At 38.2% G+C, this 57,671-nt stretch carries 57 protein-coding genes and 4 pseudogenes (2 of these 61 only partly in view); 44 read left to right on the top strand and 17 right to left on the bottom strand.

Going from position 1 to position 57,671, the window contains the following annotated elements; all coding sequences use genetic code 11:
- Nucleotides 1-320, bottom strand: partial view of a hypothetical protein gene (locus tag ACQKKK_RS14110; protein WP_427616751.1) — the 5' end (the start) only. 427 nt of this gene lie to the left of the window's left edge; 320 of the gene's 747 nt are visible here — the first part of the coding sequence; it begins with the start codon at nucleotides 318-320; its stop codon lies off the left edge, out of view.
- A 932-nt stretch (nucleotides 321-1,252) separates the two neighbouring features.
- Between ACQKKK_RS14110 and ACQKKK_RS14105 the strand changes: the two genes are divergently transcribed.
- Complete coding sequence (locus ACQKKK_RS14105; RefSeq protein WP_427616750.1) at nucleotides 1,253-1,828, top strand: hypothetical protein; 576 nt, start codon at nucleotides 1,253-1,255, stop codon at nucleotides 1,826-1,828.
- Nucleotides 1,829-2,531: 703 nt separating this feature from the next.
- Here the strand turns inward: ACQKKK_RS14105 and ACQKKK_RS14100 are convergent.
- The gene (locus tag ACQKKK_RS14100; protein ID WP_427616749.1) at nucleotides 2,532-3,965 is read right to left on the bottom strand and encodes an aldehyde dehydrogenase family protein; all 1,434 of its coding nucleotides are present in this window, start codon (nucleotides 3,963-3,965) and stop codon (nucleotides 2,532-2,534) included.
- A gap of 26 nt (nucleotides 3,966-3,991) precedes the next feature.
- Complete coding sequence (locus tag ACQKKK_RS14095; RefSeq protein WP_427616748.1) at nucleotides 3,992-5,626, bottom strand: acetolactate synthase large subunit; 1,635 nt, start codon at nucleotides 5,624-5,626, stop codon at nucleotides 3,992-3,994.
- 169 nt (nucleotides 5,627-5,795) lie between these two features.
- Between ACQKKK_RS14095 and ACQKKK_RS14090 the strand changes: the two genes are divergently transcribed.
- The 3 genes from ACQKKK_RS14090 to ACQKKK_RS14080 all read left to right on the top strand — a co-directional run bounded on the left by ACQKKK_RS14090 (nucleotide 5,796) and on the right by ACQKKK_RS14080 (nucleotide 9,100).
- On the top strand, nucleotides 5,796-7,391 hold the full coding sequence (locus ACQKKK_RS14090; protein WP_427616747.1) for an FMN-binding glutamate synthase family protein: 1,596 nt from the start codon (nucleotides 5,796-5,798) through the stop codon (nucleotides 7,389-7,391).
- A gap of 157 nt (nucleotides 7,392-7,548) precedes the next feature.
- Nucleotides 7,549-8,499, top strand: coding sequence for a glutaminase A (gene glsA, locus ACQKKK_RS14085; RefSeq protein ID WP_427616746.1), 951 nt, complete (start codon nucleotides 7,549-7,551; stop codon nucleotides 8,497-8,499).
- 469 nt (nucleotides 8,500-8,968) lie between these two features.
- Nucleotides 8,969-9,100 carry a hypothetical protein gene (locus tag ACQKKK_RS14080; RefSeq protein WP_427616745.1) on the top strand — a complete coding sequence of 44 codons (132 nt, stop codon included), beginning with the start codon at nucleotides 8,969-8,971 and terminating at the stop codon, nucleotides 9,098-9,100.
- Between the two features lie 347 nt (nucleotides 9,101-9,447).
- Here the strand turns inward: ACQKKK_RS14080 and ACQKKK_RS14075 are convergent, their stop codons facing one another.
- Nucleotides 9,448-9,864 (bottom strand): PaaI family thioesterase, encoded by a 417-nt coding sequence (locus tag ACQKKK_RS14075; protein WP_427616744.1) that lies wholly within the window; start codon nucleotides 9,862-9,864, stop codon nucleotides 9,448-9,450.
- Nucleotides 9,865-10,103: 239 nt separating this feature from the next.
- On the opposite strand from ACQKKK_RS14075, the gene ACQKKK_RS14070 reads away from it, so the two are divergent.
- Both ACQKKK_RS14070 and ACQKKK_RS14065 read left to right on the top strand, forming a co-directional pair.
- Nucleotides 10,104-10,319: a hypothetical protein gene (locus ACQKKK_RS14070; RefSeq protein ID WP_427616743.1), complete on the top strand. Its 216-nt coding sequence runs from the start codon at nucleotides 10,104-10,106 to the stop codon at nucleotides 10,317-10,319.
- Between the two features lie 196 nt (nucleotides 10,320-10,515).
- Nucleotides 10,516-10,917: a YybH family protein gene (locus ACQKKK_RS14065; RefSeq protein ID WP_427616742.1), complete on the top strand. Its 402-nt coding sequence runs from the start codon at nucleotides 10,516-10,518 to the stop codon at nucleotides 10,915-10,917.
- Between the two features lie 580 nt (nucleotides 10,918-11,497).
- Here the strand turns inward: ACQKKK_RS14065 and ACQKKK_RS14060 are convergent.
- The 3 genes from ACQKKK_RS14060 to ACQKKK_RS14050 all read right to left on the bottom strand — a co-directional run bounded on the left by ACQKKK_RS14060 (nucleotide 11,498) and on the right by ACQKKK_RS14050 (nucleotide 15,132).
- Nucleotides 11,498-13,288, bottom strand: a complete 1,791-nt coding sequence (locus ACQKKK_RS14060) for an alpha/beta fold hydrolase (RefSeq protein WP_427616741.1) — start codon at nucleotides 13,286-13,288, stop codon at nucleotides 11,498-11,500.
- Between the two features lie 283 nt (nucleotides 13,289-13,571).
- On the bottom strand, nucleotides 13,572-14,033 hold the full coding sequence (locus ACQKKK_RS14055) for a CBO0543 family protein (RefSeq protein WP_427616785.1): 462 nt from the start codon (nucleotides 14,031-14,033) through the stop codon (nucleotides 13,572-13,574).
- Nucleotides 13,945-15,132 (bottom strand): DUF2515 domain-containing protein, encoded by a 1,188-nt coding sequence (locus tag ACQKKK_RS14050; RefSeq protein WP_427616740.1) that lies wholly within the window; start codon nucleotides 15,130-15,132, stop codon nucleotides 13,945-13,947. Before ACQKKK_RS14050 ends, ACQKKK_RS14055 begins: the two co-directional genes overlap by 89 nt.
- A 361-nt stretch (nucleotides 15,133-15,493) precedes the next feature.
- Here ACQKKK_RS14050 and ACQKKK_RS14045 point away from each other — a divergent pair, with 361 nt between their 5' ends.
- The 12 genes from ACQKKK_RS14045 (at nucleotide 15,494) to ACQKKK_RS13990 (ending at nucleotide 22,165) form a co-directional block, all read left to right on the top strand.
- Entirely contained in the window at nucleotides 15,494-16,228 is a 735-nt protein-coding gene (locus ACQKKK_RS14045) for a polysaccharide deacetylase family protein (protein ID WP_427616739.1), read from the top strand.
- A 341-nt stretch (nucleotides 16,229-16,569) separates the two neighbouring features.
- Entirely contained in the window at nucleotides 16,570-16,905 is a 336-nt protein-coding gene (locus ACQKKK_RS14040; RefSeq protein WP_427616738.1) for a sulfurtransferase, read from the top strand.
- Between the two features lie 15 nt (nucleotides 16,906-16,920).
- The gene (locus ACQKKK_RS14035) at nucleotides 16,921-17,181 is read left to right on the top strand and encodes a metal-sensitive transcriptional regulator (RefSeq protein WP_427616737.1); all 261 of its coding nucleotides are present in this window, start codon (nucleotides 16,921-16,923) and stop codon (nucleotides 17,179-17,181) included.
- Between the two features lie 35 nt (nucleotides 17,182-17,216).
- Nucleotides 17,217-17,522, top strand: coding sequence for a monooxygenase (locus ACQKKK_RS14030; RefSeq protein ID WP_427616736.1), 306 nt, complete (start codon nucleotides 17,217-17,219; stop codon nucleotides 17,520-17,522).
- A gap of 131 nt (nucleotides 17,523-17,653) precedes the next feature.
- Nucleotides 17,654-18,133, top strand: coding sequence for a DsrE/DsrF/DrsH-like family protein (locus tag ACQKKK_RS14025; RefSeq protein ID WP_427616735.1), 480 nt, complete (start codon nucleotides 17,654-17,656; stop codon nucleotides 18,131-18,133).
- Between the two features lie 27 nt (nucleotides 18,134-18,160).
- Complete coding sequence (locus ACQKKK_RS14020) at nucleotides 18,161-18,529, top strand: rhodanese-like domain-containing protein (protein ID WP_427616734.1); 369 nt, start codon at nucleotides 18,161-18,163, stop codon at nucleotides 18,527-18,529.
- A gap of 18 nt (nucleotides 18,530-18,547) precedes the next feature.
- Nucleotides 18,548-18,844 (top strand): rhodanese-like domain-containing protein, encoded by a 297-nt coding sequence (locus tag ACQKKK_RS14015; RefSeq protein WP_427616733.1) that lies wholly within the window; start codon nucleotides 18,548-18,550, stop codon nucleotides 18,842-18,844.
- A 39-nt stretch (nucleotides 18,845-18,883) separates the two neighbouring features.
- The gene (locus ACQKKK_RS14010) at nucleotides 18,884-19,456 is read left to right on the top strand and encodes a sulfurtransferase TusA family protein (protein WP_427616732.1); all 573 of its coding nucleotides are present in this window, start codon (nucleotides 18,884-18,886) and stop codon (nucleotides 19,454-19,456) included.
- A 30-nt stretch (nucleotides 19,457-19,486) separates the two neighbouring features.
- Nucleotides 19,487-19,882, top strand: a complete 396-nt coding sequence (locus ACQKKK_RS14005) for a DsrE/DsrF/DrsH-like family protein (protein WP_427616731.1) — start codon at nucleotides 19,487-19,489, stop codon at nucleotides 19,880-19,882.
- Between the two features lie 47 nt (nucleotides 19,883-19,929).
- A complete protein-coding gene (locus ACQKKK_RS14000; protein ID WP_427616730.1) occupies nucleotides 19,930-21,057 on the top strand; it encodes an MBL fold metallo-hydrolase in 1,128 nt (375 codons plus the stop codon).
- Between the two features lie 48 nt (nucleotides 21,058-21,105).
- A complete protein-coding gene (locus ACQKKK_RS13995) occupies nucleotides 21,106-21,333 on the top strand; it encodes a sulfurtransferase TusA family protein (protein WP_427616784.1) in 228 nt (75 codons plus the stop codon).
- 52 nt (nucleotides 21,334-21,385) lie between these two features.
- The gene (locus tag ACQKKK_RS13990) at nucleotides 21,386-22,165 is read left to right on the top strand and encodes a sulfite exporter TauE/SafE family protein (RefSeq protein WP_427616729.1); all 780 of its coding nucleotides are present in this window, start codon (nucleotides 21,386-21,388) and stop codon (nucleotides 22,163-22,165) included.
- A gap of 212 nt (nucleotides 22,166-22,377) precedes the next feature.
- Here ACQKKK_RS13990 and ACQKKK_RS13985 read toward each other — a convergent pair whose 3' ends face one another.
- Together ACQKKK_RS13985 and ACQKKK_RS13980 are read right to left on the bottom strand one after the other, a co-directional pair.
- The gene (locus tag ACQKKK_RS13985; protein ID WP_427616728.1) at nucleotides 22,378-23,793 is read right to left on the bottom strand and encodes a fibronectin type III domain-containing protein; all 1,416 of its coding nucleotides are present in this window, start codon (nucleotides 23,791-23,793) and stop codon (nucleotides 22,378-22,380) included.
- Nucleotides 23,794-23,972: 179 nt separating this feature from the next.
- Nucleotides 23,973-24,734 carry a GTP cyclohydrolase II gene (locus ACQKKK_RS13980; RefSeq protein WP_427616727.1) on the bottom strand — a complete coding sequence of 254 codons (762 nt, stop codon included), beginning with the start codon at nucleotides 24,732-24,734 and terminating at the stop codon, nucleotides 23,973-23,975.
- Between the two features lie 295 nt (nucleotides 24,735-25,029).
- Here ACQKKK_RS13980 and ACQKKK_RS13975 point away from each other — a divergent pair, with 295 nt between their 5' ends.
- The 10 genes from ACQKKK_RS13975 (at nucleotide 25,030) to ACQKKK_RS13930 (ending at nucleotide 35,555) form a co-directional block, all read left to right on the top strand.
- The gene (locus tag ACQKKK_RS13975; RefSeq protein WP_427616726.1) at nucleotides 25,030-25,929 is read left to right on the top strand and encodes an ABC transporter ATP-binding protein; all 900 of its coding nucleotides are present in this window, start codon (nucleotides 25,030-25,032) and stop codon (nucleotides 25,927-25,929) included.
- Entirely contained in the window at nucleotides 25,922-27,172 is a 1,251-nt protein-coding gene (locus ACQKKK_RS13970) for an ABC transporter permease (RefSeq protein ID WP_427616725.1), read from the top strand. The genes ACQKKK_RS13975 and ACQKKK_RS13970 overlap by 8 nt, the downstream gene beginning before the upstream one ends.
- Nucleotides 27,173-27,243: 71 nt before the next feature.
- Nucleotides 27,244-27,546, top strand: a complete 303-nt coding sequence (locus ACQKKK_RS13965; RefSeq protein ID WP_427616724.1) for a hypothetical protein — start codon at nucleotides 27,244-27,246, stop codon at nucleotides 27,544-27,546.
- Nucleotides 27,547-27,912: 366 nt separating this feature from the next.
- Nucleotides 27,913-29,124 (top strand): glycoside hydrolase family 5 protein, encoded by a 1,212-nt coding sequence (locus ACQKKK_RS13960; protein WP_427616783.1) that lies wholly within the window; start codon nucleotides 27,913-27,915, stop codon nucleotides 29,122-29,124.
- A gap of 82 nt (nucleotides 29,125-29,206) precedes the next feature.
- A complete protein-coding gene (locus ACQKKK_RS13955; RefSeq protein ID WP_427616723.1) occupies nucleotides 29,207-29,854 on the top strand; it encodes a response regulator transcription factor in 648 nt (215 codons plus the stop codon).
- Nucleotides 29,838-31,229, top strand: a complete 1,392-nt coding sequence (locus ACQKKK_RS13950; protein ID WP_427616722.1) for a HAMP domain-containing sensor histidine kinase — start codon at nucleotides 29,838-29,840, stop codon at nucleotides 31,227-31,229. Before ACQKKK_RS13955 ends, ACQKKK_RS13950 begins: the two co-directional genes overlap by 17 nt.
- Nucleotides 31,230-31,375: 146 nt before the next feature.
- The gene (locus ACQKKK_RS13945; protein ID WP_427616721.1) at nucleotides 31,376-32,263 is read left to right on the top strand and encodes a glucosaminidase domain-containing protein; all 888 of its coding nucleotides are present in this window, start codon (nucleotides 31,376-31,378) and stop codon (nucleotides 32,261-32,263) included.
- A 243-nt stretch (nucleotides 32,264-32,506) separates the two neighbouring features.
- A complete protein-coding gene (locus ACQKKK_RS13940; protein WP_427616782.1) occupies nucleotides 32,507-32,842 on the top strand; it encodes a metal-sensitive transcriptional regulator in 336 nt (111 codons plus the stop codon).
- A 16-nt stretch (nucleotides 32,843-32,858) separates the two neighbouring features.
- Nucleotides 32,859-33,065, top strand: coding sequence for a copper chaperone CopZ (copZ, locus tag ACQKKK_RS13935; RefSeq protein ID WP_427616720.1), 207 nt, complete (start codon nucleotides 32,859-32,861; stop codon nucleotides 33,063-33,065).
- Between the two features lie 75 nt (nucleotides 33,066-33,140).
- Nucleotides 33,141-35,555: a heavy metal translocating P-type ATPase gene (locus ACQKKK_RS13930; protein WP_427616719.1), complete on the top strand. Its 2,415-nt coding sequence runs from the start codon at nucleotides 33,141-33,143 to the stop codon at nucleotides 35,553-35,555.
- Between the two features lie 200 nt (nucleotides 35,556-35,755).
- Here the strand turns inward: ACQKKK_RS13930 and ACQKKK_RS13925 are convergent, their stop codons facing one another.
- Nucleotides 35,756-36,259 (bottom strand): DinB family protein, encoded by a 504-nt coding sequence (locus ACQKKK_RS13925; protein WP_427616718.1) that lies wholly within the window; start codon nucleotides 36,257-36,259, stop codon nucleotides 35,756-35,758.
- A 347-nt stretch (nucleotides 36,260-36,606) separates the two neighbouring features.
- Between ACQKKK_RS13925 and ACQKKK_RS13920 the strand changes: the two are divergent.
- The 7 genes and pseudogenes from ACQKKK_RS13920 to ACQKKK_RS13890 form a co-directional block, all read left to right on the top strand.
- Nucleotides 36,607-36,724, top strand: a pseudogene (locus ACQKKK_RS13920) (glutaminase); the annotation flags it as partial.
- A 1,128-nt stretch (nucleotides 36,725-37,852) separates the two neighbouring features.
- Nucleotides 37,853-38,773, top strand: a complete 921-nt coding sequence (locus ACQKKK_RS13915) for a patatin-like phospholipase family protein (protein WP_427616717.1) — start codon at nucleotides 37,853-37,855, stop codon at nucleotides 38,771-38,773.
- A 199-nt stretch (nucleotides 38,774-38,972) separates the two neighbouring features.
- Nucleotides 38,973-39,149 carry a Spo0E family sporulation regulatory protein-aspartic acid phosphatase gene (locus ACQKKK_RS13910; RefSeq protein ID WP_427616716.1) on the top strand — a complete coding sequence of 59 codons (177 nt, stop codon included), beginning with the start codon at nucleotides 38,973-38,975 and terminating at the stop codon, nucleotides 39,147-39,149.
- A gap of 396 nt (nucleotides 39,150-39,545) precedes the next feature.
- Nucleotides 39,546-41,288, top strand: a complete 1,743-nt coding sequence (locus ACQKKK_RS13905; RefSeq protein WP_427616715.1) for an alkaline phosphatase D family protein — start codon at nucleotides 39,546-39,548, stop codon at nucleotides 41,286-41,288.
- A 59-nt stretch (nucleotides 41,289-41,347) separates the two neighbouring features.
- Nucleotides 41,348-41,560 (top strand): twin-arginine translocase TatA/TatE family subunit, encoded by a 213-nt coding sequence (locus tag ACQKKK_RS13900; protein WP_061462820.1) that lies wholly within the window; start codon nucleotides 41,348-41,350, stop codon nucleotides 41,558-41,560.
- Nucleotides 41,561-41,720: 160 nt separating this feature from the next.
- Nucleotides 41,721-42,422, top strand: a complete 702-nt coding sequence (gene tatC, locus ACQKKK_RS13895; RefSeq protein WP_427616781.1) for a twin-arginine translocase subunit TatC — start codon at nucleotides 41,721-41,723, stop codon at nucleotides 42,420-42,422.
- A 771-nt stretch (nucleotides 42,423-43,193) separates the two neighbouring features.
- On the top strand, nucleotides 43,194-43,826 hold the full coding sequence (locus ACQKKK_RS13890; protein ID WP_427616714.1) for a YitT family protein: 633 nt from the start codon (nucleotides 43,194-43,196) through the stop codon (nucleotides 43,824-43,826).
- Between the two features lie 380 nt (nucleotides 43,827-44,206).
- On the opposite strand, the pseudogene ACQKKK_RS13885 reads toward ACQKKK_RS13890, so the two are convergent.
- A pseudogene (locus ACQKKK_RS13885) lies at nucleotides 44,207-44,526 on the bottom strand (divergent PAP2 family protein); the annotation flags it as partial.
- Between ACQKKK_RS13885 and ACQKKK_RS13880 the strand changes: the two are divergent.
- A pseudogene (locus ACQKKK_RS13880) lies at nucleotides 44,525-44,650 on the top strand (IS3 family transposase); the annotation flags it as partial. The pseudogenes ACQKKK_RS13885 and ACQKKK_RS13880 overlap by 2 nt on opposite strands.
- A 50-nt stretch (nucleotides 44,651-44,700) precedes the next feature.
- Here the strand turns inward: ACQKKK_RS13880 and ACQKKK_RS13875 are convergent.
- On the bottom strand, nucleotides 44,701-44,838 hold the full coding sequence (locus tag ACQKKK_RS13875) for a hypothetical protein (RefSeq protein ID WP_427616713.1): 138 nt from the start codon (nucleotides 44,836-44,838) through the stop codon (nucleotides 44,701-44,703).
- A 265-nt stretch (nucleotides 44,839-45,103) separates the two neighbouring features.
- On the opposite strand from ACQKKK_RS13875, the gene ACQKKK_RS13870 reads away from it, so the two are divergent.
- The gene (locus ACQKKK_RS13870; RefSeq protein WP_427616712.1) at nucleotides 45,104-45,475 is read left to right on the top strand and encodes a hypothetical protein; all 372 of its coding nucleotides are present in this window, start codon (nucleotides 45,104-45,106) and stop codon (nucleotides 45,473-45,475) included.
- A gap of 29 nt (nucleotides 45,476-45,504) precedes the next feature.
- A complete protein-coding gene (locus tag ACQKKK_RS13865) occupies nucleotides 45,505-46,773 on the top strand; it encodes an erythromycin esterase family protein (protein WP_427616711.1) in 1,269 nt (422 codons plus the stop codon).
- Nucleotides 46,774-46,939: 166 nt separating this feature from the next.
- Here the strand turns inward: ACQKKK_RS13865 and ACQKKK_RS13860 are convergent, their stop codons facing one another.
- Nucleotides 46,940-47,374, bottom strand: coding sequence for a GNAT family N-acetyltransferase (locus ACQKKK_RS13860; protein WP_427616710.1), 435 nt, complete (start codon nucleotides 47,372-47,374; stop codon nucleotides 46,940-46,942).
- A gap of 971 nt (nucleotides 47,375-48,345) precedes the next feature.
- On the opposite strand from ACQKKK_RS13860, the gene ACQKKK_RS13855 reads away from it, so the two are divergent.
- The 3 genes from ACQKKK_RS13855 to ACQKKK_RS13845 are packed head-to-tail and all read left to right on the top strand — an operon-like array spanning nucleotide 48,346 to nucleotide 50,707.
- Complete coding sequence (locus ACQKKK_RS13855; RefSeq protein ID WP_427616709.1) at nucleotides 48,346-48,597, top strand: FeoA family protein; 252 nt, start codon at nucleotides 48,346-48,348, stop codon at nucleotides 48,595-48,597.
- Between the two features lie 3 nt (nucleotides 48,598-48,600).
- A complete protein-coding gene (locus ACQKKK_RS13850) occupies nucleotides 48,601-49,329 on the top strand; it encodes a FeoB small GTPase domain-containing protein (RefSeq protein WP_427616708.1) in 729 nt (242 codons plus the stop codon).
- Between the two features lie 43 nt (nucleotides 49,330-49,372).
- Nucleotides 49,373-50,707 carry a nucleoside recognition domain-containing protein gene (locus tag ACQKKK_RS13845; RefSeq protein ID WP_427616780.1) on the top strand — a complete coding sequence of 445 codons (1,335 nt, stop codon included), beginning with the start codon at nucleotides 49,373-49,375 and terminating at the stop codon, nucleotides 50,705-50,707.
- Between the two features lie 260 nt (nucleotides 50,708-50,967).
- Here the strand turns inward: ACQKKK_RS13845 and ACQKKK_RS13840 are convergent.
- Nucleotides 50,968-51,171: pseudogene (locus tag ACQKKK_RS13840) on the bottom strand (MFS transporter); the annotation flags it as partial.
- A 299-nt stretch (nucleotides 51,172-51,470) separates the two neighbouring features.
- Between ACQKKK_RS13840 and ACQKKK_RS13835 the strand changes: the two are divergent.
- Nucleotides 51,471-51,698 (top strand): hypothetical protein, encoded by a 228-nt coding sequence (locus ACQKKK_RS13835; protein WP_427616707.1) that lies wholly within the window; start codon nucleotides 51,471-51,473, stop codon nucleotides 51,696-51,698.
- Between the two features lie 165 nt (nucleotides 51,699-51,863).
- A complete protein-coding gene (locus ACQKKK_RS13830; RefSeq protein ID WP_427616706.1) occupies nucleotides 51,864-51,980 on the top strand; it encodes an HU family DNA-binding protein in 117 nt (38 codons plus the stop codon).
- A gap of 170 nt (nucleotides 51,981-52,150) precedes the next feature.
- Here ACQKKK_RS13830 and ACQKKK_RS13825 read toward each other — a convergent pair whose 3' ends face one another.
- From ACQKKK_RS13825 to ACQKKK_RS13815, 3 genes are read right to left on the bottom strand one after another with little or no spacing between them, the layout of a single operon-like run.
- A complete protein-coding gene (locus tag ACQKKK_RS13825; RefSeq protein ID WP_427616705.1) occupies nucleotides 52,151-54,010 on the bottom strand; it encodes an ABC transporter ATP-binding protein in 1,860 nt (619 codons plus the stop codon).
- Complete coding sequence (locus ACQKKK_RS13820; protein WP_427616704.1) at nucleotides 54,007-55,731, bottom strand: ABC transporter ATP-binding protein; 1,725 nt, start codon at nucleotides 55,729-55,731, stop codon at nucleotides 54,007-54,009. The genes ACQKKK_RS13825 and ACQKKK_RS13820 overlap by 4 nt, the downstream gene beginning before the upstream one ends.
- Entirely contained in the window at nucleotides 55,728-56,186 is a 459-nt protein-coding gene (locus ACQKKK_RS13815; protein WP_427616703.1) for a MarR family winged helix-turn-helix transcriptional regulator, read from the bottom strand. The genes ACQKKK_RS13820 and ACQKKK_RS13815 overlap by 4 nt, the downstream gene beginning before the upstream one ends.
- Nucleotides 56,187-56,788: 602 nt before the next feature.
- Here ACQKKK_RS13815 and ACQKKK_RS13810 point away from each other — a divergent pair.
- A protein-coding gene (locus ACQKKK_RS13810) for a thiamine pyrophosphate-dependent dehydrogenase E1 component subunit alpha (RefSeq protein ID WP_427616702.1) crosses the window boundary here: on the top strand, nucleotides 56,789-57,671 show its 5' portion. Its footprint extends 113 nt past the window's final position; only the first 883 of its 996 coding nucleotides appear in the window; it begins with the start codon at nucleotides 56,789-56,791; its stop codon lies off the right edge, out of view.

The following is a 57,671-nucleotide window of genomic DNA, read 5'->3' as shown; positions in this document are numbered from 1 at the left end:
TCAAAACTCAATCCCGTATAGGATTTGAGCTCTTCCTGTACTTCATCTGTGAGTGAAGAAAATTGAATCCTGCGGATATCCTTGATTGTGATGACCATGGGAGCCAATTCAAATGACTCATTTATAGACTTCCTTTCCAGTAATGTGAGTGTTCCCCAATCTTTTTGGCGGACTTTATCGCCGACTTTTTCAAGATGGGTCCCGCCATATTCCTGTACCTCAGGAATTTTGGACTCCTTGGCTTCTGCATTTTTCCGTTTTTCGGTCTTATTATCGCTGCCGAAATAATTGAAGGCTATTACACTTGAAAAAATAAGCAATAATCCAGCAATTGTTGAAATGGTCCATCTTTTACGAATATTTCATCACTCCTTAAACCATTATTGTCACAAACTATAATATACCTTTTTTTCGCAAATGAAGGAAGAGTTCCCATCTTGTTGCCGAAAATCGATATAGTTTGCATAGAAAGTTTCAAGTAGGATACTAGGGTAGTTGTAGCTTTTTATCAAAAACGAAAACAATGTAAAAAGGAGAAACCCCCGGATGAAAAACCAACACGGGGCTTTTTCAGATAGGTAGTGGCCATAACAGGCCATCTCTTGGCGGAAGCAACATTCTTCATGAGCAACTGCTTTATTAATCTATACGTAAATTTGCCGATCAGGAACTATTCTTCTCGAGCTGTCGGCCATTTTCGGCTTTTCTGGAAGAATCCGGATTCTAGGGCGTCTGGTGTCAAGATGGTCTCGCGCAACATAATCTGGTGGGAAAAAAGAAAAAAGCCGTGCATATTCATCTGGGGTGCTGAAGGAAGTATGGTACCTAGAGATTTGATGAATGAATATTATCAAAGAGAAAAAAGTGATGTAAATAGGTGAAAGTTTCATGGTCTTTCTGTCTTGATATCTCCACCCTTTGGTGTGTTTTTGCAAGATTTCTCAGCTATAGTACAAGCGATTTTATATTAAAGTCATATCATATTACGAAGAGAAAATCCTAAGAAACTGAGGACAAGCTTAGTAATGGATCAATGGATAAAGAAAATGGCTTAGGAACGAACAAATAGAAAGGTTTTTACTTCCTGGACTTAATTTTTGCTTTCACAGCGCTCAGGGATTGAGTTTTCCAATATAAACAGACAGAACTAAATCTTTTGTTTATTATTGATTCTTCTATGTACTTGATTTTTCATCTCCCTGGAAATCCATCTCTCTATTCACAAATTTTTAAAAAAGGAGACGTATAGGGAATGTGGCCAATTAACAATGGTAAGGAAAGGATTCATCAGTCGAATAAAAGTAAAATGCTGTCCCAGCAAGAGATAAAAGCCATTGAGTCTTGGATATCTCGAATGTGGACATACCAATTTTATAAAACCTCAAGACAAATAGCGTCTACTGCTAGTAAAACGCTAAAATTCAAGTATAAAGTGATTGGGAATGGTTTAAATCGAGTTGTCTATGATTTAAATAATGGCTATATATTAAAAATTGCAATATCAGAAGTAGGCTTAATAAGCAATGCAAATGAATCCTTTATATATAATAACTGTAAGAAGGAAGTCAAAAAGTATCTATGTCCGGTTAAGGAGTATGGGACGGGCTGGATTATCATGAAGAAGGCGGACACGAAAGTATCAAATCTAATCAAGGAATGTACGAAACTGATCAAGTTGGAATTGAAATTCCTAAGGTACGGTATCATTCCAATAGATTTGCGTCTAGATAATGTCGGATTTACCGAGAATAATGAAATGGTTGTCATTGATTACGGTCTATTCACCATGAATCTCATAAGTCCTGTGCTGCGATGGTTAGTTCGATGATGTTTTTATCCAAGGGAGGCCCCGCAGGCGCAAAGGGGGCGGAGGATGCTCCCGCACCGCCCGGGGAAAGCGAGAGCCCTCGTCTACAGACTGGAACATGAGATTTACTCTTGTTTTTTATTTACAACTATTTAACCTATTTAACCTATTTAGCCCATTTCGCCGAGAGCATATTGATGGGTATTAAATTAAACAAATTACAATATATTTAGGTAAAGACCTCGCTAGAATATTTTAATTGAAAATTTTCATAAACAAGTGGTGGTCCGTTAAATGAAGGCTATGGGTAATTAGACGATTGGTAATAATCTTAAAAGCTACACGAATTTGTTTAATTCCTAACATATTTTCATCAAGAACAAAGTTGAGTGCTCCACATGCTAGCTAAAACCATCAAGTCGTTACTCTTCAAAGCCATGTCAAGACAATGAACTTCCTAATTACCAAGCATACAAAACCACCTTAATCAGAGATTCATCTGAAAGGTGGTTTTGATATGCCATTCTTAACTATTTTTCACTTAATGACCTCCGTTTTCTAAATAAGCTTGTTCATTTTAAACTAAAGCTAAATTGAATTTTCTTAGGTTTCATAAAGTGAAATTGGAGAGAGTTGACTTATCTAGTTTTACCAACAAAGGCACGTTTGCAATTCCGGACGAGCGATCCGTGCCGATACAAACAAGTACTAATGTGTCATACTATCATTCGTCGCTTATTTTAAAGCTAATAAACTTCTGTTCCATCATCTCATGCATCGCATATTTGACGCCTTCTCGACCAACACCGCTGTCCTTCCAGCCGCCATAAGGCATATTATCAATCCGATAAGTTGGGATATCATTGATGACGACTCCACCTGTTTCCAAGCGTTCTGCCGCATAGAAAGCACGCTCTATACTCGGTGTCATCACTCCTGAGTTTAATCCGTAACGTGAATCATTTGCATCCTTTATGGCACCATCCAGCGTTTCGAATGGGAAAATACAGACAATCGGACCAAATACTTCGAAACGAAATACCTTTGAGTCACGATTTACATTGGTTAAGACGGTAGGCACTAGTACATTGCCTTCCACTGTACCGCCGCACTCAATTTTTGCTCCTTCCTGTACTGCCTCGTCAACCCAACTTTGTAACCGCTCCAATGATTTTTTCGAAATGACTGCTGTAATATTAGTGTTTTCCTCGGACGGGGATCCGATGACAAGCTGCTTTGTCCTACTGACGAATCGATCCAAAAATTGTTGGTACAGTGATTTGTGGACATAAATTCTTTGAATCGAGATACACACCTGCCCATTATTGGTAAATGAGCCCATCACACTTCGTTCAATAATTTTATCGATGTCGACTCCTTCATCAATAATGAATGGCGAATTGGATCCGAGTTCTAGCGTAAGCTTACGGAAGCCTGCTTGCTGCTGGATAAGGTGTCCGACTTCCACACTGCCCGTAAAAGTCACTTTTTTTACATGTGGATGGGTCGTCAACGCTTCACTTAAAACATCTCCCTTGCCCGGAATGATGTTCAATACTCCCTCCGGCAGGCCTGCTTCTTTAAAAATCTCGGCAAGCACCAGCGCACTAAGAGGAGTTTGTTCAGCAGGTTTTAAAACGATAGAATTTCCCGCCGCAATAGCTGGACCAACTTTATGGGCGACAAGATTAAATGGAAAGTTAAATGGGGTAATTGCCGTTACGACGCCAATCGGGGTACGAATCGTGAAGCCAAAACGGTTTACCCCACCCTGTGCAGCATCCATCGGAATTTGTTCTCCATAATTGTTCTTTGCCGCTTCTGCAGCAAAACGATAGGTCTGAACCGTACGATTCATTTCCTCACGAGCATTTCGAATCGTTTTCGCCGCCTCCAAAGAAACGATTTTCGCAAGCTCTTCACTGCGTTCTTCCATGATTGCTGCAGCTTTTACTAAAATTTCGGCTCGTGCATGCGCCGGGTAGGATCGGTATTTCTGAAAAGCGGCATTTGCCTCAACGATTGCTTCTATGGCATCCGCAGGCTCAGCTTGTCCGATTTGTGCAATTTCTTCATTGGAATGGGGATTAAATAACGGCTCATACGATTTAGCCTCACGCCATTTCCCGCCGATCCACAATTGCCACTTTTTCTTCATCTGACATTCCTCCAATAATACATGTTTTATAATTTACAAATATAATCACCCAGTGCTTTTGAGAGCTTTACATTTTCCGAATAATCGACATCCACATCAATCAAGACAATTTCCTGACTCGAAATCGCTTCTTCTAATGCATGAAGCAATTCATCGGAGTGGGTTACTTTCACTCCTTTAACACCAAAGCTATTTGCAAACCCTAAAAAGTCTGGATCTGTAAATTCAATCGCATTCGTACGATCAAATTTATTCAATTGTTTCCATTCGATTAGGCCGAATTTCGAATCATGGAAAATGACGATGACGAAGGCAAGGCCAAGACGTTTGGCAGTTGACAATTCAACCCCATTCATTAGAAATCCACCATCGCCTGTGACCGCAATGACAGGTTTATCAGGTTTTGCCAGTTTTGCCGCAATCGCACCGGGAATGGCAATCCCCATGGATGCAAAGCCATTAGAAATGATAGTGTGATTAGGCTTTTCTGGTTGATACATCCGGGCAATCCATAATTTATGTGCACCCACATCCGAAATGACAATGGCATTCCCCTTTTCCGCCTTTTTCAAATCAGCGATAATCCGCTGAGGGATGATAGGACTTCCTGATACATCATCTGAAGAATGAAATTTTTCAATAATTTGAGACCTTAACCTTTTTACTTCTGGCCAAAGCTCTTTTTTTACAACATCAGTGGTCAAGGCTTCAAGTGCCTCTGTTACGTTCCCGACCAATTCAGCTTGAACGGGGTAATAAGCATCAACCTCAGCCGGTCGAGCATCAATATGAATAATCTGATTCATTGCCTCATCGTTCCAATACTTTGGCAAATACTCGACGAAATCATAGCCGACAGTGATAATAAGATCGGCCAAATCAAACCCGCATAAAACATAATCCCTTGCTTGCATCCCTACTGTAAAAAGGGTCAGCGGATGGTTAGAAGGTAAAACACCTTTGGCCATGAACGAATTCACAACAGGAATTTGTTTCTCTTCAGCAAATTTCCGTAAGGACTCCGAAGCTCTATCGCGGATTACGCCATTACCAGCTAGAATAATAGGTTTTTTAGCGCGATTTATTAATTCTACGGCTTTTTTGATTTCTTCTTCGGCTGGACGGGATCTAGGCATTGGTGTAACTGGAAGTGGTTCACCTTCTGTATCCATCATCGCCACATCTTCCGGGAGCTCGATCTGAACAGCTCCCGGCTTTTCAATGACTGCAGTCTTAAATGCCTTACGGATAATTTCTGGAATCGTATGAGGGACCTTAATTTGTTGATTCCATTTCGTTACTTCCTTAAAAACTCCAATAATGTCTACATATTGATGCGACTCCTTATGAATTCGATCAAGTCCCGCCTGACCAGTAATCGCAACAACAGGGGAATAATCCAGATAAGCACTTCCTATCCCTGTCAATAAATTGGTTGCACCCGGTCCCAATGTACCCAAACAAACGCCAGGCTTTCCAGTTAGCCGTCCATAGATGTCTGCCATAAATGCTGCAGCTTGTTCATGGTGAACTAAGATAAATTTAATATCAGAGCTTATTAGAGAATCAACAAGATCCGTATTTTCCTCACCAGGTATCCCGAAAATATACTGAACCCCTTCATTCTCTAAACATCTTACAAACAAATCAGATGCCTTCAAACTATTCCCTCCTCGACCATTGATTTCTTTCCCTATATGTTGGCTTTGCCTACGTGAAATTATGTACTTGAGTATTAAAAATCCTTTTAATAATATTCGCTCCTTTGTATAAAGAGATTCAAGGTAGTGTAAATTAAACACAAATATAAACATTACTAGGAGGGGTAAAATGGATATCGCAAGTCGTTTAATTATCATCGCATTTATTTTTGTTGCACTCGTTTTAATTGCACTTGTCATTTTTCTAGTCTATTTATTAATATTTGACCGAAATCAGAAGCATCACGCCATACTACGGAATTATCCAGTACTAGGGAGGGTACGCTATTTTTTAGAAAAAATCGGTCCGGAATTGCGGCAATATTTATTTAACGAGGATAATGAAGGGAAGCCGTTTTCCAGGGATGACTATGAACATATTGTAAAAAGCTCAAAGTATATGCGGGATGTAATTGGGTTTGGTTCAAAACGTGATTTTGATGAAGAAGGCCTTTTTGTTCGGAATGCTATGTTCCCCAAATTAACCGAAGAAGAAAAATTCGATAGAGAAACAAAGGTGATAACCAAAAGATATATCTTATTGAAAGATCCGCTTCTTACGCAGCGAAAGGAAAAATGGGAGGATGAGGAATCGTCTGCTTACTTATTAGATGACGATGATGCCGTAATCATTGGCCCGAATACAAAACATCCATTTAGATTAAAAGGTTTGATTGGGATGTCGGCGATGAGCTATGGTTCATTAGGATATAATGCCATCACAGCTTTATCAGAAGGATTGGCTTTAGCGAAAGGCACATGGATGAATACTGGGGAAGGTGGACTCTCTTCTTATCATTTAAAAGGTGGCGTCGATATCATTATGCAGATTGGCCCAGCCATGTTCGGAGTGCGTGATAAATATGGCGAAATGGATTGGGACGAGTTAAAGCGGAAAAGCGAAATTCCTCAAATAAAAGCATTTGAGGTTAAGCTAGCTCAAGGTGCCAAAACACGCGGGGGACATATCGATGCTGAAAAAGTTACTCCAGAAATTGCCGAAATTCGCAAAGTGGAACCATTCAAATCGATTGATAGTCCTAATCGTTTTCATCAGTTCAATGATGTACCGACAATGTGTGAATTCATTGAAAGAATCCGCAACCAAACAGGTAAACCTGTTGGAATGAAGATGGTTGTAGGAAGTAATGATAGCGTAGAGGAATTAGCCAAATATATGAAGGAAACCGGCAAAGGGCCGGACTTTATCACTGTGGATGGCGGGGAAGGCGGAACAGGAGCTTCATATCAAGAATTGATTGATAGTGTCGGTTTGCCGATTAAATCAGCGCTGCCAATTGTTGTCTCGACCCTTCAAAAATATGGGGTACGCGACAGGGTTATAATTATTGCTTCAGGTAAACTGTTCACCCCTGACCGGATTGCGATTGCTTTGGCGATGGGGGCTGATCTTGTCAATATAGCTCGTGGATTCATGATTGCCATAGGATGTATCCAAACATTGAAATGTCAATCTAATGCCTGTCCAGTTGGGGTAGCCACAACAGACCCAGAATTGCAAAGGGCTCTCGTGATTGACGAAAAGAAATACCGCGTCGTCAATTTTCTCGTGACACTTCGAAAAGGACTATTTCGAATTTCTGCAGCAGCAGGTTTGGATTCGCCCGTTCATTTTCAACCTAAACATATTAGTTATAAAGATGAAAAAGGCGTCGTGACTTCACTGGAAACCATCATTCAGGAAATCAGGCAGCAAATAGGGTGAAATTCTGATTATTCTTTGCTCCTATTAATATTAACTTTACTTTCCGTTTATTATCTGCTTTCTGGTTTTGTGAAAAATAACAATGGGATATTGTAATAAATAATCAGTTCACTATCTACCAATAACTCGCCTGACAAATTCTAAAGGGGGGCAAATTATGAACAATATGGGATGTCAATGCAGGTCCAATGTAGAATTGCAGCAACTGGTTGATGAGGCAAAAAAATTTACCGTTAAGGGAACCTTGGCTGACTATATACCGGCTCTAGAAAAGGCGAATCCTGGGGATGTATCTGTTGCTATTTACTATCCTGACGGAAAAAAATATTGCGCGGGGGATGTAAGTGTCAAAATGACGCTGCAAAGCATTTCAAAAGTATTGACACTTGCTCTGGTATTAATGGAAAAAGGAGAGGACTATGTCTTTTCCTATGTGGGAAAAGAACCCACCGGTGACCCTTTTAATTCCATTTCCAAGTTAGAGACAAACAAGCCATCCAAGCCGTTAAACCCGATGATCAATGCAGGAGCATTGACTGTGACCCACATGGTTGCAGGTGACAGTGTAAATGAGAGGTTTAAGCGTATTTTACATTTTATCCGGGAGTTGACCCAAAATCCTAATATCGATTTTAATGAAGCTGTTGCCCGTTCAGAATACAATACAGCAGACTTAAATCGGTCGTTAAGCTATTTTTTAAAACAGCATAATGTAATAAACGAAGATGTGGAGAACTTAATCGAATTGTATTCGAAGCAGTGTGCCATTGAAATGGACAGTCAGGATTTGGCAAGGATAGGCTGTGTACTGGCCATGAATGGGAAAGATCAGTTGACGGGAAAGCAAATCATCCCAGGGGACATTGCTCGTATTTGCAAGACATTCATGGTAACCTGCGGCATGTATAATGCATCAGGTGAATTTGCCATTAATGTTGGCATTCCGGCTAAAAGCGGAGTATCAGGTGGAATCATGGGGGCGGTCCCTGGAAAATGCGGAATTGGAATTTATGGTGCAGCGCTGGATGAGAAGGGGAACAGCGTTGCCGGAGTAAAGCTCTTGGAAATGATGGCGAAAAAGTATTCATTAAGTATGTTTAATACTTAAACAAGGTTTTCTGTTGCACAATTTATTACAGATAGATCCTACAGGCAATGATTGAATATTCCTATAGAAGTCTATCGTTCTCTTTTTATAATTGATTTCGAAATGAAATCCCTTATTAAACTCAGTTTTGGGATATAGAATGTAGCTTCAAACTGCGCATTGTTGTATTGAACCCTTCATGCTTTAGCGAACGTTTAAGGTAATCGCCTCCCGGCTTCATTTCATATATCAAAAATAAAAAAATTGTCCATTGCAGCAGAGATAACCAAATCTGTTTAGCTTGATTCGGGTGTGGGCCCTGTAACAAGATGTTTTCATTTGATATTCAATCTGGTAATGTTTCATCAACAAAAACCTCAAATATGTCCAAAAGAGTACAACTGGAAAGATATGCAAAGCAACAATGAAGCCAGAAGGTAAACAATACTTCAGAGACGCTACTGCAGTTGTTATTAAGGAGTCAGTACAAGTGCAAATCAATGAGTTGAGACAAAAGTTGTCAGCTCTGGAAGCCTCCTTTCTACAAGCACAAGAGAATCCAACTGCGGAGAATAAACAGTTACTTTTGTATGATGCGAATACGGTCCAATCAGTGGCTTAATGGGTTAAACTCATTTTTAAAAGTTGAAATGGATATCTTTAGGTAAATCGTTGTCAATGGACATCAATAGAAAGAGTGGCTGAAGCCTCCAAGATCTTATCTTACCTGGGAGTTCTTGTACAATCTCATGCACCAGGGGCCAAAACAGGCTCGCACATGGGTTTATTGTTGTTACAGGAAAATTAGTGCTTGTAAATTAGGAAATTTACCTAAGATAATAGAAAATGGGTGATGTATCTAACAGTGCTGGAATATATGAAAGGAATGTATAAAGTGAAAATTGCTAGTTTAGTTAAAGGAAGCATGTTACAAGGGCTTATTTGTGCAACATGCTTTTATTTGCCAGTTTAAAGAATCATAACTGATGACACAACGCTTGCCACTTTTTTATCATCTTGAAATAAATCAGCGACTAGATAAGCTGTTTTTTTCCCGATTCGATCTACTTTTGCCTCAACCTGTACGTCTCCTAATCTTACTGGCCGATGAAAGGTAGTATGTAAATCAATAGATGCGAATGATTGTCCGATACTTAATTTAGAAGAAATAGCATAAGCCATTATAATATCTGCCGCAGAAGTGACAAATCCACCCATTGCTACACCGTTTCCGTTTATAAATTTTTCATCTACTTTCCATACCCCCTTTGCAATTCCTTCCTGGGCATAATTTGCTTTAATCTGTAACGTTAAATCACAATTCGGAGGCTGTTTTCCCTCTGTTAAAACTTGTAAAAGTGCGTTTCCTTCAAATGATTTCTCCATAAAATTACCCCCTTAAATAAGTTAATACTGCAATACAGAATATTCTAACATATCCAAGGGTATTAAATGACACTGAAGTTGTTGAATTTACAAATAAAGTAATTGGAGAATGATACTAATCACTTTAGAAATAGTTTAATGTAGGATGTTCTTATTTAGACTGAAGGGGCTGTTAAAATATGAATTGGTCAAACCCTTATTCATTTTTGGGAGCTTTATGAAGCGGGGTCTGTGTTGCAATGGAGACTGGAATAGAATATTTTGCGGCGAGTGCTCATGGATATCTTTTAGGATTCTCCTATCATAATAAGTGGTGGGTCAGCCATGACCAATTCGGCGGATATTCAGCCCATGGGCGTTTTGACCAGCGTATGTACATTGCAACAAAAGCTGATACAGTAATAGTAAAATTATCTTCTCATCTTCCTCATAAATATGAAACAAATGCTTTTTAAGCGATAGTAGAAGACTTAGTATTGTAATAAAAAATAGAAGAGATGGCATCATTGTATTTCATTCTTACTCTGTTTATTATTTTGTTTATTTTTCTTTCTTATTTACTTAATGAGCAGGATACCTCAACAAGGCAGTCGAATATTCATTTAGTATGAGCCGGCCTCATTTTCGAGTGGGGTGTATTGGAGGGTGAATATGGAAAATCATGAACTGGAAAAAGTTATAAAAAATGCAGATAGGGCAATAAATAACGAGGACTTCGATCATTTGATGGATTTCTATTCAGATGATGCAACTTTAGTTGTCAAACCTGGAACAATCGCAAAAGGGAAAGATGAAATACGTCGCGCATTCGTTGCTATCGCTGATTACTTTAATCATAGTTTAATCGTCAATCAAGAAAAGATGGCAATTATCGAAACGGGTGATACGGCATTGGTTGTGGCAAAAGCCCAGCTTAGTGCTAATCAAAAAGACGATTCCGAATTCTCTATGGAAAGAACCGCGACATATGTATTTAGGAAAGATTCCATTGGTACCTGGCGCTGCATAATCGACAACTCTTATGGTGCTGAAATAATTGAAGAATTAGTATAATTTGTGAAAGCTCCCGAATAGGTGGCTTTTCATTTTTACTTAGACATCACAAATAAATATCTTTTACTAATTGCGTTTTAGCAACCCCAAAGAAGCCCAGCGTGTTCTTTCAAGAAGTCGTAAGAGAAAACTTACAAAGCTGCTGAAGATCACAACGAAAAAGGATACATGACCCATGCGGTAAAATTGGTTGCGGCACATGCTCTTCAAAACTTGAATTTCCTTTGAATTGAAGCTGGAGTTATGCCTCATAATAAGGGGTCAATCAAGGTTGAACTGCACCTCCTATTGTTATACACCATCTAACAATAGGAGGTGCAGTTTCTTTGACTAAATATACGAAAACGTAGACAAAAACAAGTGACACATGAATAGTTGTTAATGTACTCACAAAAAATCTTTAAATGGCAAGCTGGAAGAAATCCGTTTGAAAAACTTAAATCAATTATTACTATATAAATCCAAAAGTATTGACTTAGATTCAGCAGAAAGTGAATTTAAGGATTGGAAAAAATATTCCATGCTATGATTCTTTTGTTTGGATTTATATGTATAAAAATATAAAAGACTCATTGGAAAATTATTTACCAATATATTGATTGAGGAAATGTGCTATTGCTGTATAGGCAGTAATTTTATTATTTATTTTTACGATGGAATGACCTTCATTTTTAAAGCGGATAAACTGTACAGGATGATTTCGTGCCATTAATTTATTTACAATTTGTTCAGATTCTTCAATTGGAACCCGTGGATCATTACACCCGTGGAGTACCATAAGCGGACTGGTAATCCGGTCAGACAGATTCAATGGATCAATCAGATCATAAAAGTTTCCGTCCTTTTCGATAGTTCCATATTCAACTTCGCGGAGTTTGCGTCGCCAAGGACTGGTTTTTTTAAGAAAAGTTCTGAAACTTGAAATCCCAACGAGATCAATTGCAGCAGACCATAATTCAGGGTAATGGGAAATGGCTGCAAGAACCATAAAGCCTCCATAACTCCCTCCCATAATGGCAACTCTATTAGAATCAGTGCTTCCTTCTTTCTTTAACCAATCTACTAATGAAACAAGATCTCTAACGGAGTCCATTCGTTTACGAACATCATCGAGATGAGTATATGTTTTTCCATATCCTGTACTTCCGCGAACGTTGGGAGTAATTACTGCATATCCAAGGCTTAGAAAATACTGCAGAACTGGATTGAAAACAGCCCGAATTTGGCTTTCAGGACCCCCATGAACATATAGAATAACTGGAATTTTTTCTGTTTCGGTATTTGGCTTGAAATAAAATGCAGGTACTTGGAGATTGTCAAAAGATTTAAATGAAATAAGAATAGGTTCAATTAATTTATTTTCCAAAAGCTTTGACTGAAGAGATTGAGTAAGCCGTTCTGTTTTCATTTTTCTTAGGTCAACCTGCCATATATCAGACGGATAGGCTGGTCCATTGAAAACGTAGGCTAACTTTTGATTGTCGGGTGAAAAAGTAAGGCTAGTTAACACCCCCATTGGTGTCTTCCATGTATAAAGCGCACTTGATTTTAGATCTAAAAGAATGCCTTTTGAAATCCCTCCTTCATTAATTGAAAAAGCTAACTTTGATTGATCTTTACTCATAGCGAGGCCTTCAAAGTCCCATTGTCCCACCTCCAGCCAAGTGATATTTTTTGTTGAAAGATCAATGATCGCGAGTCCAAAAAATTCCCTATCTTGATTTGTTAATAAATAGAGATGATCTCCATCCTTGCTGAAATGAGGGTTTTTATAGCTTGCTTCACCCTGATGATCTGTTAACCAGTTCATTTCTCCTGTGCATAGATTCAGTAAACCTAAATCGTTATCCAACTGGGAATTTGTTTTCCGAATCAATAACGATTTACAATCAGGAGACCACATGATGGAGGCATATAGACCATCCTTTGACAAAACCCTTTGTATTTCTAATGTTTCGACATTTTGAATATAGATATCGAAAAAGGCAGGATTTCGACGATTGCTTGACCAGGCTATCCATTTTCCATCAGGTGAGTGACCCCCATATTCATGTTTATGTTCCGGTGAGTTGGTAAGCGGAACCAGTACACCATCACTCTTGAGGAAAAACAGTTGCTGCTTCTCATTACCGCCGACATCCATGCCGATAAATAGGCCGTGTTGTGATGACCTGTTTAAGTATTTAAAAAAAGTGATTCGTTCATTAGTAAAAGAAGTTTGGGTTGGTTCTCTTACATCGAAATCCTTTGTCCAAACCTGCGGTAAACCAGAATAATCTGCAATAAAGATTATCTTATTACTGTTAGGACCATAAATAGGGTTACTTACAGTACCAACAGATAAATATGATTTGATGCTAATTTCTTTCATACATTCGCTCCTTAAAATATGCTGAAAAAAGAGTGGGATTGAGATAGCCCAAATAATAAAAAAGCTGAGTCAAAAGAATCTAATTACGTCTCGCAACCATTATATTCAGATGCATTTTATATCATGCACTTAGTATCTTGGCTATGAGTGTCAAAATCGTTGCGAAGGGAATGTTTAAAAAGATTTTTCCGATTTCTGTCAAATTCGTGGGGTATTTTAGTTTTTAATCATCAATCCAGATGGGACACCCTTTGTTTTTTTATACCTATAATACAGTCGCCTGTTATTGAAACCACCGGTAAAATTTCCAAATAAGGAGCATGAAGATCATGTATCCGAAAAGGGAATAAGAATGATGCCATGCTTCGCTATGAGTAAACAATCCTAACTTCTCAGCAAACGGTTCGGAAACACCTATACAAAGTCCAATCAAAACGATAAACAGGATTCTTGAAAATGCAGTCAACGTTTTTGCGATCCATAAAAAGAGCGTAGTAAAAATAGGCAATATCAATAATGTAAAAGCGACATTGATTGTAAATATATCTGGGAATGGTCTTGCTGGAAAGGCATACATTTGTTTACCGACAATCAGTAAGTCTAAATAAGTCCCGATGAAACAAGAGAGAACTATGGTGGCAACAAAAGCCCGAAGGTTACTCGTCTTCTGATTCTTCTCGGAGTAGGACGTTTTTTTTTGCCATAATGGCAAGTTCAATTTTTTCAAGCGTTTTGCAGTACTCATCATAAACCTCCCCTTCTGTATTTTCTTCCTTATCGATTAAGTAGTCCATGATTTTCCAGTCTTCAAACCAGTCTTTGCTTTCCTCCTCTTCATGATTAATATCTTTCCATGTGTATATTAATCGCGGACTGTATAAACGATCCGCACCTTTTCTTAATTGGCATTTTTTTGTTCGACGTTTATAAAATGCACGGGAGAATGTTTCGTTGACATCATTAAACAAATGCGGCCAGTAGTCTTTTCGCGAACCGGTATGTGGATGATCATGAGCCCAATCTACTACTCCTGATAAGATGTTCTCACGGCTAAACAGCTGTGAGTATAATCGCTTGCCCAGCAATATTCGCTCATGAAGGGAGGTGAAATGCTTCATTGTATTCCCGACTAGTAATGTTTCTTGTTTGGTCTCATCCTTATAGAATGGAAATAGAATGTGATTAAAGCGAAAAAAATCATAAAGTTTGAATCCAATACTACTTAGTACGGTCTTTTTAAAATGAGCATTTTGAATGACCCTTTTTTCTAAATAGCTTTGTTCATTAATAACAGTGGCAATGGCTAACATATACTTATCGCCTGTTCTCCAAAAGTGGTTCCACAAAGTTTCCATAAACGTTGATACATTGAAAAATGGTAGAAGATGAAACAGTCTTTTTGATCTTTTGACACTTTGTTCATACAACAAAAATTGTGGGTACACATCTTGGAAGATTAACCAGTTCCCGCGTTCCAAAAAAGAAAAGAAGATAAGTTGATCTTTTTCCGACAATAGACTTGTATATAAATCTCCTTTTAAATCCGTCATATTCCAACCGCCATTTCGCGATACCATATGTCCAAGAAGTGCCCAGTGTATTTCTGGGTAACGGAGGTAAAACTGAAAATAGGCATGGGTTCGGGTCACATTATTATTGTTATGTTGTCTTGTTCGTTCTTTAATTTCATGTATTAACATTGTCTCTTCTCCCGTTAATTTCCGCTTTTTAACAGAAGTCTGTTTTTTACCTTTTTTCTTTAATTCATCTTTTACATCTAAAAGGGAATACGGAATCGTTTTGGAAAAGCCGCTCCATTTCCTTTTCCTATCGTTGTGTTGCATCCTACTTCCTCCCGTAAACACGAATGTTCTTCTTTTAAGGCAAAATAGGTTACCGTGGTAACCATCAGATGAGCAAATTTTTTAATCTTTTAACTTACTAGTTAAGATTTTTTAAATGTATCTTAACAATGCAGCTACCTTCAGTTTATTACAAACGTTAAGAACAAATGATTATCGTTTTTTCGTACAAGAGATAGCGCGAACATTTTAATGTTATTTGTACCATGATTTAAAGTATTCAAAGGACACGAAGGGAAAGGATGTATTGGAAAGTGTGACATGTAATCTTTCAAGGTTACTGATTTTTTCTAGGAATTTGTGGAACCATATATGTAAACAAAGTACTTAAGAAAGGAGTTCTATGAAAAAAATTGTATTGATTTCCTTATTTCTCACGTTTGTGTTCGCCTCTCATGCTTTCGGTAAGCAATTAGAAATGCCCATCTTGATTTATCATTCGATTGACGAGTTTAAAGGGCAGGGTTCTAAGGAGTTATATGTAACCCCGAAGAATTTCGAGAAACAAATGATTTATTTGCGAGACCATGGCTTCACATTATTAACTTTTGATCGGTGGCAAGACATTAATAAAGTAAACAAACCCATTTTCATTACCTTTGATGACGGATACAAAAACAATCTGAATGCATTCGCAATCTTTCAAAAACTGAAAACCGAACGTTTTAAACCAACTGGCACCATTTTTGTTATTTCTGACTTTATCGGTCGTTCCAACAGATTATCGAAATCGGATTTAAAACTGATGGCTGATTCGGGTATAATCTCAATCCAGTCTCATACTGCTACACATCCCGATTTGACGAAAATAAAAAATTATGAATATGAATTGAAAGGGTCCAAAGATAAAATTCAAAAAATAACGGGTAAACCAGTTAATGTTCTTGCGTATCCTTACGGGAATTTTAACGACAAAGTCGTAGCAGAAACGAAGAAATACTATTTGTTTGGACTTACGACAACCCCTGAACCATTTTCTGAGAAGGGCATTAAAGATGAACTCTATCTTTTACCAAGAATTTATATCAAGTATTCAAGTACTCTTGATGACTTTTCAAAGATAGTTGACAGAGAATGAAGCAGGTAATTGCTTTTTCTTTTTGGAACCAAGGGAAAGTGCTTAAGCTTATTTAGAAAATGGGCACAGAAACAAGGGGAAACATCAAAAAAAAATTGAAAAATTATAGGAATTAACACCGTTCATAAAATTTTGAACGGTGTTATGTTTGTTCTTAACTTGCATTTTAAATAATTTTTTGTGCCTTTACACGTACACAGGTACTCTTCTGTATAGTATATTTTGTGAAATTATTTAGTTTGACAATATACCCCTATAGGTATAAAATGAACTCATAAGTCAGGAACGCGTAAACTAAGAGTAAAAAGCACAGATTTTAGATATTGATAGAGGTGGGGGATATGATTTTTCTACTGATTGTAATATTTTTACTAATTTTGGTCCCGTTTTTGTATAAACGGTATGTTCCTGTTAAGAACATTCCTTGTAAAAAGAATGAAGTACAGGATGCCATTTTATTGGATATTAGGGCTTATAATCATAAGCGTGACAATGTCGATGAAGAGGTTTTGAATATCCCTTATGCTTATTTGAAACGGTTTAATGAAGAAATCCCACATGAAAACATTCATGTAATTGCTTCAGATAAATTGGAAGTGAACTTGGGGCTCCGTTTCTTAATTGGAAAAGGAATTAAGGTAACCAGTTATGAGATCAGTGATTGTGTTTGTAAATAGATGGGTGGGTAGAATATGGAATATGATAAAAGTGTCCTTAATCGCTTGAAGCGGATTGAAGGACAAGTCAAGGGAGTTCTTGGAATGATGGAGCAGGGGAAAGATTGTAGGGAAATCATCACTCAGTTAGCTGCTGCACGTAATGCCATCGACAGGACCATGGGCGTTATCGTAAGTGCCAATCTTGAACAGTGCGTTCGGGAAAATGTCGAAAAAGGTGAAGGCACTGAACATCTTGTCAAGGAAGCCGTTGAGTTATTGATTAAAAGCAGGTAAAAGAGAACCTGACCTAAAAAAGGAGAGAGTTATCCATGGCTTATATTTTACAAGTTGATTTTAAAATGGAAGGGCCCTTTGGTCACGAGATGGTGGAAGGGTTTGCTGGCTTAGCTAAAAGCATCAATGATGAAGAAGGTGTGATCTGGAAGATTTGGACCGAAAATCGGGAAGCGAAGGAAGCTGGTGGCATATATCTGTTTGAGTCAAGGGAATCAGCCTGTAAGTACTTGACTATGCACACAGCACGTTTAAAAGGTTTTGGCATAGATGAGGTTAATGGGAAAATATTTGAAGTAAATGAAGGTTTGACTCAAATCAATCATGGTCCAATTAAATAAAAAAATAAATAAAGAGGGTTGACCAACAGTATTTTTTGTCTTATTATATACCTCGAGGGGTATATATAAAAATTTTTTTAACGAAATATATACCTGTACGGGTAATAAAAATAGGCTTAGGGGGAAAAAATATGACTGAAAAGAAAAGAACGACGATCATTTTATTTAGTGGTGATTATGATAAGGCAATGGCTGCTTATATCATAGCAAATGGTGCCGCAGCCTACGATCATGAAGTGACCATCTTCCATACATTCTGGGGATTGAATGCTTTAAGGAAGGATGAGCCGCCGTCATTAAAAAAAGGCTTTCTTGAAAAAATGTTTGCAAAAATGATGCCTCGTGGTTCTGATAAAATGGGTCTATCCAACATGAATTTTGCTGGAATGGGGCCGAAAATGATCAAGCACGTGATGAAAAAACATAACGCCATGTCACTCCCGAATTTAATTGAGTTGGCCCAAGAACAAGATGTGAAACTGATTGCCTGTACGATGACGATGGATTTATTAGGCTTGCAGCAAGAGGAATTAATGGATGGAATAGAATATGCAGGGGTAGCGGCTTATTTAGCCGAAGCAGAAGATGGAAATGTAAACTTATTTATATAAATTGGGGTACTGGAGGGATGAGTTCAAATGGGAACTATATTTAATCTCATCATATTGGGTCTCATCGTTTGGTTTTTATATCAGCGATTTGTCCCGGCAAAGGGGATAAAAAATATAAATTCGGCTGAGTTAAAAGCAGAGCTGAATAACAAAGGCAGTAAGCAATTCATTGATGTCCGTACTCCTAATGAATTTAGGGGCAATCATATCAAGGTCTTTAAAAATATACCTTTAAACGAACTTGGCAAAAGGGCACAAGAACTTTCAAAAGATAAAGAAGTTGTTGTGATTTGCCAAAGCGGGATGCGGAGCAGTAATGCATGTAAAGCTTTGAAAAAACTCGGATTTAATGAAGTCACCAACGTAAAAGGCGGCATGAGTTCTTGGCGCGAATAAAAGGAGGATATTATAAAGATGAAAGAAATTTTACCGAATGATGTGAGTGCATTATTGAAGGGAAACTCGCCAGTCCATATTATTGATGTGCGGGAGGCGGATGAAGTAAAGGCAGGGAAAATACCAAATGCTTTGAACATCCCGTTGGGTCTAGTGGAATTTAGAATGCAGGATCTAGATAAATCAAAAGAGTATATCATGGTCTGCCGATCAGGGGGCAGAAGTTCAAGGGCAGCGCAGTTACTTGAGGATCATGGATATAAAGTGTTGAACATGGTGGGCGGCATGAATGAATGGGAAGGTCCCATAGAATAATTTTTAAGGCTAAATATACCCCCATCAGGAGGAAATAAAATGATCAAAACAAATTCCGTTTTGGATGCTAAAGGTTTAGCATGTCCTATGCCAATCGTAAAAACGAAAAAAGCCATGAAAGGCCTGGAAGCAGGGGAAGTACTGGAAGTTCAAGCGACTGATAAAGGGTCAATTGCCGATATGAAAGCCTGGGCGGAAAGTACAGGTCATCAATATATAGGTACAGTTGAAGAAGGAACCACACTAAAACATTATCTTCGGAAAGCAGGCGGAGAAGAGCAACAAGAGAAGAAGCATGAAAAAGTCATTTCAAATGACGGCCTTCTTCAAAAAATCGAAGAAAATCAAAACACGTTCATCCTGGATGTACGAGAAGCGGCAGAGTATGCTTTCAATCATATTCCAACAGCTAAATCCCTCCCGATGGGTGAATTGGAACAACGTATGGATGAACTTGATAAAGAGTCAGAGATTTTCGTGATTTGCCGTTCTGGCAGCCGAAGTGACCTAGCTGCACAAAAACTAACAGCTGCAGGATTTAAACAAGTGGTTAATGTTGAACCGGGCATGAGCCAATGGAATGGTCCTACCCAAAAATCAGTGAATGAATAACATATAATCCTAAAAATGGAGGAACATATCATGTCTAAAAAAGTAGCGATAATCGCTAGTAACGGTGGTTTGTTTGACGCATATAAAGTATTTAACATTGCAACAGCAGCTGCAGCAACGGATCAAGAAGTAGCTATTTTCTTTACATTCGAAGGCTTAAATTTAATCCATAAAGAGGCCAATCAACAACTACCGATGCCAGTAGGTAAGGAACATTTTGCAGAAGGATTTGCCAGAGCTAATGTACCTTCTATTCCAGAGTTGCTTTCTATGGCACAAGAAATGGATGTCAAGTTTATTGGGTGTCAAATGACCATGGACGTTTTGGGCATGGAAAAAGAAGCTTTCGTTGACGGCATCGAAGTGGGTGGAGCTGTCACATTTTTAGAGTTCGCTAAAGATGCTGATGTAACTTTAACCTTTTAATTCAGGTAAAAAATTTTGAAATATTAAATACTATAGGGGGTATATATATGACGTTGAATGAAATGACAGCCAAAGAGGTTTCAAAGAAAGTAATCAATAAAGATGAATTATTTATTTTGGATGTTCGAAATGAAAGTGATTTTAACGATTGGAAAATTGAAGGGGAGAAATTTGAATTCCTTAATATCCCTTACTTTGATTTACTAGATGGCGTTGAAGAAATCATCGATAAAATTCCAGCAAATAAAGAAATTTTAGTTGTCTGTGCAAAGGAAGGTTCATCTGTTATGGTAGCTGAAATGCTAGCTGAAGCTGGATTGGATGTTTCTTATTTAAAGGGTGGCATGAAAACATGGAGTGAACATTTGGAACCAGTGAAAATCGGCGAGTTGACCAATGGTGGCGAAATTTACCAATTTGTTCGGCTAGGTAAAGGCTGTTTATCATACATGGTCGTTTCCAATGGTGAAGCAGCCGTTATTGATTCCACAAGAATGATTGATACCTTCCTTGATTTCGCCGATGGAATCGGAGTGAAAATTACGCATGTTCTAGATACACACCTACATGCCGATCACATTTCAGGAGGAAGACGAATAGCGGAAAGGACAAATGCAGCTTACTGGCTGCCGCCAAAAGATGCAGCTGAGGTAACTTTTGAATATCAGCCATTAGAAAGCGGTAAAGTGATAAAAATCGGTCATTCAGCGATTGATATCCAAGCATTATACTCCCCTGGCCATACCATTGGTTCCACCTCATTTGTAGTCGATGAAAAATACTTGCTTTCAGGAGATATTCTATTCATCGATTCCATTGGTAGACCAGACTTAGCAGGATTGGCTGAGGATTGGGTAGGAGACTTGAGAGAAACACTTTATACTCGCTATAGAGAATTGTCAAACGAGTTAATTGTACTGCCATCTCACTTTATGATCATTGAAGAATTAAATGAAGACGGAAGTGTTGCGAAGGAATTAGGAACGTTATTTGCTGAAAATCATGGTTTGAACATTGCTGACGAAACAGAATTCAGAGAGTTGGTTACAGGAAACTTACCTCCTCAGCCAAACGCATATCAAGAAATCCGCGAAACGAATATGGGGAAAATCACCCCTGATGAGGAAAAACAGCGCGAAATGGAAATTGGACCAAACCGCTGTGCGGTTCGTTAAACATAAAAAAAAGATTATATATACTAAAGAAAACAGGAGAGATGTATGATGAATTCAGATAAAATGTTAGATGCAAAGGGACTTGCTTGTCCAATGCCGATTGTTAGAACAAAGAAGGCTATGAATGATTTACAATCTGGTCAAGTGTTAGAAATACATGTGACAGATAAAGGCGCTAAAGCAGATTTAGCTGCTTGGTCAAAATCTGGTGGTCATGAGGTAGTGGAAACTGCAGAAGAAAATGATATACTGAAATTTTGGATCAGGAAAGGCTGATAGAGAGAAAGGGAACCATTAGGGTTCCCTTCTTTTAAGGGAGGCACTTACAATGGATATCACTTTTATCATTACCATCTTTTTGATTGGATTTATAGGTTCATATGTTTCTGGAATGCTTGGCATTGGAGGCTCGATTATAAATTATCCAATGCTTCTGTTTATTCCCCCCATCTTGGGTTTAGTGGCATTTAGTGCCCATGATGTGACAGGTATAAGTGCTGTACAAGTCTTATTCGCTTCCATCGGAGGTGTATGGAGCTATCGTAATAGCGGACATTTAAATAAAACGCTCATTTTCTATATGGGGATCAGCGTTCTAATCGGAAGCGTGGTTGGAAGCTTTGGATCACAATCGATGTCGGAAGACGGAGTGAATATCATCTATGGCATTTTGGCTTTGATAGCGGCTGTCATGATGTTCATTCCGAAGAAAGGCATAGATGACATTCCCTTGGATCAAGTTACCTTTAATAAATGGCTGGCGGCCATCCTGGCATTAATCGTTGGATTAGGATCTGGAATAATCGGGGCTGGAGGGAGCTTTCTATTAGTTCCCATCATGCTCATCGTTTTAAGAATTCCAACCAGGGTTACGATCGCGTCTTCATTAGCAATCACATTCATTTCATCCATTGGTGCAACAGCAGGGAAAATCTCAACAGGGCAAGTTGATTTCTATCCGGCATTGATCATGGTTGTCGCTAGTTTAATAGCCTCACCGCTTGGGGCGATGGCCGGTAAAAAAATGAATGTAAAAGTCCTGCAAGTCATATTGGCTCTATTAATTCTAGCGACGGCTGTGAAAACATGGATAGGGATATTGTCTTGAGGCACGTTCACTTGACGCGTGGGTTCGAATCCCACACAGGTCATCTTTTAAACAAGGCTCAACGTATTCTTGGTTTTTAAAATTTTGTGAGGTGAATAGAAGATCCGCCTCGTGTCCCCAGAAGAAAAATAATGGGGGAAACAAAAGGAAAGGGAGACCCTGAGGATCTCCCTAGTTTTAACAATATGCTTGGTTGACTTTTCGAAAAGTTGTTATTTCTTGATGATACCAAATTGATCAATAATATAAGGTTCCGCATTATTCTTGTTTTGATCAATCTCATAAGTTACGGCAGTCAGTTTGTCTTTATCCATGGTGATACCAACGAAGTTTTGAATTTGGCCGCGTACTGGACGGGTGTTATTGCTTGGATCTGGGCCATAGATCGCTGAATGATTTTCATCGGCTACTTCGAAAAGATTATAGAAAGCTTCTCCAAGTACGGGATCTTGATTTTTGTAATATACTTTTGGTCCAGCTGTTGCAGGAATCAAATAAATAGCGCCATCTGGATTAACGGTATATTCAACTGTTTGTCCTTTTTTAGTTTCCGTTATTTTTTCAGTTTCTGAAGCCGTACCATCACTCGTGATCGGTTTCGTACGTGCATAAATATGGTCATGTCCTTGAAGGACAAAGTCAATATCAAGCTCCGCCATGAGTGGTGCCACCTGGTTTCTCACTCCGTTCGGATCCATGATATCATCATCCGTTGCATGGTTAGAAGTCGTATAAGGTCCCTTGTGAATATTAACAATAACCCATTTAGCGCCATTAGCTTTAGCTGCTTTTACATCTTCCTTCAACCATTCAATTTGATCTTCTGAAAAGTTAGCATATTTCTCAGAATCCTCGTTACTATTAAGGACAACAAAGTGAGTGTTACTGTAATCGTAAGAATAATAAGCACCTGTTACGGTAGCTGAATTTTCAGGCACATCCAGGTTAAAGTGGTCGATAAAAGCATAATTTTCATCTTCGTGATTCCCCGCGGATGGTGCAAACGTCGTATTTAACAAGCTTTCCTGAGAGTGACCTAGTAGCCAATTCCATTGTTCTTCTTTGACTCCATCGTCAACTAAGTCGCCATTATGGACCATGAACTCGGCATTAGGGACAGTATATAAAGCTTTTGAAATGGTTTCGGACGAAAGGATAGCCTCATCTTCCGTTTTAGCTTGAGTATCGGCCAAGTCAATAAATGTAAAAACACCTTTTTTGGGAGCTGTTGTAAACGTACCTACTTCACTCCAAATGTTTAATGATGCATCTCCAACACGGTAGTAGTATTCAGTATCTTCCTTAAGCCGAGTTGCTTTTGCTTTATGTACATACTCTTTTTGAGAATTTGTAGAAATGTTTTGAGTACCTGAAAATTTTAAGGCTTTCTTAAAATCAGGCTTCTTAGCGCCCGTCTTTTTCACAACCTGTAAATCACTGTTCTTGGAATCCAGTGAAGTGTACCAAGTGAATCCTTTAGAATTCGTAGAATCGCCATTAAATGTAACGGTCACTTTACTAACATCGGGATTTGATTCAGCTGCTGCCAAAGATAGATTACTGCCATACCCACCCACAATGCTTAGAGTTAGGGCAACTGCAATCAATTTTTTTGAGTTTTTTTTCACGTCGCTTTTCCTCCTATATATTTATGATTACTATCCCTTAGGATAGCAAGTTAAATATAACAAAACTAAATATCTATATTATTAATTTTACATATTGAAAATGTTAAGATATGGTATCCAACAAGGGGAATTAGTTCGGTTTTGCCTTTAAGGGGTAAAGCCAATTTCATTAAAATGAATCATTCATTTTGTGTAACATCTTTTAAATGACCGGAACGCACGACTTTAGTTTCTAAATATTTTTCATTAAACTCGGAGGTATCTCCCCATAGCGGAATTCTGCCTGCAACATTGGCACCTGACTTTTGAAGGGCTTCTAATTTTCGCGGATTGTTGGTGATAAGTGTCACTGGATTGGAGCGCAGTTTTTTTAACACGCGAATGGCGTCATCATAGTTACGTGCATCATCCACAAATCCAAGCTCTAAATTCGCTTCCACCGTATCCAATCCTTCTTCTTGCAAAACATAAGCCATGGCTTTACTAAATAATCCGATGCCTCTTCCTTCGTGATTCGCTAAATAAAATAAAGCACCGGTTCCTTGAGTAGCAATCATTTTCATGGCATGTTTTAATTGAAAGCCACAATCACAGCGTTTACTGCCAAATATATCGCCAGTATGACAAATACTATGCATCCGGATAAGGGCATCCGCGGAATTATGAAAATCTCCATATAGTAACACGCTGGATTGCTGCATTTCCGCTAAATTGGAAGAGGCTAAAGTTTCAATGATCTTTTCCATATTATAAGAGCCTTCATTACAAAAGTGACCTGCCACATTATCACATCGTAACCAGCAATACCATTGGAAAATAGTTGTTTCGCCATCTAAGTTAACGGGTAATTTGATAGGCCCGACTAATAAAATGGATTTTTCATCACCTTTTATAACATTAATTTTATCTTCTAATATTAAAGCCACTTTTTCATTAATCATAAAAACTTCCTCCTTATGTTTCAAAATATTTAGTGTACTGTTTGGCAAAATATTATTATGAACAATTTATACTACGCTAATTAGTGCTGTTCATATTGTGCCCAATCCACTCTTTTGGAATCTTTTGTTTTAAAAAGAAGCAAAAGTCCAAATCTACTAAAGCGATAGTGGAAATTTGTTTCTAGAACTTTGCATATAATGATGGGGAGAAGAGTTCTTTAGATCTTCTCGGCAGTTGAAATTGGAAAACCTTTCCGTTAACATGGAATAGAATCATATATTAGGAGGGTGTACATTGGCTTTACAAATCAAAGGAGTCACGAAAAAATTCGGGGATTTCACAGCTGTCAATCAGCTTGATTTAACGATCCCCGAGAAAGAAATGTTCGGTTTTTTAGGTGGGAACGGGGCGGGGAAAACGACCACGTTCCGGATGATACTCGGCCTGCTTGACCCCACTGAAGGGGAAGTGGTCTGGGATGGTAAGAAAATCGATTATACGACCAGCTCATTGATTGGCTATCTTCCAGAGGAACGCGGGCTATATCCAAAACTGAAGGTACGCGATCAAATTGTGTACTTGGCTAGATTAAGAGGGATGAGCAAACGGGATGCTTTGAAAGAGTTGGAGTATTGGCTAGACCGCTTTATGGTGCCTGAGTACATCGATAAGCGGGTAGAAGAGCTTTCAAAGGGAAATCAGCAAAAAATCCAGCTGATCGCCTCCATGATTCATAAACCTGAATTACTTATTCTTGACGAACCATTTAGCGGACTGGATCCGGTTAATGTTGAAATACTGAAGAAAGCGGTCATCGACTTAAGGGACAGCGGCACGACAATCGTTTTCTCGAGCCATCGCATGGAGCATGTTGAGGAGATGTGTGAGCATCTTTGCATCATGCATAAAGGTTCCCCGGTTGTGGCTGGGAAATTAAAAGAAATTAAGCGTTCTTTTGGTAAAAAGAATGTGGCGATTAAAGCTGATTTTGATTTATCTTTCTTGGATACGTATCCTGGTGTAACAAAAGTTAAGAACACGATGGAAGGGAAAATCCTTCAAGTCACTGGTGAAGATGTAGCTGAGAACATGATTCGTGATCTTGTTCCAAGAGGGTTCGTTCGAAAATTTGAATTGGAAGAACCTTCGCTGACTGATATTTTCATTGAAAAAGTAGGTGCCGTCTATGAATAAATTTTGGATTGTCCTTTCCCATACATATCTAACAAAATTAAAAACGAAATCTTTTATCATTTCTACAATCATTATGATGGCCTTGATTCTTATCCTTACGAATATCTCGAATCTTATTGATAAATTCGACAGTGATGATCAGGAAAAGGTTGCCGTCATCGATCAGACTGAAGATAGCTTATTTGATTCTTATAAAAATGCGGTTACAGGTGTGAATGATGACCTATCGATCATTTCCGCTCAGGATGAAAAGGAAGCGGAGAAAATGGTCAGCGCAGAAGAAATTGTTGGGTATCTGTTAATCGAAAAGGATGACAGCCTAGGGTTCAAGGGAACGTATAAAGCGAATCAAATTTCAGATTCTGCAGTAAGTAATGATTTGCTTTTAGCGCTTACTCAATTGAAGGGTCAAATAACTGCGAAGGAATTGAATTTGACAGAGCAGCAAATCGCTCAATTGAATACGCCGCCAGCGTTTGATACAATTGCGCTTCAGAAAAATGCAAAAACAGAAGAAGACCTCAATCAAGCACGCGGTCTCGTGTATGTGCTCTTATTCGTCATATACTTCGGTGTGTTGATGTATGCCACGATGATTGCAATGGAAGTAGCTACTGAAAAGACTTCACGGGTCATGGAAATCCTGATTTCAAGTGTCCCGCCAGTCACGCAGATGTTCGCCAAAATAATGGGGGTAGCTTTGCTTAGTCTTACTCAAATGCTTTTATTTTTTGGCGTGGGTTATTTCTCGATTAAACAAAGCTTGACAGGTATGAATGAAGGATTCTTCTCGTTTTTTGGATTCGGCAACATAAATATTTCAACGATCATTTATGCAATCATCTTCGCTTTGCTTGGTTATCTTCTTTATGCGACTCTTGCTGCATGTCTGGGGTCCGTTGTCAGCAAAATTGAAGATGTCCAGCAAATGATTTCACCGATGACCATGTTAGTTGTCATTGCCTTCATGATTGCGATGTTTGGACTAGGGAATCCGTCAGCCAGTTATATTACGATTACATCATTCATTCCATTTTTCACGCCTATGATCATGTTCTTGCGCGTAGGCATGCTTGATGTTCCATTCTGGGAAATCGCCATCAGCATTTCAGTGTTGATCCTAACCATTGTTTTACTTGGTATAATCGGATCAAAAATCTATCGTGGTGGAGTCTTGATGTACGGAAGCTCAAAATCACTAAAAAGCATCAAGAATGCCTTGCAATTATCCAAGAAAAATTAACATGAAACCTTGATCCTTCATTTCCTGTTGGAGTTTTCCATTTATGCAACCATGATTAGGGGTGAATTATCATGAGCAATTTTGTAACTTTGACGATAGCTTCAGAAGCGTTTCTCTTGCTATCCTTCACCATCATTTTTTTATCGGCCAGGAATGCGAAAAAGAATGTTCTCTTGGTCATCCTGTTCATCATTGGAGGTGCGCCGCTTCTATATTTAGCCATTGATCATGCGAACAGCGATTATTTGGACGCGAATATCGGATTGGGCCTTGCTTTTATGTTCACCTGGCTATATAGCGTAATAGCTTTTATCATTGGAATCATTCTTTTAGTGAAAAAGAAAAGTAATAATAATATTTCAAAAGAACAGTGATAAAATCGCATTTTTGGAATCTGAAGGTCAACTGAACATACAATACTTTTATATAAATGCGGAGGATACATGAAAAAAGTGTATCCTCTGCATTTTTTTATGTTTTCGAGAAGCAAAAAATTCATTTCAGAATTGTTTCTTACTATATAGGAACCGTCTTTATTTTTCTCTTATTAGCTAGAAAAATCACTCCTCTTCGTTCAATATTTATTGTGACATTCCTGTAACAAACATTTTCTACAATACTTGTTGAGTGGAGAGATTGAAAAAAATAATGTTTTAGGAGAGAACTATATGAAGTCCATTAAAATTTTGGTTTCCTTTATATTGATAATGATGGTACTATTCATCTCTGGATGCAGTATCATGAATCCAAAGGAAGAAGAAGAGATAGAAAGAATAGCTGGCACTTCAAGTGGAAAAGTTGGTTTTTGGGATGAACAGAAAAGGGGAACGAATTTTATGAATTCCAAATCTTTACCCGAAAACTATAAAGCAGCAAATGAGTTTAATATTGAATTTATTCGTTTGGCTCCGGATAAATGGGCAAAAGACCATGACTTCTTGTTTAATGACAAGCCTGATGGTCATCCTGAAAGAGATTTTTTGATGGGTAGTGCAGATGAATACAAAGGAATTGATGAGGAAGATTTTGCAGAGTTGAAGGCAGATCTGGATTCTGCGTATGAACGTGGATCTAAGGTTGTATTAACAGTTCTCAGTCTTCCGGGAAACCGATGGCGCCAGTTTAATAATTATGAAAACGATAATCGCATTTGGAATGAATTTAGGTATCATGAACAATCCGCTTTATTCTGGAGGGATCTTGCACAGAGATTGAAGGATCACCCGGCTGTGATAGGATATAACTTGATTAATGAACCGCATCCCGAAACAGCATCTGGATTCAATGATTTTTGGACAGAGGATTATCATGAGTGGTATAACAAAGTCGAACATACAGCGGCGGATTTAAATGCATTGTATAAAACAATTGTAGATTCAGTTCGAACCGTGGATAAAGAAACACCCATTATCCTTAATTCGGGTCTCTATGCCACGCCATGGGCATTTGAATATTTAAAACCAATTAAGGATGATAAGGTTTTATATGCGTTCCATATGTATGAGCCATATGAAATGACAAGTCAAAATAAAAGAAAAGGATTTAAATATAAATACCCTGGTCCGGTGAGAGTTGGAGAAGGGCAAACAGAGAAAACATTTGATAAAAGTGCATTAAAGGAATTTTTAGAACCTGTTAGGAAGTGGGCAAAAGAAAATAATATACCTGCTAATCGGATCATAGCCGAAGAATTTGGTATTAATCGTAGCGTCGAAGGCTCCAAAAGGTATATAGCCGACCTAATATCAGTTTTCAATGAATATGGATGGCATTGGGCCTTTTATGCATTCCGTGAAGATACTTGGGAGGGGATGGATTATCAACTTGGGAATCAGGCCCCTAACTGGAAATACTGGGAGGCGTTAGAGAATGGTGAAAAGCCAAACAGAGAAGACATAGAAGTAAATAATCCGATTTGGAATGTGCTGAAAAAGGAACTTATGGGGAAATAAATTTGATTTGTAATAAAACATAACAAGAAAGTGAAGTCTTATAATAAGGTTTCACTTTTTTGTATAAGGAGAGTATTTTCCAATGAACATTTTGATAGCTGATGATGAAAAACGATTGACAGCCATATTGAAGACTTATTTTGAGAAAGAAGGATTTAATGTGTATGTTGCATATGATGGTGAAGAGGCTTTGAATCTCTTCTTTTCCAATAAAATCGATTTGGTTGTGTTAGATTGGATGATGCCGAAATTAAACGGTATGGAAGTTTGTTCTGAAATAAAGAAAGTGAGTTTAGTGAAAGTGGTGATGCTGACAGCTAGGTCATCTAATGATGATGAATTCAGTGCACTTGATATCGGTGCCGATGAGTATATACGTAAACCATTTGACCCGCGAATTTTGATCATTCGGGTTAAAAAAATGCTTGGTATCGAAAAAATAGTTGGGATCAGGGACTTGAAAATTGATTTACTTAGAATGAAAGTATACAGAAATGGTAATGAAGTAATGCTTTACAAAAAAGAGTTTGAGTTGTTGACGTTTTTGTATAAAAATAAGGGGCAAATATTGTCCAGGGATACCTTGTTATCAATGGTATGGGGTATGAGTTATATCGGGGAAGAAAGAACTGTCGACACGCATATTAATAGATTGCGGGATAAGATTGGTGCTCACAACATTCTCACTCATAGGGGATTGGGGTATAGCTTTCATGATAAAGAGCAATAAAATAAGCACAAAGTTATTATCCATGGTCAGTATAATAATGGTTATCGTTTTCGGTGTATCTTATTTATTAAACAACTATTTCCTGTCTGATTATTATTTGTATAAGATGAAGCAAAAACTCACATCAACTTATGATGAAATAAATGAATTGAGTATCAGTGAATTAATGGAAATTGAAAGTTCGACTGAAGATACTGACAATGTAACAATCGTGATTATTGAGAATAATGGTAATATCGATGAATTGAATGAGCTTATGCAATTTAGCCTATATAAAGATAAAATTCCATTGAATAAGTTTTGGATAACGGAGGATACATTAAAAAAGGTAAGCGAAGGCAATGCAGTCAAACAGTTATATAATCAAGGGAAAATAAAGTCCAGTTTGCTTACTTTATTATATGAGCAGGAGGGCCATCTTATATTAATCGGGACAGTTGTCGTTCATAATACCGATGCCATGAACATTATTAATCAATTGAATTTTTACTCCATTGTTTTCGGAATCATCATTACCTTATTGTTGGTAGCTTATTATTCCAGAAGAATCATTACTCCATTAGAAAAGCTGCAAAGTGTGGCAAAAGATATTGCCAATTTGAACTTTAAACAAGTAAATATAAAGTCAGGTGATGAAATAGAGGAATTATCTTACAGTATCAATGATATGAGCACTCGCTTAAAAAATGCCCATTTACAATTGGAAAAGAAAAACCAGAATTTAAATTCATTGGTATCAAACATATCCCATGAAGTAAAAACACCGTTATCATTAATACAAGCCTATACAATCGGTATAAAGGATGGACTGGATGACGGCACATATACGAATGTTATCTTAGAACAAGTGAAAAATACATCTGATATGGTAGATCACTTAATTATGCTAGCTAAAGTGCAAGCCTTGGATATTAGCAAAGAAACCTTCGATTTAAGAGAGTATCTCCAACAGTTAATTGTACATTATAAAATCTTATTGAATAATAAAGGCATAGAAGTTCGCGATCACTTAGCTTCAGCTGAGAAATGCATGGTAAAAGCAGATAAAAGCCAAATGGATATTGTATTTAACAATCTTATTAGCAACGCCATTAAGTATGGGGAAGAAAACTTTTTTTTCATAACATTGGAGAATGATCTTGACGGCAGTTTGAAATTCGATATTAAAAATAAAACAACGATAGTTAAAGACGAACATTTGCAAAGTATATGGGATTCTTTTTATGTGATAGAAGAATCGAGAAATAAGGAAATTTCCGGTACGGGACTGGGGTTGGCATTAGTAGCCAATATATTGGATAAAAATGATGTAAGATATGAAGTTACTTTAAAAGAGAAGAATATTCATTTTACGATATGGTTTGACACACAGTAAGGCATCACCGCATTGGTGATGCTTTTTTTGTCATACTGTTGTGACATTTGGAAGGTACCATATAAATCAGAGATAGATTTTGATGGTTTAGTATCATTTAAATGAAATTGGATGTTACAAATAAAGACATGAAAAGGGGAAGAACAGTGAAACGGGTAAATTTAGGGAAAATAATAATTTTTACTTTGATTTTGATAGCAGCTCTGAAATTTATAAAATACTTTGACATAAACTCGATTTCTTCAGAAAAAATGATAGAAATTCAAAATGTAGTTGATGAAACAAGTATCGCGAAAATTCAAGTGAATTGGAAAGAAGTAGCTGCGATAGCGAGTGTGGAATATGCATTAGACACAATGTCAACGGAAGAAATAAAAAAAATGACAAATCTATTCATGGAGAAGAGGGAGAATCAATACCGATTGAAAGAGGTGGATGAAGTGACTGAAGCACTAGCTTATGATGAAAAACAAAAAAAGAAAGTCAAAGCATATTTGAAATATTTAAATGCTGTGCGTAATTTCTCAAAGATGGAAAATGAAGATAGCTTGCAAATGAATTTCATTTCCAGCATAAAAGAGGGAGCGATAGATAATTATAAAAAATATGGCATTCTACCTTCTATTACAATAGCACAAGCTATTTTAGAATCAGGTTGGGGAAAATCGGAGTTGTCGGTGAAGTATAACAATATCTTTGGGATAAAAAGCTATAATTGGGATGGAGAGTCGACAAATATTAGTACCAGTGAATTTCATGATGACAATATACAAGCGGATTTTAGAGTGTATGATACAATTTCGGATTCACTCCAGGATCATTCAGTCTTTTTAACTGAAAATCCCCGATATGAAAAGCATGGTTTATTTTCTTCCAAAACTTATACGGAGCAGGCGACCGCATTACAGGAAGCTGGGTATAGTACAAAAGAAAATGAAGTGGGGGAGAAAATATATAGTGAGTTATTAATAGAATTGATTAGGCAGTATCAATTACAATTGATTGATAGTGAAGCACATCTTGAATATGGGTGATGTTTTTGATAAAGCAGTATGGATGAATGGATTCTCTCTTGTTTCTTGAACAGTATATTGTGAAAATAGTGGGCTGGCTCATCTGGAAAGACCAACTCCCCAAATATGAGTTTCTTAGCTTAAGAATAGAAAACATTATTAAACGAATAGTAAATAAATAAGGAACATAAATCTTATTCTTTGCATAGGATAGGGTGGTATGGTATATTAATTTTCGAGGAGGGATGGACAATGGATGAAATAATGAATGGGCAAAATTCGGTGAACGAAGATGAATGCTGTACGCCCTCTTCCCACGGCCGAAAGAGTCATCACTCGGATTCAGTAAAAAAGAATTTAACGACCCGGTTAAATCGCATCGAAGGTCAAATTCGCGGTATAAAGGGTCTTATTGAAAAAGATACTTACTGTGACGATGTGATTACCCAGATAGCTGCTACTCAAAGCGCAATGAATAGTGTGGCCAAGATTTTATTGGAAGGCCATCTTAGGAATTGTGTGGTTGAACGGCTGAATGATGGGGATACGGCGGTTATAGATGAAGTGCTTGTAACGATTCAAAAATTAATGAAGAAGTAAAGGAGTAGTGGTTTAAATGGAAAAGGTAACATTGAATGTCAGTGGAATGTCTTGTGGTCATTGTGTGAATGCTGTTGAAGGTAATGTAGGAAAACTGGCAGGTGTAGAAAGCGTAAAAGTGCATTTGGAAGCAGCCAAAGTAGATATAGCGTTTGATAATGAAAAAGTATCACTTGAAAAAATAAAAGAAACAATCGATGATCAAGGCTACGATGTCGAGTAAGTGAAAAGAGTGCTTCTAAAGCACTTCTTTTTTACAAAAAAATATACCCCATAGCGGTATAGGAGGCGGGATGATGTGAGCAGCCATATTAAAGAAACAAGTATGCAGATTTCAGGCATGACTTGCGCTGCCTGTGCAACCAGGATTGAAAAAGGGTTAAACAGAATGGAAGGCGTGGAGGAAGCCACCGTTAATTTGGCTCTTGAGAAATCAGTCATTAAGTATGATTCAGAAAAATTAAGCAACCAGGACTTTGAAAAGAAAATTCAAGATCTTGGCTATTATGTAGTGAAAGAGAAAAAGGAATTTACGATTACTGGCATGACCTGTGCTGCCTGCGCTACCCGAATTGAAAAAGGGTTAAATAAGTTGGATGGAGTGAGCATGGCTAATGTGAATTTGGCGCTTGAAAATGCGACCGTTGAATATGATCCTTCCGAAGCCTCACCAGTTGATATCATTCAACGAGTGGAGAAGTTGGGGTATGGGGCGGTCATCAAGGAAGATAATATGGATTCAGTGGATTTCCGTCAGAAAGAAATTCAAAAACAAAAGAATAAATTCATCTTTTCCGTCATCTTATCTTTTCCCTTGTTATGGGCAATGGTAAGCCATTTTAGTTTTACTTCGTTTATCTATATGCCTGATTTCCTCATGAATCCTTGGGTGCAAATGGCATTTGCCACCCCCGTGCAATTCATCATTGGAAAGCAGTTTTATGTTGGTGCTTATAAAGCCTTGAAAAATAAAAGCGCCAATATGGATGTATTGGTCGCAATGGGAACATCTGCTGCCTATTTTTACAGTGTCTATCAGGCGATCATCTCAAGCGGTTCCCATCACAATACAGCACAACTTTATTTCGAAACTAGTTCGATTCTTATCACCCTCATTCTTTTAGGGAAGCTTTTTGAAGCAAAAGCAAAAGGGCGTTCTTCCGAGGCCATCAAAAAATTGATGGGGCTTCAGGCCAAAACGGCATTGGTGTTAAGAAATGGGGAAGAACGGGAAATACCACTTGAAGAAGTCATTGTAGGGGATACGGTTTTGGTGAAGCCGGGTGAAAAGATCCCTGTCGATGGAGAAGTGGTCGAAGGGAACTCTGCAGTCGATGAATCCATGTTAACGGGTGAGAGCATTCCGGTGGATAAAACAATCGGGGATCCTGTGATTGGATCAACATTGAATAAAAATGGTTTTCTCCAAATGAAAGCGACAAAGATCGGAAAGGATACAGCTCTTTCTCAAATCATCAAAGTCGTCGAGGATGCGCAAGGGTCCAAAGCTCCGATTCAACGTCTTGCTGACCAAATTTCCGGTGTCTTCGTTCCTATCGTTGTCGGTATCGCCCTTTTAACTTTTCTTGTTTGGATTATAGGGGTTAGCTCTGGAGAATTCACACCAGCTTTTGAAGCGATGATTGCAGTGCTAGTCATAGCCTGTCCATGTGCTTTAGGTCTGGCCACCCCCACATCCATCATGGCAGGATCAGGTCGGGCCGCCGAATTCGGTATTTTATTTAAAGGCGGGGAACACTTGGAAACCACTCACCATATTGATACGGTCATTTTGGATAAAACGGGAACGGTAACGAATGGTGCCCCTGTGTTAACCGATGTCCTCATCGAGAATGGTATGGAGGAAGAACAGTTTTTATCTCTAATCGGTGCAGCTGAAAAACAATCCGAACACCCTCTTGCCCAATCAATCGTTCAAGGAATTCAAGCAAGACAGATATCACTTGCTGTGGTTGGGGAATTCGAAGCGATTCCTGGTTATGGGGTGAGGGCTATAGTGGATCAAAAAGAGTTATTCATCGGAACGCGAAAATTGATGAAGCAAAATAACGTGGATATTACAAAGGCGCTAACAGCGATGGAAGAACTTGAAGAGCAAGGGAAAACCGCAATGCTCGCTAGCATTGAAGGTGAATATGCAGGGCTTATTGCTGTTGCGGATACGATAAAAGATACCTCGCTAAAGGCGATTAAGAGGTTAAAAGCAATGAATATCCAGGTCATCATGATAACAGGTGATAATCAAAGAACAGCAAATGCCATCGGCAATCAAGTGGGCATTGATCAAGTGATTGCAGAAGTACTTCCTGAAGGGAAAGCAGAGGAAGTTGAAAAACTGCAGGCCGCCGGTAAAAAAGTGGCAATGGTCGGGGATGGGATAAATGATGCACCAGCACTTGCACTTGCTGATATTGGAATGGCTATCGGGACCGGGACGGACGTAGCCATGGAAGCTGCTGATATCACTTTGATCCGTGGTGATTTGAACAGTATTGCAGATGCAATCCTCATGAGCAGGAAAACGATGCGAAATATCAAACAAAACTTATTCTGGGCATTTGCCTATAACGTAATCGGAATACCAATTGCGGCAATCGGACTGCTTGCCCCGTGGTTAGCGGGTGCTGCCATGGCTTTCAGTTCTGTATCGGTCGTATTAAATGCTCTGCGCCTTCAACGGGTAAAGCTCTAAAAAATCATATAACCATAAAAAGAAGGCATTGGTAATTTTCAATGCCTTTTTCTATCTTAATGACTAAATGTCTCGTGAGTTGGATTTGCCATTCCATACAAATAAAAAGCCGATGATTCCTTGGCTCTGGAATGAACTTTAGTATATTTACAGCGATCCCTACTTGGTGTTCCTTTATTTTCCAGGTTGCCATACCGAGCTTATTTTAAACAGTAAAATACATAATCTGTAGGTACGCCACGCTCGCCTTGTTGGTGGAGCATCGCTGACACATTACCCCGGTGATAGGTTCCATGGTTCACTACATGATGAATGAGGTCGGCAAGTATAAACTCACAAACTCCCATTTTGGGGTGTTCGGTTACTATGGTCCGTTCCAGATCAGGCTGCGTAGCAAGAAAATCGTAATAATCCTTTGCAAGTCCATCATAGCACGATTCTAGTTCATTTATTGAAACTCCATCCACTTCTTCCCGCCGCCGTGCAACTTTCTTAAAAGTATCTTGAATGGTGCTTCCTTTCATTATCTCCAACCAAGTGATATCTGTTGCGTAAAGGTGAACCAGGACGTCCTTAATGGATGGAAAGACACTTTTTATCGTGTCGCCATAGACTCCGTCCGGTAATTGTTTTATGTTCTGGAAAACTTGCTGGTTAGCCCAAACGTGGTAATCATACATTTTCTTGGCACGGTTCTTTTCCATTTTCTAAACTCCTTCCATTGTTACTTAACCCATTTCGACAATACTTAAAGAATACCTTTTTCAAATCTGCTAAAAATCTTGATATTAAATAGGGGGATTTTCCTGAAAAAAGTAAAAGAAATGCTGAATGTTCCTGATGGCAAACATTCCTCATAGTTCCCATTTCTAATCCTCCGGTTTTATTCTAAATATGCTCAATTATTAATCCAGCAACTTTCTATTGATAAACACGTACATAATTGTTAAAAAGACAAATATGGCTAGGATAAGAATTGTACGTTCATAATGATAGTTGATCATGCTGTATTTGGAGGACTTAATCGAATTGTATTCGTGCCATTGAAATGGACATTGGCCGTATTTGCAAGACATTCATGGTTACCTGCGGCATGTATAATGTATCAGGTGATTAAGGTTGGCATTCCGACTAAAAGCGGTGTTTCAGGGGAATCATGGGGGCAGTCCCTGTGAAATGAGGGGTTGGAATTTATGGCAGCGTTTTCTCTAGTTTAGATAACCATTGTTATAGCTTTATTTTTTCAAAATATACTATTATTAGAAGTGTAGGCCAAGGCATCAGTCTTTTCTATTTTTTATGATAGGAACAAAGTCTGAATCAAATGAAGATGAATCCTGGGTACTTTGTGGGTTAAGCGTTTAACGCTAAACCTTTTTTCAAAGCTAATAAAGTCAGTATGCGATGGCTGACCATCCTGGGGAAAAAATGTCCATGTAGACAAGGATTCCTTTTTGCTACCATATATCGCGAAAAATAGAAAATTGGATATGGTGGGAAGTAAATGCCCTGTCACAGTGCATTGTCAAAATTCATAAATGCATACAAAAGTTCAATTAATAAAAAAAGAATTTCCAAAATTTCAAAATGATTTTTGGAGTTGTTGCTCTCTAGTGACTGATAGTTATTCTGTTAGTTTACATAAAATATTTTATCCTGAAAAAAGGAAGATTTTGAGGCGTTAGTTCAACAATATAAACATTATTTTGATTCAATAGAGTTTTTTAGAAGGTATCTGATAATTTGTCCCATGCAAATACCTCCTTATTTACATACCATGATAAAGGATGCTATCCTACTATTGCAATTACAGTTGATTCATCAATGTTGCGTTGACCACTGTTATGGGGGTCTACCCACTTTTAATATTCTTGCAGTAGAGACAAAGTAAATGATTAAGGGTTTCTCAAGTGGGCAATTTCACAGACATAAAGTAACAATAAATGGATAGATATGCAACTAATTGTTAATCAGGGATGAATAGCATAAATAGAGATTAGAAGTACCATTAATCATGCGAACAACTTGAAAAGCTGGCAAGGTCAAAGAACATGACATTACAGAAGTTGTGTTACAGATTGAAAAACACAATCTTTTAAACTTATGAGAGTCTTGATACTGTTTCTGAATTAATTTGTTAGAAAAATAGAACCGTCATTAATTCCAATCATGGATGGCAAGCGGATAGTTTAGTCTTTAACTGACGAGGGCTGATTTTTGGGATTTAAGAATGTAAAAATTCTTTCTATTTGAAATTATCGTTAATAATAATAACTCTTATCGAGAGGTGGAAAAAAATGAAAGCAGATGCCGTTTTTGAAGGTGGGGGGGCCAGGGGAATTGCTTTTATTGGAGCGATTCAAGCAATGGAAGAGGAAAAAGTAGAATGGGAAAGACTTGCTGGGACATCAGCAGGAGCAGTAATAGCTGCTCTTTTGGCCAGTGGTTATAAAAGCCATGAAATTAAAGAACGTTTTAGTGAAATCAATTACTCAAAGCTTCGAGGCAGGACAATTCTGAATCGAATTCCCATTTTGGGATTCCTTTTGGAACTTATGGTTCATCTCGGGATTTACAAAAACGATTATTTGGAAACATGGGTGGATTCTCTTCTTTCAGAAAAAGGGATTAAGACATTCGCGGATCTTCCAGATGGAAAGTTGAAGATAATTGCTTCTGATGTTTCGAATGGCCAAATGCTTATTTTGCCAGATGATTTGGAGCGCTATGGGATGTCTCCTGCTGATTTAAAAGTTTCAACTGCCGTAATGATGAGTGCCTCCTTACCATTTTTCTTCCGTCCGGTTATTTGGAAATCAAAAGACCGGAAAAAATCCTACATTTTAGATGGTGGCTTACTTAGTAACTTCCCAATATGGATATTTGATACAGACAATCCTCGCTTTCCAACATTCGGATTCCATTTTGTGAAAGATGAAGTTAACGTAGATCCAGTTATACCAACGCCAATCCACCTTTTCAAAAATATATTTAAAACGATGCTTCAAGCCCATGATTTACGATATATGAACGAAGAAACGATCGAACGCACGATTCAAATTCCTACTGGCGGCATCAACGCAACGGATTTTGAACTGAATGAGGATGAAATCGACTTTCTCTATAAATCAGGCTATACTTCTGCAAAGGAATTTTTGTCGAAATGGGATTTTGAACAATATAAGGTCAAACGCATGCAAAGAGTAAAAAATAAGTAGGGAAAACTATATGCTATCGTTTCAAAAGGGTGAAAGCGAGGGACAAGGAGCTGTTATGACGGCTCTTTTTCTAATTGAACTAACGAATCAATAGTTTAATATGAGGCATAGTGGCCTTGAGCTAAGTGTAATTATAGTGAATATTAAAGAGAATTCAAAATTAATTCCATCTGTTATTACCTAAAGCTATCGTGACCCCATGAAGTTAATTGAATCATTATATGAATACATCGAGATATTGAGGAAAGAATTAATAACTACCGGATTGATATATGGATTAACCTCACCTGAAACATTACATAAAAGCCAAGAACTGGATAAACTATTAAATTTACTTGGTCATGAAAAAGAACCGAAGGGTTTTCAATATATCTAAAACAGGAATGATACTTGATTTGGGCTTCTCCAATGCAAAATCCCTCAAGTACTTCTATTTTTCTTATGAAACTATTATTACATAAATTAGGATGTTTTTAAATATAAAGTAAGTGTTTACTTAATTGGATTAAAAATAACCCATAGCAGTTATTTGTAACGATTAAATAAATGATTCATTAAGAAAAATAGGTTGAAAGAATTACGTTATATGTAAAAAGTTTGTAGGTCCATGTAAATGCATGAGTGAATCAGATCTTTTTTAATGTTTAAAGAGATCCATAAGTCCTGCATGAAAATCCCTAATTGGAAATTTGTTGATTTACATTTATTCATATACCTTTAAAAGGGCCATACTATACTTGAACCAGATTCAAATAATAGGAGGGAAAGATCAATGAATAATGAAAGAGCAATGGATGATTTAATTAAGAATTGGAGCGAATTAGGTAAGAACATGGACCGCCGAAACTTTATCCAGGGAGCAAGTAAGCTTGCCGGACTTTCATTAGGTCTTGCCCTTGCCCAATCAATAGGCGGCATTGAAGTGAATGCTGCCCCGAAATTCAGTGATTATCCATTTACTCTTGGTGTAGCTTCAGGTGATCCGCTCTCGGATAGTGTTGTTTTATGGACAAGGCTGGCACCTGATCCGTTAAATGGAGGAGGTATGCCACAAGAAGCCATTTCCGTTAAATGGGAAGTGGCAAATGATGAAAACTTCAGAAAGGTCGTACAACAAGGCAAGGAAATAGCTAGGCCGGAACTTGGCCATTCCGTTCATGTGGAAGTAAGCGGGTTAAAACCGGATAAGGTTTATTTTTACCGTTTTAAAAGTGGAGGGGAAGTAAGTCAAACTGGGAAAACGAAAACACTTCCGCCAATCGGTTCAAGTGTTTCAAGCCTGTCATTCGCTTTTGTTTCATGCCAGCAATTTGAGCATGGTTATTATACGGCATATAAACATTTGGCAAAAGAAGATTTGGATCTTGTCTTTCACCTTGGCGATTACATATATGAGTACGGACCAAATGAATATGTTGCTTCTACAGGCAATGTCCGTGTACATAACAGTCCGGAAATCATTACTCTAGAGGATTATCGAAATAGATACGCACAATACCGCTCTGATACTCATTTAAAAGCGGCACACGCTGCTTTCCCATGGGTCGTGACTTGGGATGATCATGAAGTTGAAAACAATTATGCAAATGTCATTCCGGAAAAAGGACAATCGGTTGAAGCATTCATCAAGAGAAGGGCAGCCGCTTATCAGGCTTATTATGAGCATATGCCCCTTCGTAAATCTTCCTTGCCGAAGGGAGCGGATATGCGGTTATACCGAAATTTCACTTATGGCGACCTGGCCTCTTTCTTTGTACTGGATTCACGTCAATACAGGGATGATCAGGCAAACGGCGATGTCAGTTCACCGCAAACGCCGGAGTCACTTGACCCGAATCGTACATTACTAGGTCGAGAGCAGGAACAGTGGCTAACTGATAATCTTTTGAAATCAAAAACAAAGTGGAATGTGCTGCCACAGCAGATTTTCTTTGCACAACGGAATTATGGAACACCTACCGCTCCCAAATTCAGCATGGATTCTTGGGATGGTTACCCGGCTGCACGTGATCGTTTGATTGATGTAATTAAAAGTAATAATATAGAAAATTTGGTCGTGTTGACCGGTGATGTACATGCAAGCTGGGCAGTCAATTTAAAGGCGGATTTCAATGATCCAAATTCAAGGATTTTCGGTGTGGAGTTTGTCGGCACATCCATCACATCCGGTGGAAACGGAGCAGATAAGCGTGCAGATACGGATAAAATATTAAGCCAGAATCCACATATCAAGTTCTTTAATGATTACCGGGGGTATGTCCGATGCAAATTAACACCAGAACAATGGAAGGCGGATTACCGTGTAGTTCCTTTCGTGACAGATCCAGGAGCGGATATATCGACAAGAGCATCTTTTGTGTTTGATAAGGATCAAGCTGGACTAAGAAAGGTTGCGTCAGCAACGGTTACGGAAGGGATCCAAAAAACGAAAGAAGTCGAGGAAGATCGGACACGGGCCCATAATCGCGCACATGAAAGACAAAGAATGAACAAGCAGCGGAAAGTCACTAATTGATAGAAAGACAAGGAAATGTGAATGGAAAAATACTTGTACAATGATTGGAGTGAATGAGAATGCTTTCTAATATTGGGATACCTGGTCTGGTCATCGTCCTCGTGATTGCACTGATTATTTTTGGCCCGTCCAAGCTGCCGGAAATCGGCCGTGCATTTGGTCGAACTTTATCCGAATTCAAAAGTGCAACCAAAGGATTGGTGAATGATTCAGATAAAGAGGATGAAAACGAGAATAAAGCTGCGTTAAAAGCCGTTAAAAAAGAGGGATGAATTTAATGGGATAAAGCGGGCGGAAAGACTCGCCTGCTTCTTTTCATGAGAAGAGTTCAAGGGATAATCGATTTAGCAATTCTAATACTTATATATGGCTTGTAAATTGCAAAAAGGAGGGGTGAAAGTGGAGAGCAAGGATTTACACGTTATTGAGCATATGGAGGAACTCCGAAGCAGAATCATTAAAACACTGATAGGTTTTCTTGTTTTTTTCATAGTGAGTTTCTTATTCGTACAGGATATTTATGAACTGCTCATTAAGGATTTAGATGGGAAGCTTGCCGTGCTCGGCCCAAGTGACATCCTGTGGGTATATATGATAATTGCTGCGGTTTGCGCAATAGCTGCAACGATTCCGCTAGCTGCCTATCAGTTATGGCGTTTTGTGGCTCCTGCATTGAAACCGGAAGAGAGAAGAGTTACATTCCGGTTCATTCCTGGGCTGTTCATCTTATTCATCACAGGTATCTCATTTGGATATTTTGTGTTGTTTCCAATAGTGCTGGGTTTCCTAACTTCCCTATCAGCCGGGCAATTCGAGATGATGTTCACAGCTGAAAAGTATTTTCGGTTCATGATTAATTTGATCTTACCATTTGGGATTTTATTCGAAATGCCGCTTGTGGTCATGTTCCTGACCAGATTGGGAATCATTAATCCAACAGTGTTGAAAAAGTCTCGTAAGATTTCTTATTTCGTCCTGGTCATCATCTCTATCCTGATTACGCCTCCTGATATGATTTCGGACATTTTGGTTATCGTCCCTTTGCTTGTGCTTTATGAAGTGAGTGTGCAGCTGTCCAATATGGTTTATCGAAAAAGGCTCATGAAAGATAAGTCAGCATTACCTGTAACATGAAATGGTTAGCTGATATTGAAAAAAACATTTCTTGGGAAATAGTCAATGGAACACTAAAAAGTTGAGGGACGTAATTCCCTCAACTTTTTTACTGCGGAATAATATTTGATGGATCACTTTTTAATCCCTTTTTTGTCAGGTTCCCCTATCTCTTGGATTTGGCAGCTGTGGAATTCGAACTAAGTCAATGGAGACAATCATTAGAATGAGTGAAGGTTAATACGGCGTCTTTACTATGTAAAGTCCTTCATGAAAGTGTCTGATCTTTCAGGTGAAACCGGTATATACATAGTCTATAACTTGTAATATAACCTGTAGAAAGTACGGGAATTGAAAATTCAAATCATTTATTTGGAATCATATTCATTTAGGTAAATCAAAGTCTTCTGTATAGCATTTCAAGGAAATCATAAGTTACATAGTTGGACAAAAGGCCTGCAATACCTAAAGGATTATAAGTGGCATGTTTTATTTTATTTATTAGAAGGAGAGGGTATTATGGTTAGCGAATAATTGTAATCACTTGACATAAAACAGCCAATCTTAATTTCGCCCAATCATTTTAAACAAAATACCACTATTACAAGAAACCCCAATATGAATAAGGTAAGGGGTCATTTCAAAGGAAGCATTATTAAATCTGTGATTGTAAAGCTGAATGATTCGAAAAAATTGAATGGAGAAATGAATGTTGATTGCATCGTTCAAGTATAAATATAATCTAGGAGGGGAAAGCATTATCAAAATATTGAAAGGGGGGGGGTGAGATTTATGAGGGATTTAATGAAAATTATCGCAGGAAACATTTCCATGACCTTTGCCTATGCTTATTTAATCATTCCCAATGAAATTATTAATGGAGGTGTAACTAGCTCGGCATTACTATTGCATGCATTATCAGGTTATAATATTGCCATCCTCGCCAATTTAGTTACAGGATTACTGTTAATCATTTGTTTAGTTTTTCTGGGGAAAGAGTACTTTTTTAAGTCAATTGTAAGTTCCCTTAGCTATATGCTGTTCTTCAATTTTTTTTATTCATTGAGTATTGATTTTGATATGAATATCGTTCTAGTGATTATTATTTCATCGATTTTGATAGCGATAGGATACTATTTATGCATAACAGCAAATGCCTCCACTGTTGGTTTTGACGTGCTCGCTTTAATTTTACATCATAAAAATGAAAAAATAGATATTGCAGCGACAATAAGAATCATTAATCTTATCGTTCTTATATTGGGCTTTCTTGTTTACGGTTACACATCGATTATTAAAGGAGTTGCGTATACATTGATTTTCTCATGCCTTTTAAAGAAAATGCTGGATAGGAAGCAGAAGGCAGTAATGATAGGAAGGGATAGTGTGTTCGATGAAACTTCCAATGTGAAAGATGTAAAATGAAAAAATTTGAGGTTAGCAAGGGCCGCCATTTATTTAATTTTGTCATCGAAATATTCTGATTTTATTATACACATAGAAAGTGGTACTAACATCATGACGTAGTGATGTTGTATCCACTTTAAATTTCAAAATAGCCTTAGGGAAGGAGGAATAGTGATATAGAACCTTAAGTTCATAGCGTCATCTCCTGTATTGTTTGAAAATGCCATGTTTCCAAGTTCCTACTATCTTTGTGAAAGTGTAAAGGACAAGCAGCTGAAAAGCCTTGTTTTTTCATTCTAGTAGCGATTTAGTTGATTCCCCAAAAAATTGAAAGTTGGTGGAGGATTTGAAAAATCAAAACTCCAAGCAGCGCAACTGCTCCCACTTACACGCTAATCTCCGAGCAATTCATTCAGTTCTTTCTCACGCTCCACAAACTCTCCAGAAAATTCCGCCAGATTATCTTCAAAAATCATTCACAAACTTAGCAATTTCACCTGTATGGCGCCGAATCCCCTGAGCATCATTCATCACAATCACGGCAAACATGTGCAAGCGATGTCTCCGTATACAACCAGCCTCTATTCGCTGCCACAGAGGATTAGTGTGAACTCGGCATGCCACCTGTTGTGAAGGCCTGCTTCAAATCCCACTTTCCGGTCAGCTTATTATACGTTGAAATTTTCTGCCCTAGCGCAATGCCGATAGCCTCTACCATGGAGCATTTTAAACAAGAACTAGAAGATTATATCCATTACTAAAATCACCGACGAATCAAAGTGAAATTAAAAGGCATGAGCCCGGTAGATTACCGGGTTCATGCCCTAAGGCTGTCTAAGTAAATAAAGTGTCTAACTTTGTGGGTTCACTTAATATGACCGGTTTGTTTCATTTAAATTCCGCCATCTCTTTTAGAGCTCTGATCTTTATTTCTTTTATTTCCTTTACTGTTGTCCCCACTAACAGGAGCTTGTCCGTGTAATTGCGGTGAATTTTGATTTTGGCTGCCTTTATTAAATTTTTTTGTCATGTTTCACATCTCCTTTCTTATTTCAAATATAGTTTGTCCCCTTTTGGACAGTCATATCAGGTGATATTCCGACCAATCCATTCTCACCTAAATATAATGAAGAATCCGAACAATAATAAGGATATGGCAAATAATTGGATTCTCCTTTCAGGCTTGCTTTTTTCCGGGGGAAGTCTTTTTTTCATAATAATATTTATAGGATTGGTCCCTTAAGGAAAATCTATAACTGAAGATTATTAACAAGGGTGTTAAGGGTGGCTATGGAATGAATAAGATCAAGGATATAAATCCGGAAGATTTAAAAAAGATACAGAATGTAACCGAGCGAATGTCTTTCACAAAAAACTTCAGGTCTGCTACTGCTGAAGAATGGTTTGTTTTTATTCCCGGCTTTAAGGATCCAGTTACTGGAGGCGCTGCTGGAAAGGCTATAGTTCACTACAATCTATATGGAAACAAAGATATGTTCATTAACACAACGGTCATTCTGGATGACCTTGTCTTATTTGAGGAAGAAAATTTTCAGCTGGTTTACTCCATTTGTGATGAACTTGTAAATCGACTAGTAGGATACGCTGATACACTACTGTCAGTACACGCAGGTTCAAATTCTTATAATGCTGAGTACAAACGATAATGGTCGTAAGAAGGATAGGAGGAAAAACAGTGCATCATAATCTGGTTCAGTCAATAATCGAACATTCAGTCCCGCTTACAAGCGAAGCTGATTGGGATAAGCTCGTTCAACAAGTTGAAAATTCAAAATTTGTTTTGCTGGGAGAGGCATCACATGGAACATCCGAGTTTTACACGGCCCGAGTTGAAATAACAAAAAAACTGATTAAAGAAAAAGGGTTCACCTTTGTAGCCGTTGAAGGCGATTGGCCCGCATGCCAGGCAATTAATAGATATGTTAAAGGTTATGACCTAGTAACTAAATCCGCACAGAATGTGCTTAAAAGTTTTGACCGCTGGCCGACCTGGATGTGGGCAAACGAGGAAATAATAGAATTGATCGAATGGATGAAACAATACAATGAGTCTGGACAAAATCGAACGAAAGTTGGATTTTATGGGATCGATATCTATAGTCTTTGGGAATCCATGGATGAAGTTATCCATTACTTAAAACAAATTGATTCACCTGACCTCGAAGCTGCGAGACAGGCGTTCACATGTTTTGAGCCATTTAATCGGAATAACGAAGAGTACGCAGTTTCGGCAGGCATTTTTTCGGAAGACTGTATAGAGGAAGTAGCCAAATTACTGACAACTATTCAGCGAAAAAAAGAAAAATACCCCCATCACGAAGAATTGAATTTGAATCTTCAAGTGAATGCATTGGTAGCATATAATGCAGAAAATTATTACAGGACAATGGTGGTTCATGATGATAAATCATGGAATATTAGAGATATGCATATGGTGGATGCACTTAATGAAATTATGGATTTTTACGGTTCTGAAGGCAAGGCGATTGTATGGGAACATAATACCCATGTTGGTGACGCCAGCGCTACTGATATGAGAGATTCCGGGATGATTAATGTCGGCCAGGTCATTCGTGAGCAAAACCCAACTGAAGATGTATTTATCACAGGATTCGGAACCTACAGGGGAACTGTAATTGCAGCAGGCGAGTGGGGCATGGATTTTGAAATAAAAACAGTACCCCCAGCAATGAATGGAAGTTGGGAGGAGGCTATGCACCTTTCGGGGGCGTATGATAAGTTGCTCATTTTCACTGATGAAAATCGGCAGCTATTCCAAGATAGGGTTGGACATCGGGCGATTGGGGTTGTATACAGACCGGAATATGAACAATATGGAAATTATGTACCTTCTGTAATGTCAGATAGGTATGATGCATTTGTTTACTTTGATGAGACACAAGCCCTTCACCCGCTTGTTCATGAAAAAGCACCCGTTGTGTAATGAAAAGGCAAAGCCCTTTATAACATTTCCCGTGTTATAAAGGGCTTGAAGTTATTACGGTTCCTTAGTTTGATGGGCATGGGGTGAACCAGAAATACGTGGATTTACCACCTTAAGGAAACCCGAATATGATAAGCCTATTTCCTTGATGAAAAATTACTCACATTTAACACACTTCTTTTATCATTAAAAGATGTGGACCGCCATCTTCCATAAAGATATCGGATGAAGTTTGATAGCCGAGTTTTTTATAAAAACCCTCAGCCTGTGTTTGACCATGTAATTTAACCAGGGATAATCCCTTTTCTTTTGCCATTTCTTCTAACGTTTTTATTATTATTTTTCCAAGACCAAATTTACGGTAAGACTCTAAGATACAAATTCTCTCCAATTTACCTAAACCATCAACAACTCTTAACCTTCCAGTTCCGACCGGTTTTTCATTATAATAAACTAATATGTGTTCACAAAGAGCATTAAGTGTATCAAATTCATCAAATTCACTTTCTAATTGGAAACCTTGTTCCTCGACAAATACTTCTTTTCTGATATGAAAGGCAATTTTTAAATCATTTTCTGTAGTTATTCTCTTAGAATCCAATGGTCTTCATCCCTTTTCTAGATTTATTTAATAAGACAAGTCTATTAAATGTATATCACTTTTATAGTTTAAATGAAATTATTAAATACAACAAAAAGTCAGTGGCTTTTTGAATGAAGGTTATATCCTAATAATAAAGGTGAAACAGACATGATTGCTGAAATTACAAGTACGATAAAAAATGGGGACCTAATGAGCGATCCCCATTTCAGAATGAAGACAAACTCGATGAAAATCGAGTTTGTCTTCATTTTTTTATGGCTTGTTCAATTTTGGAATTTAACAATTATATATAATTTCCTTCAGTCTTTTTTGTTTTAGGCTCTTTTCGTAAAGATTGTTGTTTTTAAAACGAAACTATTTAAGGTTGATTGGAGCGGAAGTGCGAGACTCCTGCGGGAGCAGCGGGACAGGTGAGACCCCACAGGCGTTTACGCCGAGGAGGCTCACCGCCCGCCCCGCGGAAAGCGAGCATCTGGAGGGGAAATCAACCACACCGCACTACTTGGTAAATAGCAACAAAGTATGCGAAAACAGCCTTGTTTTAAAATAGGTTGTTTAATCTACAATAAAGTTGTTTAAAAATTATTTCGTAACCGGCATTCTACCGTTTCTTAAACAACTTATTTTTGAAATGAGCATATGCTCTCAGTGAAAACGTAAAATAAAAAAACTTTAAGATGAGAATCAAGACAGTTGATCACGTAAGAATACACCTTGATGTCACTACACCGTTTTTCTTATTCAACAACCGGGCTTTTATTGAGTGAAGATCAGAGAAGTGATTAAACTTTTGTAATAAAAGAATGTTTGAATATATTAAGGGCGGTTTGGGCGGTTTTGATCGATTTTTTTTTCAAAACATGTTTTTCTGTTGACATTTTAAGGAGATAAGGAATAAGATTATAATAAAGTTGCGCAAAGTAAACTTTTTATCTTCAAGGAAATAAATTTTGTTAGGGGAATGAAACATGTCCGATGTAAAAATGTTGCGACTGTCAGATTGTAAACCAGGAGATCACGTTCTTATAAAATCATTATCATTAGAAGGGACCATGAGAAGAAGATTATTGGATCTTGGATTTGTAAAGGGATCTGAAATTACAGTAATCCAAAGAAGTCCACTTGGAGATCCAATGGCATTTCGAGTAAGTGACACAACTATTGCATTACGAAAGGAAGAAAGTTCTAAGATTCATGTAGAGAAATTAGGAGGTGCATAAGAGATGAGCGTTTACAGAATTGCTCTTGCGGGGAACCCGAATACTGGGAAAAGCACATTGTTTAATTTGTTGACAGGGTTACGCCAGCACACCGGAAACTGGCCTGGTAAAACGGTTATCCGCGCAGAGGGGGAGTTTACTCATAATGATACTGAGTACACCATTGTAGATTTACCTGGTACTTATTCTCTTTATTCCAATTCCGTAGATGAAGAAGTAGCCCGTGATTACATTATTTTTGATAAGCCAGATGTGACGCTTGTCGTTCTAGATGCAACGTCATTAGAACGGAATATGAATTTAGCTCTTCAAGTAATGGAGATGACAGACCACGTCGTTGTTTGTTTGAACTTAATGGATGAAGCCCAGAAAAAAGGAATTAAGATAAATAGTGAGATGATTAGTAAAAAGCTTGGTACTCCGGTAGTGAAAGTTTCGGCAAGAAATAAAACAGGAATCAAGGAATTGTTAGATATAGTCCATGAAATGGCAAAAGGAAATGTACCGACAAATCCATATCGCATGACCTATTCAGATGATATTGAAGCAAAAATTGAAGAGCTTGCTCCGAAGGTAAGACAAATGATCGGGGATGAATTTCCAGTTCGTTGGATCTCTTTGCGTTTATTAGATGGTGATGAAAGGATTCTCAACTCGTTAAATACCTACTTACAAAAAAAGAAAAAAAGGAAAGGAGGATTTAATAATGTCTCAATCAAAGCAACCATTTGAGGGAGAGGAGTCTCTTGTCTATTTATTCAACTATGCTAAAGGCATGGCGAGTGATAACCTTCGAGATGAAATTGTTGAAAACATATATACAACAAGTAGAGGAATATGCAAAGAAGTCGTAAATTATAAAAATAAAGAAAGAATTCATTCAGAAAAGGTAGACAAAGTTTTAACTTCACCCATTTGGGGATTTCCGATTATGCTTGCTATGCTTGGCGCTGTATTCTATCTGACAATTGCTGGAGCGAATGTCCCTTCAAGTATGCTTGCACAGGGATTTGCATGGATGGAAGGACAATTAACCTTGCTCTTTAATGCTATGAGTGCACCAGATTGGCTACATGGTGTCCTAGTTCTCGGTTTCTTTAGAGGTACAGGGTGGGTTATTAGCGTAATGCTTCCTCCGATGGCCATTTTCTTTCCAGCATTTGCTTTATTGGAGAACTACGGTTATCTACCACGCATTGCTTTTAATATGGATCGTCTCTTTAAGAAAGCAGGAGGTCATGGTAAGCAATCAATAACGATGGCAATGGGATTCGGTTGTAACGCAGCTGCCATTATGTCAACGAGAATCATTGAATCTCCAAGAGAACGGATGCTTGCGATTTTGACTAATAACTTTGTTCCATGCAATGGTCGTTGGCCGACGCTTATTTTGTTAGCTTCTCTCTTTATGGCAGTTGGATATACTGGCGGTATGGCTCCCCTTGTCACAGCATTTGTCGTAATGTCAATGGTGTTAGTCGGGATTGTCGTGACGCTTACTGTTTCTTGGGTGCTATCAAAAACAGCGCTAAAAGGAGTGCCGACTCATTATACACTTGAGTTACCACCGTATCGTCGACCGAAAATCTGGAATACGGTATTACGCGTAAGTATCGATAAATCTTGGTATGTTTTAAAAAGAGCTGTAATCGTCGCAGCACCAGCTTCAATATTAACTTGGATCGTAGCCAATATTTATATCGGTGATACAAGTATTCTCATGTATTTCGTTAACTTTTTAGATCCTTTTGGGCAAGCACTTGGCATGGATGGTTTCATCATGGCAGCCTTTATCCTTGGGTTGCCAGCCAACGAAATTGTCATTCCAATCTTAATTATGGCCTATTTGTCCCAAGGCGCGATGTTAGAGCTTGATGATTTAACCGAACTTAAAGAAGTATTTGTTAGCCACGGATGGACCTGGTTAACTGCCTTGAACATGATGCTATTTTCATTACTTCATTACCCTTGTGGAACGACTCTTGTTAATATTTATAAAGAAACAAAAAGCAAGAAATGGACGTTCATGTCCTTTGCTATTCCTACTGTAATTGCTATTACGGTAACATTCTTAGTGGCTACCTTTGTCAAAGCAATGGGTTGGGTATAAATACAAAGAGACTAGCTACCATAATAGAATTTATATATTCAAGGAGATATGATAATCACTTAATAATGAGTTTCTTGTTAAAGTAATGGGGATTTGTCATTAATAAAAGTGCAGCCAACATAAAGAAACTGATATTCCATAATAAGGCGCTTTAATGGAACAAGGAACATAAAAATGATCAAACTTTTTTCAAAACACACTCTTTCTTTTTGGGAAAACCTCGTAATTTACCAATTGTGTTTTTTTATTTCGTAAATTGATACGAGTGGTGTGGCAATGGCAAACGTAATCGCAAACGCAGAAACGAGTGTACCTACTTTTGGGATTTGTCATATGGAGACTCGAGGAAATATCGGTTAAGATCCCGATGATAACAAATTCGCTTGTCCCGAGAACAAATGTTAATAAAGTAAGTGTTTTAAGATGAGTAGCCAATGTCGCTTGGATAATTCTGTGGCGTGAATAAATACCTCTTTTCTTAGATCAATGTGAATCTGTCAGAGGGTAGATAAACAATCTAACTATCATACCATAAAAACATTTTTACGAGGAAAACCCATGCTTAGTTATCGTTGATTATTTCTTGCTAAAAAGCTTGTACCTGAATCATTCACTAATTTTACCGTAACCTGTTTTGTTTTAAAACAAAAAAAGAATCCAAAAAGAATTAATAAGGAAAAGCATAAGGGTAACAATATAATAAAAATATAATACTCTAATATCAGGGAGAAAACATAAATCAAACAAAAAGGATGGGATCCTGATGGTTGATGAAAATAAGCAAAAAAACAAACGGGAACAATGGAAAAAGAAAGTTATGGATAATCTGAAGAGGGAAGCTGTCAAAAATATCATAGCAAGAACGGGAGACATAGCAAGATTAGATGCTAAAGTCAATAATACTTACACTGTATACATCAAGGATGGAAGGATGATAAAGCAACCTACAAATGGGAAGTGTGTTGTCATTAATGGAAAAATCCAAGCTTGAAATTTTTGAAGGAATAGAGAATATACATTATTATAGAATTCGAAGGTATGTAGCGGTTGGACCACAGTAATTGGTGCAAGGCCATAACAAAGTTCATAGTGCTAACGTGCATGGTAAGCTTTCTGGAACCAAGATAGTGTAATAGATCTTGAGGTCCTTACTTTTATGAGCTCTAATTTGATTAGATTTGGTACATTTGAAGTGTGCGACCGAGCAGATCGAACTAGAAACCCACATACAGGAGGAGAAATACAAATTGCTGCTTCCGTTTCCTGCTTTTAAACCAGGTAAGGAATAGAGGCGGTTATATAAAAATTAATAGTTGTATAGCGTAAAAAAAATACTCTGGGGATGAGATATTCTCCAGAGTATTTTTTTCTTTAAGTAAGTTTTTGTACGGTGGTGTGAGAGGTCAGAGGCTAGGCGCTAGGCGCCTCCTCATACTCGATTCATTATCCAGCTACATTTTCAGTAAACTGACTATTGTAAAGATCTGCGTAGAAACCATTTACTTCTAATAGTTCTGAATGCGTTCCTTGCTCAATCACTTTTCCTTGATCCATAACTAGAATCAAATCTGCATCCTTAATCGTTGAGAGACGATGGGCAATGACAAAGCTAGTCCGTCCTTCCATTAGTCGGTTCATCGCCTTTTGGATAAAGACTTCGGTCCGAGTGTCCACACTCGACGTCGCTTCATCCAATATCATGATTGGTGGATCTGCAAGAACAGCTCGTGCGATTGTCAAAAGCTGCTTTTGTCCTTGTGAGATGTTCGAAGCTTCTTCGTTCAAAACTGTCTCATAACCATCTGGCAGTGTCCGAATGAAATGATCGGCATGTGCCGTACGAGCAGCTGTAAAAATTTCTTCATCTGTTGCTCCATTTTTTCCATAAGCGATATTGTCCTTAATCGTGCCATTAAAGAGCCAGGTATCTTGAAGCACCATCCCAAAGTTCTTACGGAGGTCATTCCGGGACATATTCCGTGTATCAAGACCATCAATTTTAATCTTTCCGCCATTGAGTTCATAAAATCTCATCAAGAGATTTATCATAGTCGTTTTTCCAGCACCAGTCGGTCCAACAATGGCGACCGTCTGTCCAGACGAGACATCGATGTTCATATCTTTAATTAACATTTCTTCCCCATATCCAAAGTCTACATGTTCAAAAGTGACAGCACCATTTGCTCTCTTTATATTAGCTGTGGTTTTTTCTTTCACTTCCTCTTCTTCATCAAGTAGCTCAAAGACACGCTCAGCTGCTGCAACCGTCGACTGAATAATGTTTGCGATGTTGGCTGTTTGTGTGATCGGCTGGGTGAACTGCTTTGAATATGTGATGAATGCTTGAATATCACCAATTGAGATCGAACGTTGCGTTACCAATATTCCGCCGACAACGCTGATGAGGACATAGCTCAAATTTCCGATAAAAAACATCATGGGCATGATGATACCAGAAATAAACTGTGCCTTTCTTCCCGCTTTATACAATTCTTCATTAACCTTAGTAAACTGGGCACTTGCCTTTTTTTCATGTCCGAATGCTTTAACGACTTGATGGCCAGTATACATCTCTTCAATGTGCCCATTTAATTGTCCAAGTGTACGCTGTTGATCGGCAAAATGTTTTTGGGATCTTTTTAAAATAGGCCGGATTGCAAATATTGACAAAGGTAAGCTGACAATCGAGATTAATGTCAATAACGGGCTAATGGAAAGCATCATGATGATAATCCCCAAAATCGTGACGATTGATGTGATGAACTGCGTTAAGCTTTGTTGAAGGGTGCTCCCTATTGTATCAATATCATTTGTCATTCGGCTAAGTGTTTCCCCGTTTGGGCGTCCTTCAAAATATTTGAGAGGAAGTTTCTCGAGCTTTTTATTAACATCTTCCCGTAGATCATATACCGTTTCTTGTGCAACACTGGACATAATGTATTGTTGCACATAGTTGAAAAGGCTGCTTAAGACATACAGTCCAGCAAGTAGTAGAAGAATCTGGCCAATTTTATCAAAATTAATAGCTGCTCCAGGTATTCCTTGAAATTTCCCGTAAGCTCCTTCGAATAATTCCGTAATCGCCGTTCCCATGATTTTTGGTCCGACAATCATGAAAATCGTACTCATGATTGCAGCGAAGAACACGGCAATCAATTTATTGCGCCGCGGTTTTAAATAGGATAAGAGGCGTCTTAGTGTTCCTTTAAAATCTTTTGCTTTTTGACCCATCATCATCATGTTACCGCCACCAGGACCATGCCCCATCTTGCCGCCGCTTTGAGGTTTTTTTTGATTACTCATGCAATTTCCTCCTCTGAGAGCTGTGATAAGGCGATTTCACGGTATATGTCGTTTGTATTTAGCAATTCTTGATGTGTTCCCATACCTGCAATGTGTCCTTTGTCCAACACAATGATTCGGTCAGCGTCTACGACCGTACTGACACGCTGTGCAACGAGTAGTACCGTCGCATTTTTCGTTTCATCTTTCAGGGCTGCACGGAGGTTGGCGTCTGTCTTGAAGTCTAGTGCAGAAAAACTATCATCAAATATATAAATATCAGGTTTTCTAATAAGTGCCCGTGCAATCGAAAGCCGTTGCTTTTGCCCTCCTGATAGATTTGAGCCTCCTTGTTCGATTTCTGCATGATAGCCGTCTTTCATGTTATTGATAAAATCTTCAGCTTGCGCGATACGGGCTGCATGCTCAATTTCATCTTGTGTGGCGGTTTGTTTTCCAAAGCGAATGTTTTCAGCAATGGTACCTGTAAAGAGGACAGCCTTTTGTGGTACAAAGCCAATTTTTGAACGAACTTCATCTTGAGATGAATGACGAATATCAACACCATTGACACGAATTGTTCCACTTGAAGTATCATAGAAGCGAGGGATCAAATTGACGAGCGTCGTTTTCCCTGAACCAGTTCCGCCGATTATTGCGGTGATTTCACCAGGTCTTGCAGAAAAACTGATATCCGATAATGCAGGTTCTTCTGCCCCTGGGTAATTGAACGTCACATGTTCAAATTCAAGTGTACCGTGTTCACGATCTGCCTTTTCTGTCCCTTCATCTAAGAATGAAGGTTTCATGTCAAGGACTTCGTTTATCCGCGTTGCTGACACAGCCGCACGTGGAACCATAACGAACATCATGGAAGCCATAACAAGTGCGAACATAATTTGCATCACATATTGGATAAAGGCCATTAAGTCCCCGATCTGCATACCGCCGTTATCAATACGAACTCCACCGAACCAAATGATACCAACAACCGTCAAGTTCATGACAAGCATCATTACAGGCATCATGAACGCCATGATTTTATTGACCTTAATCGAGACATCTGTCAATTCTTTATTTGCTTTCTTAAGACGTTCTTTTTCTTGGGTTTCACGATTGAAGGCACGAATGACGCGAATTCCCGTTAAATTTTCTCGTAATACAAGGTTTAACCGGTCTAATCGTTTTTGAACCTTTTGAAAAAGAGGTACACCTTTGTATAGAATAAGCAGGATCGAACCAATCAACAAAGGCATAGTGACGACAATGACAAGGGATAATTTTGCATCCATGGATACTGCCATGATCACTCCCCCGATTAACATGATGGGTGCACTGATTACCATACGAAGCATCATGATAACCACTTGCTGGACTTGTGTTATATCATTGGTAGTCCGTGTAATCAATGACGCGGTACCGACTTCGTCAAATTCTTGTAACGAAAATTTTTCTACATGATTAAAGACTCTCAGCCGGAGATCCCGTCCCATTCCCATTGCCGCTTTGGACGAATAGTAGCTTGCGATTATGGAAGCACAAGCGCCAAGTGCTGAAACTAGCAGCATCAAACCACCGATTTTCCAAATGTAAGGAGTGTCACCTCGAACGACGCCTTTGTCAATAATATCCGCCATGAGTGTAGGTAAAAAGAGGTCCGACATCGATTGAATAAAAACCAGACCGATAACTGCTGAAATAATCCACTTATAAACGGATAAATTTTTCAGTATTTTTATCATTTTGTACACTCTCCTTGTTCTGTTGCTTGAGCTTCTAAAAAGTTTGTAATTAGAAGATGCGTTTCAAGCAACTCTTCAAACTGTTCTTCAGAAAGCAATTCAATCGCCGATTGAAATATTTGGTGGATACTGCCTTCTTGAAAATGAATCATTTTTAAGGAGTTTTTTCCCTTTTCGGTGATTGACAGCTGAATCTCACGCCGGTTGCCCTCCACATGCTCTCGTTGGAGCATGCCTCCCCGAACAAGGCCATCGACCGCTTGACTCAGTGTGCTTTTTGGAAGAAACGTTTTCTCCCCAACTATTTTTTGAGTGATCTCCTTATGAGGGGAAATGGTCATCAAAATGGAATATTGCGGAACTGTTAAACCATTTTCTGCCGCTGTCTTTTGAACGAATCGCATGATATTTTTCTGCACATTCGAAAATGAACGCAATAGTTGTACTGATCGCATTATTTGTTTTTCATTCTCCACTAAACATCACCATTCTTTCTTTTTCGAACTGTTCCAAACTGAACATTTACTTTTTTGAACTATTTTAATTTACATCTATTTTTCAGCATAGTCAACAAAAAACGATTTCATCATTCCGGTGTTTTTCTTGACTTTGGTTCGTACATAAAAAATAGGCTTTGTACTTCAGGCAAAGTCTGAAATGTTTAGGAAATTCATTTTAGTTATCGCAATAAAACAACACATTTTTTCATGATCTTAATTCACTCGACAAGAAAATTGATCTGTTTAACAAAGTGAAATTAGTTGAAAATATGAGCTAAAAAGTGTTAGGATAATATTGAATTGAATTAGTACCAGGTAATAACACTAGATGATAATGTAAATGAGAATGAATGGGTGTTTAAATAGAAAGCATGTTTACATAATGGAGATTTATCTTTCTTAGAGATAACATAACCGAATTTAGACAAAGAGGCAGCTAAAGAGAAAGAATAATGTTTCGTGATACAGCACTCCCGTTTGATAAGGGTGCCAGTATGAGGACCAGCATTTGGGTTTTAAAAGAAAAATGTTCTGATTATTAGGAGGGATGATGACATATGGTTGAAAACCGTCATCTGCAGGCAGGTCTGAGTGATGAAAATGTGCTAGAGATGTATAAAGTGATGTTGTTGGCAAGACGTATAGATGAACGGATGTGGCTGTTGAACAGATCTGGAAAAATTCCATTCGTCGTTTCTTGTCAAGGACAAGAAGCAGCTCAAGTGGGTGCTGCGTTTGCATTAAATCGTGAAAAGGATTATATCCTTCCCTATTATCGGGATCTTGGGGTAGTGCTTGCATTTGGGATGACCGCCAGAGATTTAATGTTATCCAGTTTTGCAAAAGCGGAAGATCCGAATTCAGGCGGACGTCAAATGCCTGGGCATTTTGGGCAAAAAAAGAATCGCATCGTAACGGGATCTTCGCCAGTTACCACTCAAGTGCCGCATGCAGTGGGGATTGCACTCGCTGCAAAAATGGAAGGAAAAGATATCGTTTCATTCGTTACATTTGGAGAAGGGTCATCAAACCAAGGTGATTTCCATGAAGGAGCGAATTTTGCAGGTGTACATAAACTTCCGGTTATCTTGATGTGCGAGAATAATCAGTATGCAATTTCCATTCCGATTGAAAAACAGTTAGCGTGTAAAAAAGTATCAGATCGGGCTATTGGTTATGGCATGCCAGGGGTGACGGTTGATGGAAATGATCCGATCGAAGTATACCGAGTGGTGAAAGAAGCGGCTGAGAGGGGAAGGCGTGGTGAAGGACCAAGTTTAATTGAAACGGTTTCATACCGGCTGACTCCCCACTCAAGCGACGATGATGATAGTCAATACAGGTCGCCTGAAGAAGTATCGGAGGCAAAAAAAATAGATTCAATCATTACATTCGGTGCCTATTTAAAAGCGACAGGGATCATGGATGATCAATTGGAGA

This window comes from Peribacillus sp. NPDC006672, assembly GCF_050274955.1.
GTDB lineage: Bacteria > Bacillota > Bacilli > Bacillales > DSM-1321 > Peribacillus.
The sequence above is the reverse complement of the archived record's forward strand: the minus strand, read 5'-3'. Positions and strand labels throughout refer to the sequence as shown.

Coding starts and splice junctions, on each gene's coding strand:
- ACQKKK_RS13825 (WP_427616705.1), bottom strand. CDS start 54,010: ATGAGTAATCAAAAAAAACCTCAAAGCGGCGGCAAGATGGGGCATGGT.
- ACQKKK_RS14030 (WP_427616736.1), top strand. CDS start 17,217: ATGGCTTATATTTTACAAGTTGATTTTAAAATGGAAGGGCCCTTTGGT.
- ACQKKK_RS13830 (WP_427616706.1), top strand. CDS start 51,864: ATGAGCTCTAATTTGATTAGATTTGGTACATTTGAAGTGTGCGACCGA.
- ACQKKK_RS14000 (WP_427616730.1), top strand. CDS start 19,930: ATGACGTTGAATGAAATGACAGCCAAAGAGGTTTCAAAGAAAGTAATC.
- ACQKKK_RS13815 (WP_427616703.1), bottom strand. CDS start 56,186: ATGCGATCAGTACAACTATTGCGTTCATTTTCGAATGTGCAGAAAAAT.
- copZ (WP_427616720.1), top strand. CDS start 32,859: ATGGAAAAGGTAACATTGAATGTCAGTGGAATGTCTTGTGGTCATTGT.
- ACQKKK_RS14025 (WP_427616735.1), top strand. CDS start 17,654: ATGACTGAAAAGAAAAGAACGACGATCATTTTATTTAGTGGTGATTAT.
- ACQKKK_RS14045 (WP_427616739.1), top strand. CDS start 15,494: ATGAAAAAAATTGTATTGATTTCCTTATTTCTCACGTTTGTGTTCGCC.
- ACQKKK_RS13820 (WP_427616704.1), bottom strand. CDS start 55,731: ATGATAAAAATACTGAAAAATTTATCCGTTTATAAGTGGATTATTTCA.
- ACQKKK_RS14060 (WP_427616741.1), bottom strand. CDS start 13,288: ATGAAAGAAATTAGCATCAAATCATATTTATCTGTTGGTACTGTAAGT.
- ACQKKK_RS14050 (WP_427616740.1), bottom strand. CDS start 15,132: ATGCAACACAACGATAGGAAAAGGAAATGGAGCGGCTTTTCCAAAACG.
- ACQKKK_RS13990 (WP_427616729.1), top strand. CDS start 21,386: ATGGATATCACTTTTATCATTACCATCTTTTTGATTGGATTTATAGGT.
- ACQKKK_RS13855 (WP_427616709.1), top strand. CDS start 48,346: ATGTCCGATGTAAAAATGTTGCGACTGTCAGATTGTAAACCAGGAGAT.
- ACQKKK_RS14070 (WP_427616743.1), top strand. CDS start 10,104: ATGGAGACTGGAATAGAATATTTTGCGGCGAGTGCTCATGGATATCTT.
- ACQKKK_RS13835 (WP_427616707.1), top strand. CDS start 51,471: ATGGTTGATGAAAATAAGCAAAAAAACAAACGGGAACAATGGAAAAAG.
- ACQKKK_RS14010 (WP_427616732.1), top strand. CDS start 18,884: ATGATCAAAACAAATTCCGTTTTGGATGCTAAAGGTTTAGCATGTCCT.
- ACQKKK_RS13890 (WP_427616714.1), top strand. CDS start 43,194: ATGAGGGATTTAATGAAAATTATCGCAGGAAACATTTCCATGACCTTT.
- ACQKKK_RS13960 (WP_427616783.1), top strand. CDS start 27,913: ATGAATCCAAAGGAAGAAGAAGAGATAGAAAGAATAGCTGGCACTTCA.
- ACQKKK_RS13955 (WP_427616723.1), top strand. CDS start 29,207: ATGAACATTTTGATAGCTGATGATGAAAAACGATTGACAGCCATATTG.
- ACQKKK_RS13995 (WP_427616784.1), top strand. CDS start 21,106: ATGAATTCAGATAAAATGTTAGATGCAAAGGGACTTGCTTGTCCAATG.
- ACQKKK_RS13940 (WP_427616782.1), top strand. CDS start 32,507: ATGAATGGGCAAAATTCGGTGAACGAAGATGAATGCTGTACGCCCTCT.
- ACQKKK_RS14040 (WP_427616738.1), top strand. CDS start 16,570: ATGATTTTTCTACTGATTGTAATATTTTTACTAATTTTGGTCCCGTTT.
- ACQKKK_RS13900 (WP_061462820.1), top strand. CDS start 41,348: ATGCTTTCTAATATTGGGATACCTGGTCTGGTCATCGTCCTCGTGATT.
- ACQKKK_RS14015 (WP_427616733.1), top strand. CDS start 18,548: ATGAAAGAAATTTTACCGAATGATGTGAGTGCATTATTGAAGGGAAAC.
- ACQKKK_RS14105 (WP_427616750.1), top strand. CDS start 1,253: ATGTGGCCAATTAACAATGGTAAGGAAAGGATTCATCAGTCGAATAAA.
- ACQKKK_RS14055 (WP_427616785.1), bottom strand. CDS start 14,033: ATGAGTACTGCAAAACGCTTGAAAAAATTGAACTTGCCATTATGGCAA.
- ACQKKK_RS14090 (WP_427616747.1), top strand. CDS start 5,796: ATGGATATCGCAAGTCGTTTAATTATCATCGCATTTATTTTTGTTGCA.
- ACQKKK_RS13915 (WP_427616717.1), top strand. CDS start 37,853: ATGAAAGCAGATGCCGTTTTTGAAGGTGGGGGGGCCAGGGGAATTGCT.
- ACQKKK_RS14075 (WP_427616744.1), bottom strand. CDS start 9,864: ATGGAGAAATCATTTGAAGGAAACGCACTTTTACAAGTTTTAACAGAG.
- ACQKKK_RS13845 (WP_427616780.1), top strand. CDS start 49,373: ATGGCGAGTGATAACCTTCGAGATGAAATTGTTGAAAACATATATACA.
- ACQKKK_RS13965 (WP_427616724.1), top strand. CDS start 27,244: ATGAGCAATTTTGTAACTTTGACGATAGCTTCAGAAGCGTTTCTCTTG.
- ACQKKK_RS14035 (WP_427616737.1), top strand. CDS start 16,921: ATGGAATATGATAAAAGTGTCCTTAATCGCTTGAAGCGGATTGAAGGA.
- glsA (WP_427616746.1), top strand. CDS start 7,549: ATGAACAATATGGGATGTCAATGCAGGTCCAATGTAGAATTGCAGCAA.
- ACQKKK_RS13850 (WP_427616708.1), top strand. CDS start 48,601: ATGAGCGTTTACAGAATTGCTCTTGCGGGGAACCCGAATACTGGGAAA.
- ACQKKK_RS14020 (WP_427616734.1), top strand. CDS start 18,161: ATGGGAACTATATTTAATCTCATCATATTGGGTCTCATCGTTTGGTTT.
- ACQKKK_RS13925 (WP_427616718.1), bottom strand. CDS start 36,259: ATGGAAAAGAACCGTGCCAAGAAAATGTATGATTACCACGTTTGGGCT.
- ACQKKK_RS13875 (WP_427616713.1), bottom strand. CDS start 44,838: ATGACAAAAAAATTTAATAAAGGCAGCCAAAATCAAAATTCACCGCAA.
- tatC (WP_427616781.1), top strand. CDS start 41,721: ATGGAGGAACTCCGAAGCAGAATCATTAAAACACTGATAGGTTTTCTT.
- ACQKKK_RS14100 (WP_427616749.1), bottom strand. CDS start 3,965: ATGAAGAAAAAGTGGCAATTGTGGATCGGCGGGAAATGGCGTGAGGCT.
- ACQKKK_RS13870 (WP_427616712.1), top strand. CDS start 45,104: ATGAATAAGATCAAGGATATAAATCCGGAAGATTTAAAAAAGATACAG.
- ACQKKK_RS13970 (WP_427616725.1), top strand. CDS start 25,922: ATGAATAAATTTTGGATTGTCCTTTCCCATACATATCTAACAAAATTA.
- ACQKKK_RS13980 (WP_427616727.1), bottom strand. CDS start 24,734: ATGATTAATGAAAAAGTGGCTTTAATATTAGAAGATAAAATTAATGTT.
- ACQKKK_RS13950 (WP_427616722.1), top strand. CDS start 29,838: ATGATAAAGAGCAATAAAATAAGCACAAAGTTATTATCCATGGTCAGT.
- ACQKKK_RS14065 (WP_427616742.1), top strand. CDS start 10,516: ATGGAAAATCATGAACTGGAAAAAGTTATAAAAAATGCAGATAGGGCA.
- ACQKKK_RS14005 (WP_427616731.1), top strand. CDS start 19,487: ATGTCTAAAAAAGTAGCGATAATCGCTAGTAACGGTGGTTTGTTTGAC.
- ACQKKK_RS13910 (WP_427616716.1), top strand. CDS start 38,973: ATGAAGTTAATTGAATCATTATATGAATACATCGAGATATTGAGGAAA.
- ACQKKK_RS13905 (WP_427616715.1), top strand. CDS start 39,546: ATGAATAATGAAAGAGCAATGGATGATTTAATTAAGAATTGGAGCGAA.